Annotated in this window: 53 protein-coding genes and 1 riboswitch (2 of these 54 running past the window's edge); of the genes, 35 read left to right on the top strand and 18 right to left on the bottom strand. The window is 56.5% G+C overall.

Annotated features, from left to right (window positions below; genetic code table 11):
• Positions 1–298, bottom strand: the 5' end (the start) of a protein-coding gene (locus ABIE02_RS06880; protein WP_223610300.1) for a YeiH family protein. It extends 749 nt beyond the left edge of the window; 298 of the gene's 1,047 nt are visible here — the first part of the coding sequence; the start codon lies at positions 296–298; the stop codon falls past the left edge of the window.
• A 122-nt stretch (positions 299–420) separates the two neighbouring features.
• Here ABIE02_RS06880 and yieE point away from each other — a divergent pair, with 122 nt between their 5' ends.
• The 3 genes from yieE (at position 421) to cirA (ending at position 5,203) form a co-directional block, all read left to right on the top strand.
• Entirely contained in the window at positions 421–1,290 is an 870-nt protein-coding gene (gene yieE / locus ABIE02_RS06885; protein ID WP_032612627.1) for a DNA-binding transcriptional regulator YeiE, read from the top strand.
• Positions 1,291–1,468: 178 nt separating this feature from the next.
• A complete protein-coding gene (locus ABIE02_RS06890; RefSeq protein WP_032612625.1) occupies positions 1,469–2,938 on the top strand; it encodes an amino acid permease in 1,470 nt (489 codons plus the stop codon).
• 294 nt (positions 2,939–3,232) lie between these two features.
• On the top strand, positions 3,233–5,203 hold the full coding sequence (cirA, locus tag ABIE02_RS06895) for a catecholate siderophore receptor CirA (RefSeq protein WP_103792177.1): 1,971 nt from the start codon (positions 3,233–3,235) through the stop codon (positions 5,201–5,203).
• Between the two features lie 93 nt (positions 5,204–5,296).
• Here cirA and fghA read toward each other — a convergent pair whose 3' ends face one another.
• Entirely contained in the window at positions 5,297–6,133 is an 837-nt protein-coding gene (fghA, locus tag ABIE02_RS06900; RefSeq protein WP_059307515.1) for an S-formylglutathione hydrolase, read from the bottom strand.
• 140 nt (positions 6,134–6,273) lie between these two features.
• Here fghA and ABIE02_RS06905 point away from each other — a divergent pair, with 140 nt between their 5' ends.
• From ABIE02_RS06905 to mglC, 7 genes are all read left to right on the top strand, one after another.
• A complete protein-coding gene (locus ABIE02_RS06905) occupies positions 6,274–7,407 on the top strand; it encodes a YbfB/YjiJ family MFS transporter (protein ID WP_336994480.1) in 1,134 nt (377 codons plus the stop codon).
• A gap of 117 nt (positions 7,408–7,524) precedes the next feature.
• Entirely contained in the window at positions 7,525–8,193 is a 669-nt protein-coding gene (folE, locus tag ABIE02_RS06910; protein WP_336994481.1) for a GTP cyclohydrolase I FolE, read from the top strand.
• A gap of 17 nt (positions 8,194–8,210) precedes the next feature.
• On the top strand, positions 8,211–9,368 hold the full coding sequence (yeiB, locus tag ABIE02_RS06915) for a DUF418 domain-containing protein YeiB (protein WP_077226269.1): 1,158 nt from the start codon (positions 8,211–8,213) through the stop codon (positions 9,366–9,368).
• Between the two features lie 155 nt (positions 9,369–9,523).
• Positions 9,524–10,549, top strand: coding sequence for an HTH-type transcriptional regulator GalS (gene galS / locus ABIE02_RS06920; RefSeq protein ID WP_059307518.1), 1,026 nt, complete (start codon positions 9,524–9,526; stop codon positions 10,547–10,549).
• A gap of 287 nt (positions 10,550–10,836) precedes the next feature.
• Positions 10,837–11,835 (top strand): galactose/glucose ABC transporter substrate-binding protein MglB, encoded by a 999-nt coding sequence (gene mglB, locus ABIE02_RS06925; RefSeq protein WP_032612609.1) that lies wholly within the window; start codon positions 10,837–10,839, stop codon positions 11,833–11,835.
• A 71-nt stretch (positions 11,836–11,906) separates the two neighbouring features.
• Positions 11,907–13,427 (top strand): galactose/methyl galactoside ABC transporter ATP-binding protein MglA, encoded by a 1,521-nt coding sequence (mglA, locus tag ABIE02_RS06930; protein ID WP_032612607.1) that lies wholly within the window; start codon positions 11,907–11,909, stop codon positions 13,425–13,427.
• A gap of 15 nt (positions 13,428–13,442) precedes the next feature.
• Positions 13,443–14,453: a galactose/methyl galactoside ABC transporter permease MglC gene (gene mglC / locus ABIE02_RS06935; RefSeq protein ID WP_032612605.1), complete on the top strand. Its 1,011-nt coding sequence runs from the start codon at positions 13,443–13,445 to the stop codon at positions 14,451–14,453.
• A gap of 85 nt (positions 14,454–14,538) precedes the next feature.
• On the opposite strand, the gene sanA is transcribed toward mglC, so the two are convergent.
• The 4 genes from sanA to ABIE02_RS06955 all read right to left on the bottom strand — a co-directional run bounded on the left by sanA (position 14,539) and on the right by ABIE02_RS06955 (position 17,496).
• A complete protein-coding gene (gene sanA / locus ABIE02_RS06940) occupies positions 14,539–15,264 on the bottom strand; it encodes an outer membrane permeability protein SanA (protein WP_032612592.1) in 726 nt (241 codons plus the stop codon).
• A 128-nt stretch (positions 15,265–15,392) separates the two neighbouring features.
• Complete coding sequence (gene cdd / locus ABIE02_RS06945; RefSeq protein WP_223610297.1) at positions 15,393–16,277, bottom strand: cytidine deaminase; 885 nt, start codon at positions 16,275–16,277, stop codon at positions 15,393–15,395.
• A gap of 128 nt (positions 16,278–16,405) precedes the next feature.
• On the bottom strand, positions 16,406–17,101 hold the full coding sequence (locus tag ABIE02_RS06950; RefSeq protein ID WP_429211243.1) for a CidB/LrgB family autolysis modulator: 696 nt from the start codon (positions 17,099–17,101) through the stop codon (positions 16,406–16,408).
• Complete coding sequence (locus ABIE02_RS06955; protein ID WP_032612585.1) at positions 17,098–17,496, bottom strand: CidA/LrgA family protein; 399 nt, start codon at positions 17,494–17,496, stop codon at positions 17,098–17,100. Before ABIE02_RS06955 ends, ABIE02_RS06950 begins: the two co-directional genes overlap by 4 nt.
• 186 nt (positions 17,497–17,682) lie before the next feature.
• On the opposite strand from ABIE02_RS06955, the gene ABIE02_RS06960 reads away from it, so the two are divergent.
• The 8 genes from ABIE02_RS06960 to ABIE02_RS06995 all read left to right on the top strand — a co-directional run bounded on the left by ABIE02_RS06960 (position 17,683) and on the right by ABIE02_RS06995 (position 26,473).
• Positions 17,683–17,901, top strand: a complete 219-nt coding sequence (locus ABIE02_RS06960) for a ParD-like family protein (protein ID WP_032612583.1) — start codon at positions 17,683–17,685, stop codon at positions 17,899–17,901.
• Positions 17,882–18,661, top strand: coding sequence for a type I methionyl aminopeptidase (map, locus tag ABIE02_RS06965; RefSeq protein WP_032612581.1), 780 nt, complete (start codon positions 17,882–17,884; stop codon positions 18,659–18,661). The genes ABIE02_RS06960 and map overlap by 20 nt, the downstream gene beginning before the upstream one ends.
• A gap of 90 nt (positions 18,662–18,751) precedes the next feature.
• On the top strand, positions 18,752–19,684 hold the full coding sequence (gene dusC / locus ABIE02_RS06970) for a tRNA dihydrouridine(16) synthase DusC (RefSeq protein ID WP_032612579.1): 933 nt from the start codon (positions 18,752–18,754) through the stop codon (positions 19,682–19,684).
• Between the two features lie 157 nt (positions 19,685–19,841).
• On the top strand, positions 19,842–20,675 hold the full coding sequence (gene licT / locus ABIE02_RS06975) for a BglG family transcription antiterminator LicT (RefSeq protein ID WP_059307521.1): 834 nt from the start codon (positions 19,842–19,844) through the stop codon (positions 20,673–20,675).
• Between the two features lie 139 nt (positions 20,676–20,814).
• Positions 20,815–22,677 (top strand): PTS beta-glucoside transporter subunit IIABC, encoded by a 1,863-nt coding sequence (gene bglF / locus ABIE02_RS06980; RefSeq protein WP_150871814.1) that lies wholly within the window; start codon positions 20,815–20,817, stop codon positions 22,675–22,677.
• A 12-nt stretch (positions 22,678–22,689) separates the two neighbouring features.
• Entirely contained in the window at positions 22,690–24,084 is a 1,395-nt protein-coding gene (locus tag ABIE02_RS06985; RefSeq protein WP_150871811.1) for a glycoside hydrolase family 1 protein, read from the top strand.
• A gap of 144 nt (positions 24,085–24,228) precedes the next feature.
• Complete coding sequence (gene mdtQ, locus ABIE02_RS06990; RefSeq protein WP_336994482.1) at positions 24,229–25,647, top strand: multidrug resistance outer membrane protein MdtQ; 1,419 nt, start codon at positions 24,229–24,231, stop codon at positions 25,645–25,647.
• 52 nt (positions 25,648–25,699) lie between these two features.
• Positions 25,700–26,473 (top strand): SDR family oxidoreductase, encoded by a 774-nt coding sequence (locus tag ABIE02_RS06995; RefSeq protein WP_059307525.1) that lies wholly within the window; start codon positions 25,700–25,702, stop codon positions 26,471–26,473.
• A 1-nt stretch (position 26,474) separates the two neighbouring features.
• Here ABIE02_RS06995 and ABIE02_RS07000 read toward each other — a convergent pair whose 3' ends face one another.
• Positions 26,475–27,035 carry a DedA family protein gene (locus ABIE02_RS07000; RefSeq protein WP_144882972.1) on the bottom strand — a complete coding sequence of 187 codons (561 nt, stop codon included), beginning with the start codon at positions 27,033–27,035 and terminating at the stop codon, positions 26,475–26,477.
• 24 nt (positions 27,036–27,059) lie between these two features.
• Complete coding sequence (locus ABIE02_RS07005; protein ID WP_144882971.1) at positions 27,060–27,326, bottom strand: hypothetical protein; 267 nt, start codon at positions 27,324–27,326, stop codon at positions 27,060–27,062.
• 150 nt (positions 27,327–27,476) lie between these two features.
• On the opposite strand from ABIE02_RS07005, the gene ABIE02_RS07010 reads away from it, so the two are divergent.
• Together ABIE02_RS07010 and pbpG are read left to right on the top strand one after the other, a co-directional pair.
• A complete protein-coding gene (locus ABIE02_RS07010) occupies positions 27,477–28,064 on the top strand; it encodes a Yip1 family protein (protein WP_032612563.1) in 588 nt (195 codons plus the stop codon).
• A gap of 167 nt (positions 28,065–28,231) precedes the next feature.
• Entirely contained in the window at positions 28,232–29,152 is a 921-nt protein-coding gene (gene pbpG / locus ABIE02_RS07015) for a D-alanyl-D-alanine endopeptidase (RefSeq protein ID WP_059307528.1), read from the top strand.
• A 64-nt stretch (positions 29,153–29,216) separates the two neighbouring features.
• Here pbpG and ABIE02_RS07020 read toward each other — a convergent pair whose 3' ends face one another.
• Together ABIE02_RS07020 and dld are read right to left on the bottom strand one after the other, a co-directional pair.
• A complete protein-coding gene (locus tag ABIE02_RS07020; RefSeq protein ID WP_032612560.1) occupies positions 29,217–29,771 on the bottom strand; it encodes a GNAT family N-acetyltransferase in 555 nt (184 codons plus the stop codon).
• Between the two features lie 99 nt (positions 29,772–29,870).
• Positions 29,871–31,628 (bottom strand): D-lactate dehydrogenase, encoded by a 1,758-nt coding sequence (dld, locus tag ABIE02_RS07025; RefSeq protein WP_032612558.1) that lies wholly within the window; start codon positions 31,626–31,628, stop codon positions 29,871–29,873.
• 189 nt (positions 31,629–31,817) lie between these two features.
• Between dld and bglX the strand changes: the two genes are divergently transcribed.
• Positions 31,818–34,115 (top strand): beta-glucosidase BglX, encoded by a 2,298-nt coding sequence (gene bglX / locus ABIE02_RS07030; RefSeq protein WP_032612556.1) that lies wholly within the window; start codon positions 31,818–31,820, stop codon positions 34,113–34,115.
• An 89-nt stretch (positions 34,116–34,204) separates the two neighbouring features.
• Here the strand turns inward: bglX and ABIE02_RS07035 are convergent, their stop codons facing one another.
• Positions 34,205–34,387: a hypothetical protein gene (locus ABIE02_RS07035; protein WP_150871799.1), complete on the bottom strand. Its 183-nt coding sequence runs from the start codon at positions 34,385–34,387 to the stop codon at positions 34,205–34,207.
• 274 nt (positions 34,388–34,661) lie between these two features.
• Between ABIE02_RS07035 and osmF the strand changes: the two genes are divergently transcribed.
• From osmF to ABIE02_RS07055, 4 genes are read left to right on the top strand one after another with little or no spacing between them, the layout of a single operon-like run.
• A complete protein-coding gene (osmF, locus tag ABIE02_RS07040; protein WP_130588499.1) occupies positions 34,662–35,579 on the top strand; it encodes a glycine betaine ABC transporter substrate-binding protein OsmF in 918 nt (305 codons plus the stop codon).
• 15 nt (positions 35,580–35,594) lie between these two features.
• Positions 35,595–36,752, top strand: a complete 1,158-nt coding sequence (locus ABIE02_RS07045; protein ID WP_103792166.1) for an ABC transporter permease — start codon at positions 35,595–35,597, stop codon at positions 36,750–36,752.
• Positions 36,745–37,695, top strand: a complete 951-nt coding sequence (locus ABIE02_RS07050; protein WP_150871796.1) for an ABC transporter ATP-binding protein — start codon at positions 36,745–36,747, stop codon at positions 37,693–37,695. Before ABIE02_RS07045 ends, ABIE02_RS07050 begins: the two co-directional genes overlap by 8 nt.
• Positions 37,679–38,416 (top strand): ABC transporter permease, encoded by a 738-nt coding sequence (locus ABIE02_RS07055; protein WP_059307533.1) that lies wholly within the window; start codon positions 37,679–37,681, stop codon positions 38,414–38,416. Before ABIE02_RS07050 ends, ABIE02_RS07055 begins: the two co-directional genes overlap by 17 nt.
• On the opposite strand, the gene ABIE02_RS07060 is transcribed toward ABIE02_RS07055, so the two are convergent.
• Positions 38,391–38,504 (bottom strand): protein YohO, encoded by a 114-nt coding sequence (locus ABIE02_RS07060; RefSeq protein ID WP_071886432.1) that lies wholly within the window; start codon positions 38,502–38,504, stop codon positions 38,391–38,393. The genes ABIE02_RS07055 and ABIE02_RS07060 overlap by 26 nt on opposite strands.
• A 59-nt stretch (positions 38,505–38,563) precedes the next feature.
• A complete protein-coding gene (gene mlrA, locus ABIE02_RS07065; protein ID WP_059307534.1) occupies positions 38,564–39,298 on the bottom strand; it encodes an HTH-type transcriptional regulator MlrA in 735 nt (244 codons plus the stop codon).
• A 218-nt stretch (positions 39,299–39,516) separates the two neighbouring features.
• Between mlrA and ABIE02_RS07070 the strand changes: the two genes are divergently transcribed.
• From ABIE02_RS07070 to ABIE02_RS07080, 3 genes are read left to right on the top strand one after another with little or no spacing between them, the layout of a single operon-like run.
• Positions 39,517–41,205 (top strand): sensor histidine kinase, encoded by a 1,689-nt coding sequence (locus tag ABIE02_RS07070; RefSeq protein ID WP_191152409.1) that lies wholly within the window; start codon positions 39,517–39,519, stop codon positions 41,203–41,205.
• The gene (gene btsR / locus ABIE02_RS07075; RefSeq protein ID WP_059307536.1) at positions 41,199–41,918 is read left to right on the top strand and encodes a two-component system response regulator BtsR; all 720 of its coding nucleotides are present in this window, start codon (positions 41,199–41,201) and stop codon (positions 41,916–41,918) included. Before ABIE02_RS07070 ends, btsR begins: the two co-directional genes overlap by 7 nt.
• A gap of 46 nt (positions 41,919–41,964) precedes the next feature.
• Positions 41,965–42,435 carry a DUF1456 family protein gene (locus tag ABIE02_RS07080; protein ID WP_032612542.1) on the top strand — a complete coding sequence of 157 codons (471 nt, stop codon included), beginning with the start codon at positions 41,965–41,967 and terminating at the stop codon, positions 42,433–42,435.
• A gap of 113 nt (positions 42,436–42,548) precedes the next feature.
• On the opposite strand, the gene metG is transcribed toward ABIE02_RS07080, so the two are convergent.
• A complete protein-coding gene (gene metG / locus ABIE02_RS07085) occupies positions 42,549–44,582 on the bottom strand; it encodes a methionine--tRNA ligase (RefSeq protein WP_103792162.1) in 2,034 nt (677 codons plus the stop codon).
• A gap of 136 nt (positions 44,583–44,718) precedes the next feature.
• Here metG and apbC point away from each other — a divergent pair, with 136 nt between their 5' ends.
• Positions 44,719–45,828 carry an iron-sulfur cluster carrier protein ApbC gene (gene apbC, locus ABIE02_RS07090; RefSeq protein WP_032612540.1) on the top strand — a complete coding sequence of 370 codons (1,110 nt, stop codon included), beginning with the start codon at positions 44,719–44,721 and terminating at the stop codon, positions 45,826–45,828.
• 126 nt (positions 45,829–45,954) lie between these two features.
• On the opposite strand, the gene ABIE02_RS07095 is transcribed toward apbC, so the two are convergent.
• Complete coding sequence (locus ABIE02_RS07095) at positions 45,955–46,287, bottom strand: RcnB family protein (RefSeq protein WP_032612537.1); 333 nt, start codon at positions 46,285–46,287, stop codon at positions 45,955–45,957.
• Positions 46,288–46,783: 496 nt separating this feature from the next.
• On the opposite strand from ABIE02_RS07095, the gene ABIE02_RS07100 reads away from it, so the two are divergent.
• Genes ABIE02_RS07100 through ABIE02_RS07110 form a run of 3 tightly spaced genes read left to right on the top strand, consistent with a single transcriptional unit; the run spans position 46,784 to position 50,570 of the window.
• Complete coding sequence (locus ABIE02_RS07100) at positions 46,784–47,923, top strand: polysaccharide export protein (protein ID WP_051916046.1); 1,140 nt, start codon at positions 46,784–46,786, stop codon at positions 47,921–47,923.
• On the top strand, positions 47,923–48,387 hold the full coding sequence (locus ABIE02_RS07105; RefSeq protein WP_032612533.1) for a protein-tyrosine-phosphatase: 465 nt from the start codon (positions 47,923–47,925) through the stop codon (positions 48,385–48,387). The genes ABIE02_RS07100 and ABIE02_RS07105 overlap by 1 nt, the downstream gene beginning before the upstream one ends.
• Entirely contained in the window at positions 48,369–50,570 is a 2,202-nt protein-coding gene (locus ABIE02_RS07110; protein ID WP_130588503.1) for a polysaccharide biosynthesis tyrosine autokinase, read from the top strand. The genes ABIE02_RS07105 and ABIE02_RS07110 overlap by 19 nt, the downstream gene beginning before the upstream one ends.
• A 49-nt stretch (positions 50,571–50,619) precedes the next feature.
• Here ABIE02_RS07110 and ABIE02_RS07115 read toward each other — a convergent pair whose 3' ends face one another.
• The 3 genes from ABIE02_RS07115 to ABIE02_RS07125 form a co-directional block, all read right to left on the bottom strand.
• Positions 50,620–52,086 (bottom strand): pyridoxal phosphate-dependent decarboxylase family protein, encoded by a 1,467-nt coding sequence (locus tag ABIE02_RS07115; RefSeq protein ID WP_032612528.1) that lies wholly within the window; start codon positions 52,084–52,086, stop codon positions 50,620–50,622.
• A gap of 18 nt (positions 52,087–52,104) precedes the next feature.
• The gene (locus ABIE02_RS07120; protein ID WP_059307540.1) at positions 52,105–53,487 is read right to left on the bottom strand and encodes a diaminobutyrate--2-oxoglutarate transaminase; all 1,383 of its coding nucleotides are present in this window, start codon (positions 53,485–53,487) and stop codon (positions 52,105–52,107) included.
• Between the two features lie 226 nt (positions 53,488–53,713).
• Positions 53,714–54,190 (bottom strand): hypothetical protein, encoded by a 477-nt coding sequence (locus ABIE02_RS07125; protein WP_032612525.1) that lies wholly within the window; start codon positions 54,188–54,190, stop codon positions 53,714–53,716.
• Between the two features lie 278 nt (positions 54,191–54,468).
• A riboswitch (TPP riboswitch) is annotated at positions 54,469–54,565 on the top strand.
• A 35-nt stretch (positions 54,566–54,600) separates the two neighbouring features.
• Here ABIE02_RS07125 and thiM point away from each other — a divergent pair.
• The 3 genes from thiM to fbaB all read left to right on the top strand — a co-directional run.
• Positions 54,601–55,371 carry a hydroxyethylthiazole kinase gene (gene thiM / locus ABIE02_RS07130; RefSeq protein ID WP_336994484.1) on the top strand — a complete coding sequence of 257 codons (771 nt, stop codon included), beginning with the start codon at positions 54,601–54,603 and terminating at the stop codon, positions 55,369–55,371.
• On the top strand, positions 55,368–56,168 hold the full coding sequence (thiD, locus tag ABIE02_RS07135; RefSeq protein WP_336994485.1) for a bifunctional hydroxymethylpyrimidine kinase/phosphomethylpyrimidine kinase: 801 nt from the start codon (positions 55,368–55,370) through the stop codon (positions 56,166–56,168). The genes thiM and thiD overlap by 4 nt, the downstream gene beginning before the upstream one ends.
• Before the next feature lie 106 nt (positions 56,169–56,274).
• Positions 56,275–56,815, top strand: partial view of a class I fructose-bisphosphate aldolase gene (gene fbaB, locus ABIE02_RS07140; protein ID WP_032612519.1) — the 5' portion only. The gene runs 512 nt beyond the window's last position; only the first 541 of its 1,053 coding nucleotides appear in the window; the start codon lies at positions 56,275–56,277; its stop codon lies beyond the right edge, outside the window.

A 56,815-nucleotide genomic window follows, 5' to 3' on the forward strand; every position in this document is an offset into this window, starting at 1 on the left:
CAACATCGGCAATCTGCGCGAAGGTCAGGCGAAAACCATAAAGGATGATCCCGAGGCGCAGCAGGTGCTGTTTGGCGAAGATCACGCCGCCATCACACGGCTTGTAAATCTGCGGATAGACCGTATTGCCGATGACCATCCCCAGCAGGATGGCCAGCGTCAGGGCGCTGAATCCCGCCCCGGCAACCGCCGGAATACTGCCGCCCCATAACGCAACGCCGGTGACCAGCGCGCTCAGCGCTAAGCCCGGAATGTAGTGCCACACTGTACGATGATGTTCCAGAGTGAGTGTCGTCATAACCTTCTCCTTTTCTCTGGCTAAAGATTACGGCGCGCTGGTTTAAAAATAAAATTGATTATATATTTATAATTAATCTTTATAAGTGGTAAGCAGGACGCTTATCTTATCGGACGACAACTATGCACATTACGTTACGCCAGCTTGAGGTCTTTGCTGAGGTGCTGAAAAGCGGCTCGACCACGCAGGCCTCGCAGATGCTGGCGCTGTCGCAGTCTGCGGTCAGCGCCGCCCTGACCGATCTTGAAGGCCAGCTGGGGGTTCAGCTCTTTGACAGGGTAGGGAAGCGGCTGGTGGTCAACGAACACGGGCGCTTGCTCTATCCCCGCGCGTTGGCCCTGCTGGAGCAGACCATCGAGATTGAACAGCTGTTTCGTGAAGATAATGGTGCCATTCGCGTCTTTGCCAGCAGCACCATCGGCAACTATATTCTGCCGGAGGTGATTGCCCGCTACCGCCGTGATTTCCCGGGGTTACCGCTGGAGATGAGCGTCGGCAATAGCCAGGATGTGATCAACGCCGTGATCGATTTTCGGGTTGATATCGGTCTTATCGAAGGCCCGTGCCACAACGCCGACATCATTGCCGACCCCTGGCTGGAGGACGAGCTGGTGGTCTTCGCCTCGCCGGCCTCTTCTTTATTACAGCAGGAGGTGACGCTGGAACGGCTGGCGCAGGCGCCGTGGATTTTACGCGAGCAGGGATCCGGCACGCGGGAGATCGTCGATTATCTGCTGCTGTCGCATCTGCCGCAGTTTCATATGGGTATGGAGCTGGGCAATTCAGAGGCGATCAAACATGCGGTGCGCCACGGCCTCGGCATCAGTTGCCTGTCGCGTCGGGTGATTGCCGAACAGCTGGAGAGCGGCACGCTGGTGGAGATCCCCGTTCCGCTGCCGAACAAGCTGGTGCGTACCCTGTGGCGTATCCATCATCGCCAGAAGCACCTCTCGAATTCCTTACAGCGTTTTCTGCGTTACTGCGAAATGTAAGCCCGCCCGGCGGCGTTCTGCCCGCCGGGATCGCGTCCTCGCACCGATTTAATTCTCTGCTTTACTTATAATCCTGGCCCGGTCATGAAGCTCTCTTATAACAGGGCATTTGTGCCGGAAGCGCTGGCGATCGTCTGCTACAATCGCGCCTCATTTTTTGAATGGACAGCATTTTCATATGGTTTCCGAAACTAAAACCACAGAAGCGCCCGCGCTACGTCGCGAACTCAAGGCGCGTCACCTGACGATGATTGCCATTGGCGGTTCTATCGGTACAGGTCTTTTTGTCGCCTCTGGGGCGACCATTTCTGCAGCGGGTCCCGGCGGCGCGCTCTTTTCTTATATCCTGATCGGTTTGATGGTCTATTTCCTGATGACCAGCCTGGGCGAACTGGCGGCGTACATGCCGGTATCCGGTTCTTTTTCTACCTATGGTCAGAAATATGTGGAAGAGGGCTTTGGCTTCGCGCTGGGCTGGAACTACTGGTATAACTGGGCGGTGACTATCGCCGTGGATCTGGTGGCATCGCAGCTGGTGATGACCTGGTGGTTCCCCGATACGCCGGGCTGGATCTGGAGCGCTATCTTCCTGGGGCTGATCTTCCTGCTTAACTACATCTCCGTGCGCGGTTTTGGCGAAGCGGAATACTGGTTTTCGCTGATCAAAGTCGCCACAGTGATCATCTTTATCGCCGTGGGTGTGGCGATGATTGTCGGCATCTTCAAAGGCACTGAACCTGCGGGCTGGAGCAACTGGACCCTTGACGATGCGCCTTTTGCCGGGGGCTTCTCGGCGATGATTGGCGTGGCGATGATCGTTGGCTTCTCCTTCCAGGGGACTGAACTTATCGGCATTGCCGCCGGTGAATCCGAGAACCCGGAGAAGAACATTCCGCGCGCGGTGCGGCAGGTCTTCTGGCGTATCCTGCTGTTCTATGTGTTCGCCATCCTGATTATTAGCCTGATCATTCCGTATACCGATCCAAGCCTGCTGCGTAATGACGTGAAAGATATCAGCGTCAGTCCGTTTACGCTGGTGTTCCAGCATGCCGGTCTGCTCTCTGCGGCGGCGGTAATGAATGCGGTGATCCTGACGGCGGTACTGTCGGCGGGTAACTCCGGCATGTATGCCTCTACCCGTATGCTCTACTCCCTGGCCTGTGATGGCAAAGCGCCGCGTATTTTCGCTAAGCTGTCTAAAGGCGGCGTGCCGCGTAACGCGCTGTATGCCACCACCGTGATTGCCTGCCTCTGTTTCCTGACCTCAATGTTTGGTAACCAGACGGTCTACCTGTGGCTGTTGAATACCTCGGGGATGACGGGCTTTATCGCCTGGCTGGGTATCGCTATCAGCCACTACCGTTTCCGGCGCGGCTATGTGAAGCAGGGCTACGACATTAACAACCTGCCGTACCGCTCCGGGTTCTTCCCGCTGGGTCCGATCTTTGCCTTTGTGCTGTGTCTGATCATCACCCTGGGCCAGAACTACGAAGCCTTCCTGGCCGACACCATCGACTGGGGCGGCGTGGCAGCCACCTATATCGGTATCCCACTGTTCTTGATCATCTGGTTCGGCTACAAGCTGACGAAGGGATCGAAGTTTGTCAGCTATAGCGAAATGGAATTCCCGAATAGCTTCAAAAAATAACCGCAACGCCTCTCTTTAACCCGCTCACTCGAGCGGGTTTTTTTTATCTCCATACTATGCAGTCTTGACATAACTTTTAACAATTGAATTGATAATAGTTATCGTTTGCTTTATCATTAGCATGGTAATCAAAAGGATGAAGGAGTCAGCATCGTCGCCCTGGTCAGGGGAAGAAGCTGTGCCCACACCTGCAAAAAAATTACCCGGCTGACCCGCCAGAGAAGCGGGCGGCACGCAATGCAATGTGAGCAGTACATATTTGATTTTGCTGTGTTTACCTCATGGAGATATGGAATGTTTAGGTTGAATCCCTTCGTTCGGGGAGGGCTGTGCGCGTCTGCTCTGTCCCTGGCCCTGCCGGTTGTTGCGGCGGAATCTGGCGACACTATGGTGGTGACTGCCTCGGCCAACGAGCAAAACCTGAAAGATGCCCCGGCCAGTATCAGCGTTATCACTCAGCAGGATCTGCAACGTAAGCCGGTGCAGAACCTGAAAGATGTGTTAAAAGAGGTTCCGGGCGTGCAATTAACTGACGAAGGGGACAACCGTAAGGGCGTCAGTATCCGCGGTCTGGACAGCAGCTATACCTTGATCCTGGTTGACGGTAAACGCGTCAACTCTCGCAACGCCGTATTCCGTCATAACGATTTCGACCTCAACTGGGTACCGGTTGACGCCATCGAACGTATCGAAGTGGTGCGCGGGCCGATGTCCTCCCTGTACGGCTCTGATGCCCTGGGCGGCGTGGTCAACATCATTACCAAAAAGATCGGCCAGAAATGGACCGGTACTCTCACCGCCGACTCCACGATTCAGGAACACCGCGATCGCGGCGACACCTATGGCGGCCAGTTTTATACCAGCGGCCCGCTGGTGGATGGCGTCCTCGGTCTGAAAGCCTTTGGTAGCCTGTCAAAACGCGATAAAGACGATCCGCAGACCTCGACAACCAGCGCCTCCGGGGAAACTCCGCGTATCGAAGGCTTCACCAGCCGCGATGCCAACGTGGAATTTGCCTGGACCCCGAACGAGAACCACGATTTCACCGCTGGCTACGGTTTTGACCGTCAGGACCGTGATTCCGACTCGCTGGATCAGAACCGTCTTGAGCGCCAGAACTACTCCCTGAGCCACAATGGCCGTTGGGGCATGGGCAACAGCGAACTGAAATTCTACGGCGAAAAGGTTGATAACAAGAACCCGGGCAATGCCAACCCTATCACCTCCGAAAGCAACTCTGTTGACGGTAAATACGTCCTGCCGCTGGGAGAGATTAACCAGCTGCTCACCTTCGGGGGAGAATGGCGTCACGACAAGCTGAAGGATCCGGTTAACATTACCGGCGGTAGCAGCAGTAGCACCTCGGCCAGCCAGTATGCGCTCTTTATTGAAGATGAATGGCGTATCTTCGAGCCGCTGGCGCTGACCACCGGCGTGCGTATGGATGACCACGAAACCTACGGCGATCACTGGAGTCCGCGTGCTTATCTGGTCTACAACGCGACCGATACCCTGACGGTAAAAGGCGGCTGGGCGACAGCATTCAAAGCGCCTTCGCTGCTGCAGCTGAGCCCAGACTGGACCACCGGCTCCTGCCGTGGGGCCTGTGAAATTGTCGGTAGCCCGGATCTGAAGCCGGAAACCAGCGAAAGCTTCGAGCTGGGTCTTTACTACAGCGGGGAAGAGGGCTGGTTAGAAGGCGTGCAGGGCAGCATTACTGCCTTCCAGAACGATGTGGACGATCGTATCAGCATCCTCCGTACGGCCAACGTCAACCAGGCGCAGGGTTACCCGAACTATGTCGGCCTGAATGCCGACGGTGAGCCGATTTTCCGTTATTACAACGTCAATAAGGCGCGGATCCGCGGCCTGGAAACGGAAGTGAAATTCCCGATCGCCGAAGACTGGCGCATGACGCTGAATTACACCTATAACGACGGGCGTGATATCAGCAACGGCGGCAACAAGCCGCTCTCGGAACTGCCGTTCCATACCGCAAACGGCACGCTTGACTGGCAGGCAACGCAGGCGTGGTCCTTCTACGTGCAGGGCAATTATACGGGTGAGAAACGCACTGTTACCGATGGCGAAGCAACGCCGGGTGGCTACGTGGTGTGGAACACCGGTGGCGCATGGCAGGCAACTAAAAACGTCAAGCTGCGTGCAGGTGTCATGAACCTGCTGGATAAAGATCTCAGCCGCGACGACTACAGCTACACCGAAGAAGGACGCCGTTACTTTATGGCGGTGGATTACCAGTTCTGATCGTGAATGCGCCGGGCGGCGCTGCGCTTGCCCGGCCTGTGACAGACCCCTCTCCCTGCGGAAGAGGGGCGAGTGAGGACGTGAAGTCTGCCCTTACTTCAACAACTGCTGCGCATGGAAGCGCAGATGATCTTCTATAAAGGACGCAATAAAGTAATAGCTGTGATCGTAGCCTGGCTGGATGCGTAACGTCAGCGGCCAGGCCTTCTGGCGCGCAGCTTCCGCCAGCACCGCTGGCTGTAACTGGCTCGCCAGGAACTGATCGGCATCACCCTGATCGATAAGCGTCGGGATCGCCTGTTCCGGCTGGCTGGCCAGCATCAGCGCACAGCTATCCCACTCCTGCCAGGTTTCTGGATTCTCGCCCAGATAATGGGTGAAGGCTTTTTGCCCCCACGGCACCTGGCATGGGTTCACGATAGGCGCAAACGCCGACACGCTGACGTATTTGCCCGGATTTTTCAGTGCCATTACCAGCGCACCGTGGCCACCCATCGAATGGCCGCTGATGGCACAGCGATCGGCGACCGCAAACTCCGCCTGGATGAGCGCTGGCAGCTCATCGCGCAGATAATCGTACATCCGGTAATGACGCGCCCAGGGCTGCTGGGTGGCATTCAGATAGAAGCCGGCGCCTTTGCCCAGATCGTAACCGGCATCGTCTGCCACGTCGTCACCGCGCGGGCTGGTGTCGGGCATCACCAGCGCGATCCCCAGCTCTGCCGCAACCCGCTGGGCGCCCGCTTTGGTGGTAAAGTTCTCATCGTTGCAGGTCAGGCCGGATAACCAGTACAGCACAGGCGGTTTTGCCGCACGCGTAGCCGGAGGCAGAAAAATGCTGAACGTCATCGCGCAGTTCAGCACCGTGGAGTCATGACGCCAGCGCTGCTGTCGACCTTCAAAACAGTAGTGCTCTTCGAGCAGTTCCATGCAAGGCTCCTTCAGGAAGGTGTTTCGATAGATAGACCTCATAATACAGTTAATTCAATAACGCGTGAGTAACTTTCACTTCCGCATTAACGACATATATTGCATCATGAATTTACGAAACTTTAACAACTGGAGTAGTCATGGCGCTGCGTATCGCGCTCAGCGGTTTTGTGGTTCTGGTGGTGGCGATGGGAATAGGGCGCTTTGCCTTTACACCACAGGTGCCGCTGATGATTGCGGCAGGGCAACTAACCCTGACTAGCGCCGGACTGGTGGCGGCGATGAACTACCTCGGCTATCTGGTGGGGGCGTGGGATGCCATGCGCGCGCACCGGTTTGTCGAAGGCCGCCTGTGGCTGGGCATCGTTGGCGCAGTGATGCTGACCCTGCTTTCGGCCATCGCGGATAACGCCGTCGTTCACGGACTGCTGCGGTTTGTGATTGGCTGCATGAGCGGCTGGTCGATGGTGCTGATCGCCGCCTGGACCAACGAACGGCTGGCCCATTTCGGTAAGCCAGGTCTCAGTGCCGCAGTTTTTGCGGGGCCTGGGGCGGGCATTACGCTCAGCGGCTTGCTGGCGGTGTGGATCCAGGCGCAGGGCTTATCGGCGAGTGCCGCATGGCAAATCTACGGCGTACTGGCGCTGGTACTGATCGCGCTGGTGGCCCGCTATCTGCCGCGTGCCGGGCAACTGCATCGCCCCGGCACGACGCCGGAGCCGTTGACGCTGACCCGCGATCTGCGTCGTCTGGTGTGGAGCTACAGTCTCGCCGGGTTTGGTTACATCCTCCCGGCGACGTTTTTGTCCCAGATGGCGGCGCTGCGTTTCCCTGGCAGCGCGTTCGCCCAGTTTCCCTGGCCAGTTTTCGGCGTAGCCTCGGTGCTGGGCATTGCCCTGAGTATCGCGCTGCGCCATGTATTCACGACCCATCGCCGACTGGCGCTGGTGTTATGGCTGCAGGCGGTGGGCGTGATTGCCGCCTGGCTGCTGCCGGGAATGGCCGGTCTGGTGACCGGTGCATTGCTGGTGGGCGGCGGATTTTTATGTGCGGTACAGCTTTCGCTGCTTTACGGGCGCGAGCTGGCACCGAATCATACGCGTTACATGGCCGGATTACTCACCACCGGCTATGCGGTTGGGCAGCTTGTTGGCCCGATGACCTCGGCGCTGTCGAGCTGGCTTACCCACCAACTGGAGCCTGCGCTGGGCCTGGCGGGCATCGCGCTTTTCGTGGCGGGCGGGCTGGTCTGGCAGCGTCAGGTTGAAAGGTAACGGCAATTGCAATAATTATCGCGGTGAATACTGGATTATGCTCGCCGCCTCGCGCACAATGACGGCACATTTTGCCCCATGTAGGGCAGAAGCGCGCCACACCTGCAGGAGAAAAGAATGTCATCAATGAGTAAAGAAGCAGCCCTCGTCCATGAAACGCTGGTTGCGCACGGCCTTGAAACCCCGCTGCGCCCGCCGGTTCAGGATCTGGACAACGAAACGCGTAAACGTCTTATTTCCGGGCATATGACCGAAATCATGCAGCTGCTGAATCTCGATCTCAGCGATGACAGTCTGATGGAAACCCCGCGTCGCATCGCCAAAATGTATGTCGATGAGATTTTCTCCGGGCTGGATTACGCTAATTTCCCGAAAATCACCGTCATTGAAAACAAAATGAAGGTGGATGAGATGGTGACGGTGCGTGATATCACCCTGACCAGCACCTGTGAACATCACTTTGTGACCATCGACGGCAAAGCGACCGTAGCCTATATTCCAAAAGACTCGGTTATTGGCCTGTCGAAGATTAACCGCATCGTGCAGTTCTTTGCCCAGCGTCCGCAGGTGCAGGAGCGTTTAACCCAGCAGATCCTTATCGCGTTGCAAACGCTGCTGGGGACCAATAACGTGGCGGTTTCCATTGACGCGGTGCATTACTGCGTGAAAGCGCGCGGTATTCGTGATGCGACCAGCGCCACCACGACCACCTCGCTGGGCGGCCTGTTTAAATCAAGCCAGAACACCCGTCAGGAGTTCCTGCGCGCCGTGCGTCACCACAACTGATCATCAGGGCAGGGTACATGGAAAGAAATGTCACGCTGGATTTCGTTCGTGGCGTCGCTATTCTGGGTATTCTGCTGCTCAATATAAGCGGCTTCGGTCTGCCGAAAGCCGCTTATCTTAATCCCGCCTGGTATGGCGATATTACCCTCAGCGACGCCTGGACATGGGCGGTGCTGGATCTCTTTGCCCAGGTCAAATTCCTCACCCTGTTTGCCTTGTTGTTTGGGGCAGGCCTCCAGCTGCTGCTAAAACGCGGTAAACGCTGGATCCAGGCGCGTCTTTCACTGCTGGTCCTCCTCGGGTTTATGCATGGCCTCCTGTTCTGGGACGGCGATATTCTGTTGGCCTATGGGCTGGTGGGACTGATCTGCTGGCGTATCATCCGCGATGCGCACGATATAAAAAACCTGTTCAACACCGGCGTAGTGCTCTTCCTCATTGGCGTCGCTATCCTGCTGCTGCTGGGGGTTATCTCCGGCGGCTCCACCAATCGTTCCTGGGTACCGGATGCGGCCAATTTGCAGTATGAGCAGTACTGGAAGCTGGGTGGCGGCATGGAGGCCATCAGCAATCGGGCCGATATGATTGGCAACAGCCTGCTGGCGCTTGGGGCGCAATACGGCTGGCAGCTGGCGGGAATGATGCTGATTGGCGCGGCGCTGATGCGAACCGGCTGGCTGAAAGGCGAGTTTAGCCTCGGTCATTACCGGCGAACCGGGATGTGGCTGGTGCTGGTCGGTCTGGCGATCAATCTCCCGGCGGTGATCGCCCAGTGGTATGTCAACTGGGACTATCGCTGGTGCGCGTTTCTGTTACAGGCACCGCGTGAGATTAGCGCGCCCTTCCAGACGATAGGCTATGCTGCGCTGATCTATGGCTTCTGGCCGCAGCTCTGCCGTTTCCGGCTGGTGATGGCCGTGGCCTGCGTAGGGCGCATGGCGCTCAGTAACTACCTTTTACAGACGCTGATCTGCACCACCTTGTTCTATCGCCTCGGCCTGTTTATGCATTTTGATCGCCTGCAACTGATGGGCTTCGTGTTACCTGTCTGGCTGGTGAATATCCTGTTCTCCGTTTTCTGGCTGCGTTATTTCCGTCAGGGACCGATGGAGTGGCTATGGCGGCAATTGACCGCACGTGCTGCAGGGGTTTCACCGGGTAATACATCCGGATAACGATCTGGATCACAATCATTAACAAAACGGATGTAACCGTTTTCATCCTTGTGAGCTTCTTCACGTAGTCCTTCCTTTCTCACTGCCAGAATAGGCACCTTGCTAAACACAGGGGGTGTCTGTGAGTTGCTGCAATCTAAATAAGGATGGTGAATATGATCACCATTCGTGACGTCGCGCGTCAGGCGGGCGTTTCTGTCGCCACCGTTTCCCGTGTGCTCAACAACAGCGCGCTGGTTAGCCCTGAAACGCGCGAGTGCGTGATGAAAGCCGTCACGGCGCTGGGCTACCGTCCCAATGCGAACGCGCAGGCGCTGGCAACCCAGGTCAGCGATACCATCGGCGTGGTAGTGATGGATGTATCGGATGCCTTCTTTGGCGCGCTGGTAAAAGCCGTGGACATGGTTGCCCAGGAGCACCAGAAAAACGTGCTCATCGGCAATAGCTATCACGAGGCAGAAAAAGAGCGTAACGCCATTGAGGTGTTGATTCGTCAGCGCTGTAACGCCCTGATCGTCCACTCAAAAGCCTTGAGCGATGAGGAGCTGTCTGCGCTGATGGAGCAGATCCCCGGCATGGTGTTGATCAACCGCATTGTGCCTGGCTATGCCCACCGCTGCGTCTGCCTTGATAACGTCAGCGGCGCGATGATGGCGACGCGAATGCTGGTGAATAACGGCCATCAGCGCATCGGCTATCTTGCATCAAGCCACCGCATTGAGGATGACGAAATGCGGCGTGAAGGCTGGCAGAAAGCGTTGCTGGAGCAGGGCATTATCGCTTCGGACAGCTGGATCGGCACCGGCGCGCCGGATATGCAGGGCGGGGAAGCGGCCATGGTGGAGCTACTCGGGCGCAACCTGCAGTTGACCGCGGTCTTTGCCTACAACGACAGCATGGCCGCAGGGGCGCTAACGGCACTGAAGGACAACGGTATTGCGGTGCCACAGCATCTGTCATTGATTGGTTTCGATGATATTCCGATTGCCCGTTACACAGACCCACAGCTGACGACGGTGCGCTATCCGATTGCCTCTATGGCGCGGCTGGCCACGGAGCTGGCGTTACAGGGGGCCGCGGGAAAGCTGGATCTTGCTGCAACTCACTGTTTCATGCCGACTTTAGTGCGTCGTCACTCCGTTGCTCTACGGCAAATTGTGGTGCCGATCACTAACTCATAATTCGTCGTGATGTAACCGTTTTCAATTTGTGAGTAAATTCACAGTAAGTTAACAAGGCGCTGACTATGATGTCAGCGTTTTAGTGACTGAAACGCTATGTAACGGTGAATAATCACTTTCACTATAGCCACGGCACGTTAAACATCCAAAAAAACGCATTCTGGAGCGTTACCGACCAAGGAAGATAGAAATTTTATAAGTGGACTTCGGCCGGCATTAACGTTTCATTAACATTGCCCGCCGATCGTTATTCACACGAACTACCCTGCATAAAAACCGGAGATATCATGAATAAGAAGGTGTTGACTCTGTCTGCTGTTATGGCAAGTATGCTTTTTGGTGCAACCGCGCACGCTGCAGATAGCCGTATTGGTGTGACTATCTATAAATACGACGACAACTTTATGTCTGTTGTGCGTAAAGCCATTGAGAAAGAAGGTAAATCAGCGCCAGACGTGCAGCTGCTGATGAATGACTCCCAGAATGACCAGTCAAAACAGAACGACCAGATTGACGTACTGCTGGCAAAAGGCGTGAAAGCTCTGGCAATCAACCTGGTTGACCCGGCGGCAGCAGGCACCGTTATTGAGAAAGCACGTGGCCAGAATGTGCCAGTGGTCTTCTTCAACAAAGAACCTTCCCGTAAAGCGCTGGATAGCTACGATAAAGCCTTCTACGTGGGCACCGACTCCAAAGAATCCGGCATCATTCAGGGCGACCTGATTGCTAAACACTGGGCGGCTAACCCGAACTGGGATCTGAACAAAGATGGTCAGATTCAGTTTGTTCTGCTGAAAGGCGAGCCAGGCCACCCGGATGCTGAAGCACGTACCACTTACGTGATCAAAGAGCTGAACGACAAAGGCCTGAAAACCCAGCAGCTGGCATTAGATACGGCTATGTGGGACACCGCTCAGGCGAAAGACAAAATGGACGCCTGGCTGTCCGGCCCGAACGCTAACAAAATCGAAGTGGTTATCGCCAACAACGATGCGATGGCAATGGGTGCAGTAGAAGCCCTGAAAGCACACAACAAATCCTCTATTCCGGTCTTTGGTGTGGATGCCCTGCCTGAAGCAATGGCTCTGGTAAAATCTGGCGCAATGGCCGGTACCGTGCTGAACGATGCTAACAACCAGGCGAAAGCTACCTTCGATCTGGCGAAAAACCTGGCAGACGGCAAAGGCGCTGCTGACGGCACCAACTGGAAAATCGACAACAAAGTTGTTCGCGTACCGTACGTTGGCGTAGATCAGGAAAACCTGGCCCAATTCACCGGTAAATAAGTTATAGCATTCTACTGGGCGCAGTTTCTGCGCCCTTTTATCACGCGACGCGAGGCCGAGAAGGTATAATTATGGTCAGCACAACGACTCAGTCGTCCGGTGAATACTTGTTGGAAATGAGCGGTATCAACAAGTCTTTTCCCGGGGTTAAAGCACTGGATAATGTTAATTTAAAAGTACGGCCTCACTCTATTCACGCCTTAATGGGTGAAAACGGTGCGGGTAAATCAACATTATTGAAATGCTTATTTGGGATCTATCAAAAAGATTCTGGCAGCATTCTTTTTCAGGGGAAAGAGATCGATTTCCATTCCGCCAAAGAAGCACTGGAAAATGGTATTTCGATGGTTCACCAGGAACTTAACCTGGTACTTCAGCGTTCTGTCATGGACAATATGTGGCTGGGTCGTTATCCGACCAAAGGCGTATTTGTCGATCAGGACAAAATGTATCGTGACACCAAAGCGATTTTTGATGAACTGGATATTGATATCGATCCGCGTGCGCGCGTCGGTACGTTATCCGTTTCTCAGATGCAGATGATTGAAATCGCCAAGGCTTTCTCCTATAACGCCAAAATCGTTATTATGGATGAGCCTACTTCGTCGTTAACGGAGAAAGAGGTGAACCATCTGTTCACCATTATCCGTAAGCTGAAGGAGCGCGGTTGCGGCATCGTCTATATCTCGCACAAAATGGAAGAGATCTTCCAGCTGTGCGATGAAATCACGGTACTGCGCGATGGCCAGTGGATCGCCACCCAGCCGCTGGAAGGGCTGGACATGGACAAGATCATCGCCATGATGGTGGGTCGTTCCCTGAACCAGCGCTTCCCGACCAAAGAGAACAAGCCGGGCGAAGTGATTCTGGAAGTGCGCAACCTGACGTCGCTGCGTCAGCCTTCTATTCGCGATATCTCCTTCGATCTGCATAAAGGAGAGATCCTCGGGATTGCCGGTCTGGTAGGAGCCAAGCGTACTGATATCGTGGAAACCCTGTTCGGTATTCGCGAGAAATCCGGCGGGACCATCACCCTGCACGGCAAAAAAATCAATAACCACAATGCCAACGAAGCCATTAACCACGGCTTTGCGCTGGTGACGGAAGAGCGTCGCTCAACCGGTATTTACGCCTATCTGGATATTAACTTTAACTCGTTAATTTCTAATATTCATAACTACAAAAACAAAATCGGTCTGTTGGATAATTCCCGCATGAAGAGTGATACCCAGTGGGTAATTGACTCGATGCGTGTAAAAACCCCAGGACACCGCACGCAAATTGGCTCGCTCTCCGGCGGTAACCAGCAGAAGGTTATTATTGGACGCTGGTTGTTAACTCAGCCTGAAATTCTGATGCTGGATGAACCCACCCGTGGTATCGATGTGGGGGCAAAATTTGAAATCTATCAGCTCATAGCTGAGTTAGCCAAGAAAGATAAAGGGATTATTATTATTTCGTCCGAAATGCCGGAATTGTTAGGGATCACAGATCGTATTCTGGTCATGAGCAATGGTCTCGTTGCCGGAATTGTAGAAACCAAAACGACAACGCAAAACGAAATTTTGCGTCTTGCGTCTTTGCACCTTTAAGATTAGGGGCTTCTCATGAGTGCGTTAAATAAGAAAAGTTTTCTTACTTATCTGAAAGAAGGCGGTATTTACGTTGTTCTTTTAGTCTTGCTGGCCATTATTATTTTCCAGGATCCGACATTCTTAAGTCTCCTGAACTTAAGTAACATTCTGACTCAGTCTTCCGTACGTATTATTATCGCGCTGGGCGTGGCGGGTCTGATCGTCACCCAGGGTACTGACCTGTCAGCCGGTCGTCAGGTAGGCCTGGCGGCGGTTGTTGCGGCCACGCTCCTGCAGTCGATGGAAAACGCCAACAAGGTGTTCCCGGAAATGGCGACCATGCCGATTTTCCTGGTGATCCTGATTGTCTGCGCTATCGGTGCGATCATTGGTCTGATTAACGGCATCATCATTGCTTACCTGAACGTAACGCCGTTCATCACTACCCTGGGTACGATGATTATCGTTTACGGTATCAACTCCCTGTACTACGACTTCGTAGGCGCATCGCCAATCTCCGGTTTCGACAGCGGCTTCTCCACCTTTGCGCAGGGCTTTATCGCGCTGGGCACATTCCGCCTGTCTTACATCACCTTCTACGCCCTGATTGCGGTGGCCTTTGTCTGGGTGCTGTGGAACAAAACCCGCTTCGGTAAGAACATCTTCGCAATCGGTGGTAACCCGGAAGCGGCGAAAGTCTCTGGCGTTAACGTGGCGCTGAACCTGCTGGTCATCTATGCCCTGTCCGGTGTGTTCTATGCGTTCGGTGGTTTGCTGGAAGCAGGCCGTATCGGCTCTGCCACCAACAACCTCGGCTTTATGTATGAGCTGGATGCGATTGCTGCCTGCGTCGTGGGTGGTGTGTCGTTCAGTGGTGGTGTGGGTACCGTACTGGGTGTGGTAACCGGTGTAATCATCTTCACCGTTATCAACTACGGTCTGACCTATATCGGCGTGAACCCTTACTGGCAGTACATTATTAAGGGTGCCATCATCATCTTCGCCGTTGCGCTGGACTCCCTGAAGTACGCGCGTAAGAAGTAAGATATCAATGCATAAAAAAACCCGCTCAATGCGGGTTTTTTTATGCCCGGGTCATTTCCCCTGGCGGCGCTGCGTTGGCGTGGCTCTAGGGCAGTGCGGGCTTCTTCTTCTGCATGTCCAGCAGCTGCTCTGGCGTAACCGCCGGATAACCTTGGGCATCTTCCGGCACTTCCGGCATCGCCGGGATTGGCACCAGCGGGCCTAAGAAACGCGGTTCACGTTTAAAGACATAGAGATCGGCCAGCGCACCCAAACGCGCACCAAATTCACGCACCCGCACGGTGAGCATGTCTTTGGGGGAGGGGACGGCATAGCACTGCGCCTGAATGCCCATATGCAGAGCAATAAAGAGCGCGCGCTCGCAATGGAAGCGCTGGGTGATGATGATAAAGTCGTTCGTATCAAATACCTTGCGGGTGCGAACAATGGAATCCAGGGTTCTGAAACCGGCGTAGTCGAGCACGATATCCGCCGGATCAACGCCTGCGGCAATCAGATCCTTACGCATGGTGACCGGCTCATTATAGCTCTGCTGCGCGTTGTCACCGCTCAGCAGCAGGTAGTTGACCTTGCCGCTGTTGTAGGCATTGAGCGCCCCCTGAATACGGTAACGGTAATACTGGTTAATCACCCCGGTGCGGTAGTACTTGGCGGTACCGAGTACCACGCCGACCTGGCGGTAGGGCAGATCCTGAAGGTCATCAAAGATATAGGGCGCCGTTTTCCAGCTCATCCAGCGGTCGAGGCCCAGCGCAGTCAGCAGCACAATGGCGATCAGGGCAACCAGGCTGTAAAACACGCGCTTTAACATACAGATGACTCTTACCAAAGGTGAAATTTCACTCAGGCTACTTTACCCGTCTGGTAAGCGCAAGAAACGGCGGTTTAATTGAAGGGATTTTCATCAATTGTGCGGGCATTGCTGCCCGCATCAACGACTTAAGCCAGAAGCACGCGGTCGATGCTGGTGCAACCCAGCGCGCGCAACGTGGCCGCGGTGGCGTCCCACTGGATCAGCGGAGCATCGGGTTTTTCTGCAAGAATGCCGCGCTGAATGTCCGGGTAGTCGTAGCCGTTGAGGCTGAGCAGGTTCAGTGCGCCCTGCAGCGGCGGCAAAGTTGGGTTAAAGGCGGCGTTCTCGGCATAGCTGCCGGTGAAGATGCGCCCATCGCCACACTCCAGCGCCACGCCGCTCGGGGCCTGGCTATAAGGGGCGTGTGACTTGTTGGCGGCGAGGATAGCGGCCTGGGCCAGCGCATCGCCGCTCAGGGTGTAGCCATGATCCTGTTCATCCATCAGCAGGGATTTAATGTCCAGATCCTTCGGGCCGAAAGCGTCCGGCAGGTAGTCGGCCAGAGTATGCGGGGCGCGGCCCGGCAGGTTGATACGCAGTTGCAAACCGCTGTTAAGCTCGTTCATAAACTGACGGCAGTGGCCACACGGCGTGTAGTTCACGGTAATGGCCTGCAGGGATTTTTCACCGCGCAGCCAGGCATGGCTGATTGCGCTCTGTTCCGCATGCACGGTCTGCTGCATGGTCGCCCCGATAAACTCCATATTGCCACCGAAGTACCAGGTGCCGCTCACGCCGCGCGCAATGGCACCGACGTTGAAATGGGACAGGTCGGCGCGGGCGCAGGCTGCCGCCAGTGGCAGAAGCGCAAAGGCCAGCGCGTCATCATCCAGATCCGTGGCACGTTTCAGGGCGGTGACCTGTTCAGCCGTCAGCAGGGCGGGGAAATGTGCATCCGCCAGAACCGGGGCCAGGGCTGACTGCAAATTCTCTGCAAGCTGAGTGAAAGCTGAGTGAAAACGTGGATGCATGGCGTTGCCTCATAAAGGTTAATGGATCGGTAGTGTACGGAGCCACAAAGGCTTTATATGTGACCCAGATCTCATTATGTGTGCAACTTATGAAACTCAAATGAAAAATGCGCGACGCGTCGCAAATTTTAGCCCATGACCGCCAGAATAATCGGGAAGAGGAACGGCGCAATCAGCGAGGTCATGATCCCGCAGATCACCAGCGCCAGGGAACTGAATGCCCCTTCCTGATAATCCAGCTCCGCGCAACGGGCGGTACCGAGGGCGTGCGAGGCGGTCCCCATCGCCAGACCACGGGCCGATTTAGTACGAATACGCATGGCATTCAGCAGCGTATGGCCCAAAACCGCCCCGAGAATACCGACATAGATGACGCACACAGCGCTGATCGCCGGGATGCCGCCAAGACTGCCGCCTACCGCCATCGCAATCGGGGTGGTCACCGATTTCGGTAAAATAGAGGCCGCAATTTCCGGGGTTGCCCCCATCAGCAGCGCCACCGAGGTGCCGGTAATCATCGCCACCAGGCTGCCAACCAGACAGATAGTGATGATCGACTTCCAGCGGGCGCGGATCTGGTGCAGCTGTTCGTACAGCGGAAACGCTAGCGCCACCACCGCAGGTTGCAGCAGATCGTTAAGCACCTTGCTGCCCTGGAAATAGTTCGCGTAGGGGATGCCGGTCAACAGCAGGAAAGGAATAATCACCACCATCGCCACCAGCAAGGGGTTAAGCAGCGGGAACTTCAGACGCACTGCCAGCTTGCGGGCGGCGAAGAAGACCGCCACGGTGAGCGGCAGGGACCAACAGATATTGGCCATCATTTTTTCTGTCCTTTTTGCCCAACCACGTTACGTTCCCCATGCGCCAGATGTGTGCTCCAGCTGACCACTAAGAAGACCACCAGCGTACTGATAGTGCAGGAAACAAATATCGGGCCAAACTGCGCGCTCAGCAGGTCGTAGTACTGCATGACACCCACGCCAATGGGCACGAACAGCAGCGCCATATAGCGGATCAGCACCGAGCAGCCGGGTTTAACCCATTGTGCCGGGAGGATTTGCAGCGCGAGCAGCACAAACAGGATCAGCATGCCAATAATGCTGCCGGGAATAGTAATTGGCAGCAGAGAGGCGAGGAATATTCCCGCATACAGGCAGGCATAAATCAGGATGAACGCGCGCAGGTACTGCCAGACAACTATCAGTGATTTATTCATGGTGAAAGCCCTTGATGAAACGCATTCATCATACAATTAAAACCCTAAACGTGCTACGGATCACATCATGACTTTTGAGCATACCAGACATTACTTATTGGAACGTTGGGCATTTCCCCAAACCAGAAGTGACAATGCCGCGCCCCTGATATACGATTTATATATGAATCATAATGGAACATATATATGGGCATCGTAAAAATCTCCGATCTTCTGCATGACGACATTCGTGATGCCAGCAAAGCCATGTCGCGTTCGGTCAACGCGCAGGCGGAATACTGGATCCGCCTCGGCATGATGAGCGAACTCTATCCTGACCTTAACCATCAGCAAATAAAGATGATGATGCTGAAATCTGGCTCCGACCGTTTACTGGAGGTGATCAATGCCATCAATTCTCATTAAGAGTGCCGATGAGTTGGCCCGTCAGCGACACGCGGGTGAACTGCTGGCGTCCGTGTTCACCATGCTGGATGAGTTTATCAAGCCTGGCGTATCAACCATGGAGATCAACAATCGTGCGGAGGCATTTATTGTGGATCAGCTTCAGTCCCGCCCCGCCAGTAAAGGGCAGTATGGCTACCCGTACGTGCTGAACACCTCGGTGAACGACGTGGTCTGCCACGGGATCCCGAAAGAGTCGGAGCACCTTAAGTCAGGCTCTATTGTCAACGTCGATATCACCCTCGAAAACGCGGGCATGATCGCCGACTCCAGTAAAATGTATCTCATTGGTGAGGTTTCCCCGCTGGCGCGCAGGTTAGTGAAAACGACTCAGGAGGGGATGTGGAAGGGGATTAAGGCGGTGAAACCGGGCGCGACCCTGGGCGATATTGGCCACGCGATCCAGTCATACGTTGAAAGCCATGGCTACAGCGTGGTGCGGGAGTATTGCGGGCACGGCATTGGCAAAGAGATGCACGAAGAGCCGCAGATCCTGCACTACGGCAAACCCGGTGAAGGCCCTGTTTTACAGGAGGGGATGGTCTTTACCATCGAACCGATGATCAATCAGGGCGACAGCCGGATCAAAACCAAGAAAGATGGCTGGACAGTGGTGACCCGTGACAAAAAGCTCTCTGCACAGTGGGAACACACCATCGCCGTGACCGCAGACGGTTTTGAGGTGCTGACGCTGCGCCCTGACGAAACCATCCCCGATTAAGGCCCAAACCCTACACGCATCGCTTTCCTGACGCTTCCCACCTTTCGCGGGAGCGGCTACTATAGCGCGTCTTTTTTTACGGGTACTGATATGCGTGTATTACTGGCACCGATGGAAGGTGTGCTCGATTCGCTGGTGCGTGAGCTGCTGACCGACGTTAACGATTATGATCACTGCATCACCGAGTTTCTGCGGGTGGTGGATATGTTGTTGCCGGTAAAATCGTTTTACAGACTCTGCCCGGAGCTGCATCACCAGAGCCGCACCCCCTCCGGCACCCGGGTGCGGATCCAGCTGCTGGGACAATATCCCGAATGGCTGGCGGAAAATGCCGCCCGCGCCGTCGAGCTGGGTTCCTGGGGCGTGGACCTGAACTGCGGCTGTCCATCGAAAATGGTCAACGGCAGCGGCGGCGGCGCCACGCTGCTTAAAGATCCTGAGCTGATCTACCGCGGCGCGAAAGCGATGCGCGAGGCGGTGCCATCTCACCTGCCGGTTACGGTGAAAGTCCGTCTGGGCTGGGACAGCGGCGACAGGCAGTTTGAAATTGCCGATGCGGTGCAGCAGGCGGGGGCCAGCGAGCTGGTGGTTCATGGCCGCACCAAAGAAGATGGTTACAAAGCCGAGCGCATTAACTGGCAGGCTATCGGCGAGATCCGCAAACGGCTGACCATCCCGGTGGTTGCTAACGGCGAAATCTGGGATCGCGAAAGCGCGCTGGCCTGTATGGCGGCGACCGGCTGCGATTCAATCATGATTGGGCGCGGGGCGCTCAACGTGCCTAACCTCAGCCGGGTGATTAAATACAACGAGCCGCGTATGCCCTGGCCAGAGGTGGTGACGCTGCTGAAGAAATACACCCGCCTCGAAAAGCAGGGCGACACCGGGCTGTACCACGTCGCGCGTATTAAGCAGTGGCTGAGTTACCTGCGTAAAGAGTACGACGAGGCCCTGGAACTGTTTCAGGAGATCCGCGCCCTGCAATCCTCCGCGGAGATTGCCCGGGTTATCCAGTCCAAATAAGCCGGGTTCGATCTGCGTCACATTTTTTAGCGGGGCGCATTGAGGCGAAGCGCGAAACTGGTAAAGTGCGTTAACTGGATTGTTACTGCTGCGGCAGGCAAAACCTGATTTTCTGGCATCTGCCGGAGGTCAGGTTTTTTTGTTTCTGGGTCATGGAATGAAAATTGCCAAAATACTGAATAACAATGTGGTGGTAGTTCTGGATGAACAGGGGCGCGAACAGGTCGTGATGGGCCGCGGGCTGGCCTTTCAAAAGCACCCTGGCGACGTGATCCCGAAAGAGAACATTGAGAAAGTGTTTGCCCTGCAAAGCGACGAGCTGGTGCATCGGCTGGGAGAGTTACTCAGCCAGATCCCGCTGGAGGTGATGACCACCTGCGATCGCATTATCGGGCTGGCAGCACAGCGGCTGGGCAAACTGCAGGAGAGCTTGTACATCACCTTAACCGACCACTGCTATTTTGCGATTGAGCGGCAGAAGAAGGGGCTGGCGATCAAAAACGTGCTCCTGTGGGACATTAAGCGGCTCTACCCGCGCGAGTTTGAGCTGGGCCAGCAGGCCCGGGCCATTATCGCTACACGGCTGGGCGTGGCGCTGGAGGAAGATGAAGCCGGGTTTATCGCACTGCATCTGGTCACGGCCCAGTTGCACAGCGAGATGCCGGAGGTGATGCACGTCACCCGGGTAATGCAGGAGATCCTGCAGCTGGTGAAATACACCTTACAGCTGGAGTATGACGAAGAGTCGCTAAGCTATCAGCGCTTCGTCACCCATCTGAAGTTTTTCGCCCAGCGGATGCTGACCCGTACCGTGGTTGCGGATGACGATGCCTCGCTGCATTCGGCGGTAAAAGACAACTACGCGAAGGCGTGGGTATGCGCCGAGAAGATTGCCCGGCATCTGCAAAAGAGTTATCAGCGCGAGCTGACTACCGAAGAGATTATGTTTCTCACCATTCATATTGAGCGTGTGAGAAAAGAGGGGCGCTAAGCCCCCACGACAAACGGATTGTTACTGCACTGTGCAGGCAAAACCTGAGCGCGGCTCCCGAAAGGGCGTCGTTCTCGGGTTTTTTTATTTTTAGGACTCAGTCAAACCCTGCCTGCGGGCAGCGAAGAAGGATACAGAGATGGAATATCAAGCACTGGCGAAGGATATTCTCGGCCACGTTGGCGGCAAAGAGAACATTGTCAGCCTGGTTCATTGCGCTACCCGGCTACGTTTCAAACTGAAAGATTCTCAACGCGCGGATGCTGAAGGGCTGAAGAACAATCCCGGGGTCATCATGGTGGTCGAAAGCGGCGGCCAGTTCCAGGTGGTGATTGGCAACCACGTTCACGACGTCTGGCAGGCTGTCTGTCAGGAGGCCGGGTTGGCAGATGACGCAGGACCCGCCGCAGAGGAGAAAGGCGAAAAAACCAGCCTCGGCGGCCACCTTATCGATATTGTCTCCGGCATCTTTACCCCCTTTATCGGCGTCCTCGCCGCCTCGGGGATCCTGAAGGGGATACTGGCGCTGGCAGTGGTGTGCGGCTGGCTGACCACCGACAGCGGCACGTACAAAATCTGGTTTGCCAGCAGTGACGCGTTGTTCTTCTTCTTCCCGCTGGTGCTGGGCTACACCGCCGGGAAAAAGTTTGGCGGCAACCCGTTTATCACTATGGTGATTGGCGGGGCGCTGGTGCATCCAACCATGATTCAGGCCTTCGAGGCCAGCCAGCAGGCGGGCGCGGCGGCCAATGCCTTCCTCTCCATTCCGGTGACCTGGTTTAATTACAGTACATCAGTCATTCCGATCATCCTCGCCGCCTGGGTTAGCTGCTGGCTGGAAAAGCAGGGCAGCAAACGTCTGCCGTCGGCGATGAAAAATTTCTTTACCCCGCTGATCTGCCTCGGCGTCACGGTACCGCTGACCTTTCTGGTGATCGGCCCTGTCGCCACCTGGCTCAGCCAGATGCTGGCGAACGGCTATCAGTGGATCTACGTGCTTGCTCCCTGGCTGGCGGGGGCGGCGATGGGCGCGGTATGGCAGGTGTGCGTTATCTTTGGCCTGCACTGGGGGCTGGTGCCGCTGATGATCAACAACCTCGCCGTGCTGGGTCATGACTCCATGCTGCCGATGCTGCTGCCAGCGGTATACGGTCAGGTGGGGGCGGCGTTAGGCGTCTTCCTGCGCAGCCGCGATGCACGGCAGAAGATGCTGGCGGGTTCTTCAGTGACGGCCGGGATCTTTGGCGTCACCGAACCGGCGGTGTATGGCGTGAACCTGCCTTTACGTCGTCCCTTTATCTTTGGCTGCGTGGCCGGGGCGGTGGGCGGCGCGATTGTCGGTTTCTTCGACACCCATGTCTACTCCTTTGGCTTCGGCAACATCTTCACCATCGCGCAGATGATCCCGCCGGGTGGGGTGGACGCCACGCTGTGGGGCGGGATTGCAGGCATGCTGGTGGCGCTGGTGCTGAGCTGTGTCCTGACGATGATGGCCGGGATGCCGGGTCGTGCGACAGAAACGGCACCGGTGGCCGTTACCCTCGATGAAAACACTGTTCTGTCACCGATGCGTGGCACGGTGCTGGCGCTGGACCATGTGCCGGACGCAACCTTTGCCAGTGGCCTGCTCGGTCAGGGCGCGGCTATCGTGCCTGCCGATAACAAAGTGATTGCCCCCTTCGCCGGGGAAGTGGCCTCACTATTTGCCACCAAACATGCCATCGGCCTGCTGAGCGACAGCGGCATCGAAGTGCTGATCCACGTCGGAATCGACACCGTGAAGCTCGACGGCAAGCCGTTTACCGCCCACGTGAAGGTGGGGGACAAAATACAGCCGGGCGATCTGCTGCTGGAGTTCGACCGTCAGGCCATTCTTGATGCCGGATATGATCTGGCGACCCCGATTATTATCAGCAACAGTGACGACTACCGTGATGTCGCGACCGTGGCGGCAACCGCCGTCCAGGCCGGCGCACCGTTACTTTGCGTCAGCCATCAGTAACAGGAGAACCGAATGAAAACTTTCCCGAATGATTTTTTATGGGGCGGCGCGGTTGCCGCGAATCAGGTCGAAGGGGCTTACCTGGAGGATGGCAAAGGGTTGTCCACCTCTGACGTCCAGCCGCAGGGGGTGTTTGGCCCGGTCGTGGAGCGGGTGGCTGGCGACAGCGGCATTAAAGACGTGGCGATCGATTTCTATCACCGCTACCCGGAAGATATCAAACTGTTCGCCGAAATGGGCTTCAACTGCCTGCGCGTCTCCATTGCCTGGACACGTATCTTCCCGAACGGCGATGAGCAGCAGCCGAACGAGGCCGGACTGGCCTTTTACGACAAGCTGTTTGACGAGCTGGCGGCGCATAACATCACCCCGCTGGTGACGCTCTCACATTACGAGATGCCGTGGGGGCTGGTGAAACAGTACGGCGGCTGGGGCAACCGTCAGGTGATCGGTTTCTTCGAACACTATGCCCGCACCGTCTTCACCCGCTATCAGCATAAGGTCAAGCTGTGGCTCACCTTTAACGAGATCAACATGTCCTTGCACGCGCCGATGACCGGCGTCGGTCTGCCGGAGACCAGCAGCAAGGCGGAGGTTTATCAGGCGATCCACCATCAGCTGGTGGCGAGCGCGCTGGCGGTAAAAGCCTGCCACGAGATTATCCCGGACGCGAAAATCGGCAACATGCTGCTGGGCGGCCTGGTCTATCCGCTGACCTGCAAGCCAGACGACGTGCTGGAAGCCCTGCAGGAGAACCGCGCCTGGCAGTTCTTCGGGGATGTGCAGTGCCGCGGGGCGTACCCGGGCTATATGCTGCGCTTCTTCCGCGATAATGGCATTACCCTTGAGATCACCGAGGCCGATCGCGAGGCGCTGAAATCGACTATCGACTTTATCTCCTTCAGCTACTACATGACCGGCTGTGTCACCACCGACGACGAGCTGAACCAGCAGGCGCGCGGCAACATCCTGAGCATGGTGCCGAACCCGCATCTGGCCAGCTCGGAGTGGGGCTGGCAGATCGACCCGGTTGGCCTGCGCACGTTACTGAACGTGCTTTGGGATCGGTATCAGAAGCCGTTGTTCATTGTTGAGAACGGTCTGGGCGCGAAGGACAAGCCGGACGCGGACGGCATGGTGCAGGACGATTACCGTATCAGCTACCTCAACGACCATCTGGTGCAGGTGCGCGAGGCGATTGAGGACGGCGTGGAGGTAATGGGCTACACCAGCTGGGGACCGATCGATCTGGTGAGCGCCTCCAGAGCGGAGCTTTCCAAACGCTACGGTTTTATCTACGTCGATCGTGACGACAGCGGGGCAGGCTCGCTGGCGCGCAGCCGCAAGAAGAGTTTTTACTGGTATCAGGAAGTGATTGCGACCCATGGCGCTTCGCTGAAAGGCTAAGGATCGCCAGGGCACCCGGCGGTGCGCCGGGTGCCTTTTCTGAATATATCCAGGTATGACAAAGTGTGGATTGCCACCGATTCCTAAAAAAACGAAGCGCTGTGAGCGTATGTTGCAGCCTTCTTTTTTTATGTGAATAACCCGATGAAACGTTCACGTTTTTACGGCTTCTGCCTGCCTCTCTCCCTGTGGCTTGTTGCCTGTGCCCCTCACCACGATACGACTGCATCGCTTAAACAGCAGGTCCCCGCCGCGACCATCGCCACCGGGCTGGCCGCCGGTCTATGGCCAAAAAATACGTGGTGGGAAGAATTCCACGATCCGCAGCTCACTGCCCTGATTGTCAAAGCGCAGGCCGACGCGCCAGATATGCAAATTGCCCGTCAGCGCATTGCCCTTGCCGAAGCCCAGGCCAAAATGGCGATGGCCTCAGAAGGGCCGGACGTTGATTTTACAGCCGATGTCGAACGGCAAAAAATGTCAGCAGAGGGGCTGATGGGGCCTTTCGCGATCACCGACCCTGCGGCTGGCACCACCGGCCCCTGGTACACTAACGGCACCCTGGGTTTAACCGCTGGCTGGGATCTGGATCTGTGGGGCAAAAACCGCGCCCAGGTGGAGGCCCGCATCGGGAAAGTCAACGCACAACGGGCAGAGCTGCAACAGACCCGCCAGCTGCTTGCTACCAGCGTGGCGCGCCTCTACTGGGAGTGGCAGACCCAGGCTGCGACCGGGCAGCTGTTAACTGCCATCAAACAGGAGCAGCAAAATATCATCAGTACCGACCGGGAGCTGTATCAGCAGGGGATTACCTCATCCGTGGAAGGGGTGGAAACCGACATCAATGCCAGTAAAACCGAAGAGCGGCTGGCGGAAGTAAACGGCAATATGAAAGCCATTGAGGCGCGTCTGCAGGCCCTGACCAACAGCGCGTCGATAACCCTCACTCCGCACGCCTTACCCACCGTCGAGACAAAATTGCCTTCCTCGCTGGGCTACTCACTGCTGGCCCGACGCCCCGATCTACAGGAGGCCCACTGGTATATCGAAGCTTCCCTGCGGGACGTGGATGCCGCAAAAGCCGCGTTTTATCCCGATATCAACCTGATGGCGTTCCTGCAACAGGATGCGCTGCACTTAAGCGATCTGTTCCGCTCCTCGGCGCAGCAAGTGGGGGTTACCGCCGGTCTGACCCTGCCTATTTTTGACAGTGGACGCCTGAATGCAAATCTCGATATCGCCCAGGCGCAAAGCAACCTGTCGGTAGCGAATTACAACAAGGCGGTGGTGGAAGCGGTGAATCAGGTGGCCCGTACCGCAAGCGAAGTCGAAACCTTAATGGCAAAAAATCAGCATCAACAGAAAATTGAAGCCGATGCCGAGCGGGTGGTGGCCCTGGCGCAGGCGCGCTACAGGGCGGGGATTGTCGCCGGTTCACGCGTCAGCGAAGCCAGACTACCCGCCCTCAAGGAACAACTCGCCGGGCTGACGCTACAGGGGCAGTACATCGATGCCACTCTCCAGCTTACCTCCGCACTGGGCGGCGGCTATCAGCATGGGTAGAAAGTGAGAAGTATCTATACTTATCTCTTTGTATTCTTTTTCGGAGGTGAGTATGGGTTCAAACAATCGTGTGGCTATTGTGACGGCATCGGATTCCGGGATCGGCAAAACCACGGCGCTGATGCTGGCGGAGCGTGGATTTGATATTGGCGTCACCTGGCACTCGGATGAAGAAGGGGCATTGAAAACCTGTCGTGAAATTGAGGCGCGCGGGCAGCGGGCAGAGGCCATTCATCTGGATCTCAGCCAGCTACCGGACGGCGCAAAGGCGATCGAGACGCTGATTTCCCGCTTTGGCCGTATCGACGTGCTGGTTAACAACGCCGGGGCGATGACCAAAGCCGCGTTTCTCGACATGGAATATGACCAGTGGCGGTCCATTTTTAAGGTCGATGTGGATGGCGCGTTTCTCTGCTCGCAGATTGCCGCCCGGCAGATGGTGAAGCAGGGAGAGGGCGGGCGCATCGTCAATATCACCTCGGTGCATGAGCATACCCCGCTGCCGGATGCCAGCGCCTATACCTCGGCCAAACATGCCCTCGGTGGCCTGACCAAGTCGATGGCGATGGAGCTGGTGCAGCACAATATTCTGGTCAATGCCGTCGCGCCCGGGGCCATCGCCACGCCGATGAACGATATGGACGACAGCGAAGTGAAGCCGGGTTCTATGCCGAATATCCCGCTGGCACGGCCGGGGCATACGAAAGAGATCGCAAGCCTCGTGGCCTGGCTGTGTGATACGGATGCCAGCTACGCCACCGGACAGTCGTTTATCGTCGATGGCGGTTTTATGCTGGGCAATCCGCAGTTTAAACCGGCAGAGTAAATTAGCTGCGGTCCCGGCGTTTCAGCCACCAGCGTACCGCGACGACCAGCACCAGCACCAGGATCAGCCAGAACCAGTGGCGCAGGTGCTGGTTTACCGAGTGCAGCCACGGCTCCAGCACTTCGCCACCGACGTAGCCTAAGGTGGTGAAGATCAGCGCCCAGACGATAGCCCCCACAATATTCAGCGGCAGGAAAATTTTGGGCGGCAGACGGCTGGCGCCGATTAACAACGGCCCGATGATGCGAAATCCGTACATAAAGCGGGTGCCGATGACGAACAGGTAGGGATGGCGTTGGATCAGCCGCTGTGCGCGGTCGATTTTTTTCTGGTGCCGGGAAAAACGGCGCAGGATCGCCGGACCAAACCGCACCCCGAGTAAATAGAGCAGCTGGTCACCGATCATCCCGCCCAGCGCGACTGCCGCCACGACCAGCGGGAAACGTAACAATCCCTGATGCGCCGCCACGCCACCCAGCAGGGTGATGGTTTCGCCTTCCGCTATGCTGCCCACAACCAACGCGGCATAGCCATACTGTGCAATGAGAGTATTAATATCCATACGATAAGCGTAGCGCAGGAAACGCTAGTTGCTGAACAGATACCCCATAACCATCATAATGATGGCCACCGCCGCGGCAAAAGCGGGCCAGGTCATAAAGGCATGTTCCGTCAGGGCCTCTTCTTTTTTGATATCGGCCAGACGCGCCAGGGCATGCTGGCTGTCAGAGGCCATAATTTCTTCAAACTGTTTTTCATAACCCTGCTCAAGCAACAACCTGGCTCCCTGCACGTTGGACTTCTCAAGGGCCGAGAGGGTATTTCCTTTTTTAAAAAAGATGAATTCCGGCATGAAAGAGGCCTTTTTGTAACCGCCTGTTTAGTAGGCATTAACATATCAGAACGCCCCGCAATTTGCTGCATTATTGCGCTGTACAAAAAATAATCTCAGGCCTGCATTATACTTGAGTTATCGCTAGCGGGCCGACAACAAGGGGGCGTTATGAACCATGTCTGGGGACTCTTTTCCCATCCCGATCGTGAAATGCACGTCATAAGAAGCGAAAACGAAACGGTCAGTCATCACTACACCCACCATGTGCTGCTGATGGCCGCGGTGCCGGTCATTTGCGCCTTTATTGGCACCACGCAAATTGGCTGGGATTTTGACGACGGCAACATTGTAAAACTCTCCTGGACCACCGGCCTGGCGCTGGCGGTGGTGTTTTATGCCCTTATGCTGGCGGGTGTCGCGGTGATGGGGCGAGTGATTTACTGGATGGCGCGTAATTATCCGCAGCGCCCTTCGCTGACGCACTGTATGGTGTTTGCCGGGTACGTGGCAACGCCGCTGTTTCTGAGCGGGATTGTGGCGCTCTATCCATTAGTCTGGCTGTGCGCCCTGGTGGGGACGCTGGCGCTGTTTTACACCGGATATCTGCTCTATATCGGTATTCCTACCTTCCTGAATATCAACAAAGAAGAGGGCCGTAGCTTCTCTGGTTCAACGCTCGCCATTGGCGTGCTGTTGCTGGAAGTGCTGCTGGCGCTGACAGTTATTCTTTGGGGTTATGGTTATCGTCTCTTCTGAGGCTCCTGCATTGCTGGTGTAATTGCCAGCAATGCAGCATCTGTTCACGATTAACTGCTGGCAGCAAGGCATCTGGACGGCTATGATGCCTTAGCCAGCCCGCGTTCGCGCTATGACCCGGGCGGTGTACGTTATTACGTGCATGAATAATTATCAGAAATCTCACCATGCTGAAATTCCGCGTTTCTTTACTGAGTCTGGCACTGTTGCTGACTGTGCCAGTGGCGACCACGGCGATCGCTAAACCTGCCGCTGTGGCTACTGCCACCCAGCCGGAGATTGCCTCCGGTAGCGCCATGATCGTCGATTTGAATACCAACAAAGTGATCTATTCCAGCCACCCCAATCTGGTGCGCCCGATCGCTTCGATTACCAAATTAATGACCGCGATGGTGGTGCTGGATGCACGACTGCCGCTGGATGAAAAACTGCGCGTCGATATCAGCCACACGCCAGAGATGAAAGGGATCTACTCCCGCGTACGCCTGAACAGCGAAATCAGCCGTAAAAACATGCTGCTGCTGGCGTTGATGTCCTCGGAAAACCGCGCCGCGGCAAGCCTCGCGCACCACTATCCGGGTGGCTATGATGCGTTTATCCGGGCGATGAACGCGAAAGCGAAGGCACTGGGGATGGTTCAGACGCACTTTGTGGAGCCGACCGGCCTGTCGATTCATAATGTCTCGACGGCGCAGGATCTGACGAGACTGCTGATTGCCACTAAGCAGTACCCACTGCTTGGCCAGCTCAGCACCACTCGCGAAGAGATGGCGACCTTCTCGAATCCGGCCTATACCCTGCCGTTTCGTAACACCAACCATCTGGTCTACCGCGATAACTGGAATATCCAGCTGACTAAAACCGGCTTTACCAACGCCGCGGGTCACTGTCTGGTCATGCGTACGGTCTTTAATGGCAAGCCGGTGGCGCTGGTGGTCATGGACGCCTTTGGCAAATATACCCACTTTGCCGATGCCAGCCGCCTGCGTACCTGGATTGAAACCGGGAAGGTGCAGCCAGTACCGGCTGCGGCGCTGAGTTATAAAAAGCAGAAAGCGGCGCAGATGGCGACGGCACAAAACGATTGAGTCGTTTGTCATCGCCGGGTGACGTGATACCGGCCTACGGTTTGTAGGCCGGGAATAATGTGTATTACTCCGGCAGCGTCCAGTCACCCTCGTTGAGGGGACGTTGCAAAATCAGCGTATCGCGCCAGTCGCCTTTTTTATAACCCACACTTCTGAGCTGTCCCGCCACTTCGAATCCGTGTTTTTTGTGCAGGCGTAACGAACCGGCATTGTTTGGCCCATCCCCGACGATAGCGATCATCTGCCGCCACGGTCCCTCTTCGCTACGGGCAATCAGGGCGCTTAACAGCGCGCTGCCAAAGCCGCGTCCGGGCGTGCTGGCCTCGACGTAAATCGACTCTTCAATAGTGTAACGGTATCCGGTGCGCGCTCGATAGTGCGTGGCGTAACAGAAGCCCACCACAATTCCCCGATAGAGCGCCACCAGCCAGGGCAATCCCTGGCTGGTCACCGTATTTATACGCTGGCGCATTTCGTCTACGGTAGGGGGAACCTCTTCAAAGGACGCGCGCCCGTGAAGGACATGCCAGGCGTAGATGGCGGCAATGGCATGCGCGTCCTCCGCCTCGGCATCGCGAACCTGAACATCAGTTTCGGAAAAAGTTTCAATAGCCGACATAGCTGTCCGCTCCTCGCAAAAAAGCCAGAGAAAGTTTTCTCTGGCGACCCGGGGTTACTCTAGTACGATTCATGAGGGCTTAACAGCAGGTCCAGTGGGCTAACTGGTTTGATCAGTAGGTTGCGGGCTATGACCCGCTGCTTCAGGCTGTTCCTTCCAGTTTTTATGCTTGGTTGTTTTTCCAATACCCGGGTTCATGCTATTTGTCGGGTCGTTTTCGCGATAAAACTGCTTTAATGCGGCCGGCGCTTCGTAAATGTGACCCACATTGTGTTCCGCGGGATATTGCGCCCCGCGCGCCCGCAGTAACTCCAGCATCTGCGCCTTCAGGGCATGGGCATCGACCCCTTTTTTGACGATGTAATCCTGATGGAAGACATAGCACATAAAGTGACCGTAATAGAGCTTATGCACCAGCTGGCTGTCGATCTCCGGCGGCAGCGTCTCAAACCAGTCGGTATCGTTGCGTCGCAGGGCAATATCCAGCGCCAGAATATCTTCCACTTCGTCGGCATGTACGGCCTGGTAGCGGATCGCGGCCCCGGCGGCGGCAAAGCGGTGTAAAAAGGCTTTGCTGCCCTCTTCAGGCGTACAGGCGAAGAAGTCGCCTTCGGCGGTTTTAAAGAACTCGGCCAGCCAGCTCTGCGCTTCGGCAATCCCATCGCCTGCCATCTTCAACAGCAGGTGATGCTCGTACTTATCTCGCCAGCTTTTCATCCGCGGCGGCAGGTGCGCCGGGAAGGCATTGCCAATCTTTTGCATAAAGCGGTCGGTAAAGTGGGGCTTAAACAGCGACACCTTCTCCAGCATCGCATCGGTGCGCCCCTTCATGGTGAAGAAGAAGGGCATCTTGTCGGTGCCGAGCTTGTCGATCATCAGGAAGGTATCTTTACCGTAGCGTTCGGCAATGTCGTAAATATCCCGGTGCATATACTCCCCGGCGACCGGCAGGTGGGTAAACTCCCCGAGAATATGACGACGAATGGTGGTCAGCACCTCCGGCTGGTTGGTGCCAATGTAAAACACCTGCTGCCGCTTCTCGGCCGGGAAGGTATCCAGCCGCACGGCAAAGACCGCCAGCTTGCCCGCACAGCCGGAGGACTCAAACAGGCGATCCGGGTCAGCGTTATAGCGGGCGGGGGTATCGGCATCGATTTCGCGCACCCGGGTGATGTAGTCATGATCGTGGGCGTGACGCCCGTCATGCAGCACATCGCTGTCCTTAACGCGATCGTCATCCAGCTTGCTGAGGATCTGCTCCGGCGTGACGCCCAGATCGATGCCCAGGTGGTTCACCAGGGTCAGTTTGCCCTGCTCGTCGATACGCGCAAACAGCGACATTTCGGTGTAGGCCGGGCCGCGCTGCACCAGCGAGCCACCGGAGTTATTGCAGATCCCGCCAATCACCGACGCGCCAATACAGGATGAGCCAATCACCGAGTGCGGCTCCCGGCCCAGCGGCTTCAGCGCTTTTTCCAGGGAATAGAGCGTGGTCCCCGGATAGGCCAGCACCTGCTCGCCTTTATCCAGCAGATGCAGCTTGTCGAGGCGCAGGGTGCTGATAATCACAATGTCGCGGTCGTAATCGTTGCCGTTCGGCGTGGAGCCTTCGGTCAGGCCGGTATTGGCCGCCTGCATCAGAATAATTTTGTCTGCCGCCACGCAGGCGCTGAGCACCCGCCACAGTTCCAGCAGCGTGCCCGGGAAAACCACCGCCAGCGCGTCCCCTTGACCGGAGCGAAAACCCTTGCGGTAGCGCGCGGTTTTCGCGGCGTCGGTCAGCAGGTGGGCTGACCCCACCAGTCGCGTCAGTTCATTAATAAAGTCGGTGTTATCGTGCGGTTGTTCAAAAGACATCATCCACCCCTTGTGGTCAGTCGAATACGTCGTCCAAAATCATAGCGCGATTAATGTTTAAGCGAACCAGTATTCACCAGAAAAATCAGAGAATAAACCCTGCAAGGTTCACAGGGTTTATGGCACACTGCGCTTTTCGTACGGTCTGGCCGCGACTATCCGGCGGTTATTGATGAGAGAGTAAACGAGATGAAATGGCTCTGTTCTGTAGGTGTGGCAGTAAGTCTGGCGCTACAGCCCGCGCTGGCTGATGACCTGTTTGGTAATCATCCGCTGACGCCGGAAGCCCGCGACGCTTTTGTCACCGATCTGCTCACAAAGATGTCGGTCGATGAGAAAATCGGCCAGCTGCGTCTGATTAGCGTCGGGCCGGATAATCCGAAAGAAGCCATTCGCGAAATGATCAAAAACGGGCAGGTTGGGGCAATTTTTAACACCGTTACCCGCCAGGATATCCGCGCGATGCAGGATCAGGTGATGGAACTCAGCCACCTGAAAATCCCGTTATTCTTCGCCTATGACGTGGTTCACGGCCAGCGTACCGTCTTCCCCATCAGTCTCGGCCTGGCCTCCTCCTTTAACCTTGAGGCGGTGAAAACCGTCGGCCGCGTTTCAGCCTATGAAGCCGCAGACGACGGTCTGAACATGACCTGGGCACCGATGGTTGACGTCTCCCGCGATCCACGCTGGGGCCGCGGCTCGGAAGGCTTTGGGGAAGATACCTATTTAACCTCCATAATGGGTAAAACCATGGTGGAAGCGATGCAGGGTAAAAGCCCGGCGGATCGCTACTCGGTGATGACCAGCGTCAAGCACTTCGCCGCCTATGGCGCAGTGGAGGGCGGGAAAGAGTACAACACCGTCGACATGAGTCCTCAGCGTCTGTTTAACGACTATATGCCGCCGTACAAAGCCGGTCTCGATGCCGGGAGCGGCGCGGTGATGGTGGCCCTCAACTCGCTGAACGGCACGCCAGCCACGTCCGACAGCTGGCTGCTGAAAGATGTCCTGCGCGACCAGTGGGGCTTTAAAGGCATCACCGTGTCCGATCACGGGGCGATCAAGGAGCTGATTAAGCATGGCACCGCGGCCGATCCTGAAGATGCGGTGCGGGTGGCGCTGAAGTCCGGCATCAACATGAGCATGAGCGACGAGTACTACAGCAAATACCTGCCGGGTCTGGTGAAAAGCGGCAAAGTCACCATGGCAGAGCTGGACGACGCCACGCGCCACGTGCTTAACGTGAAATATGACATGGGGCTGTTCAACGATCCGTACAGCCATCTGGGGCCAAAAGAGTCCGACCCGTCAGACACCAACGCCGAAAGCCGTTTACATCGTAAGGAAGCGCGCGACGTAGCGCGCGAAAGCCTGGTGCTGCTGAAAAACCGTCTGGAAACGCTGCCGCTGGCGAAATCCGGCACCGTGGCAGTAGTAGGGCCGCTGGCTGACAGCAAGCGCGACGTGATGGGCAGCTGGTCTGCGGCGGGCGTGGCCGATCAGTCAGTGACCGTGCTGACCGGCATTAAAGATGCGCTGGGCGACAAGGGCAAGGTAATTTACGCCAAAGGTGCCAACGTCACCGGCGATAACGACATCGTTACCTTCCTCAACCAGTATGAAGAGGCGGTGAAGGTCGATCCGCGTCCGGCGCAGGAGATGATCGACGAGGCCGTTAACGCCGCGAAGCAGTCCGACGTGGTGGTGGCCGTGGTCGGTGAAGCCCAGGGTATGGCGCATGAAGCCTCAAGCCGCACCGATATCACCCTTCCTCAGAGCCAGAAGGCGCTGATTGCCGCGCTGAAAGCCACCGGTAAACCGCTGGTGCTGGTGCTGATGAACGGTCGCCCGCTGGCGCTGGTTGATGAGAACCAGCAGGCTGACGCGATTCTGGAAACCTGGTTTGCCGGTACCGAGGGCGGTAACGCCATTGCCGACGTGCTGTTTGGCGATTACAACCCGTCGGGCAAACTGCCGATGTCCTTCCCGCGTTCCGTCGGCCAGATCCCGGTGTACTACAGCCACCTGAATACCGGCCGTCCGTACAACGCGGATAAACCGAACAAGTACACCTCGCGCTATTTCGACGAAGCTAACGGCCCGCTCTATCCGTTTGGTTACGGCCTGAGCTACACCACCTTCACCGTTTCTGAGGTGAAAATGTCGGCTCCGACCATGAAAGCGGACGGTAACGTCACTGCCAGCGTCGAGGTGACCAACAGCGGCAAACGCGAAGGGGATACGGTGATCCAGATGTACGTCCAGGATGTTACCGCCTCCATGAGCCGTCCGGTGAAACAGCTGCGTGGCTTCGAAAAGGTGCACCTGAAACCGGGCGAAACCAAAACCGTCAGCTTCCCGATTGATGTGGATGCGCTCAAGTTCTGGAACCAGCAGATGAAATACGACGCCGAGCCAGGCAAATTCAACGTCTTTATCGGCGTCGATTCTGCCCGGGTTAACAAGGGCGAGTTCGAGCTGCTATAAACCTTGCCATCCGGCAATACCCAGGCGGGGCCGCCTCACATCATTGGTGACCGGCCCCAAAATTTTCCTCCCTTCATCCTGAAAGCCGGTTAATCCTCGTTTTTGGCTCCCTCTTTTCGCAATAGATTGCGAAGGTTTTCACAGTTCAGTTCTGGCTGCTGCCGCAAAACATGCATTTCATCAAAAGCGCTTTCTGACACCGCACTCGGGTTCATTCTTCGCTCAACCTCGGCAAAAGGGCGCGCAAGCCGGGCGATAAAACCGCGTGTCATGCCTCTCCCTTAACCGCTGACAGCTATCAATATGACGCGCGAGTCAGGCGATTTCGAGCCCGACCGCTGCGGTCTTACTTCCGTTACTGCCTCGTTTATGGTCGGGCTGTTGTTCGTCTGCTTTGGTATCCGGGTGCGCTCGCTGTTCACTGTTTCGCCGCCTGCGTGCTCACTGTTACGTTAAAACTGCCGGACCAGGGATAAAACGGCGCTTATCGACTACGCTTTTCTCACAAGCCACTGAAAACGGCGGCAAAAACATGAGGAAAGTGGAATGACTATCTTAAAGGGGATTGTTGGCTCAACGGCATTACTGGCGGCGTTGAGCCTGCCTTTGCAGGCAGCAGAGCCGGTAAAAGTCGGGTCAAAAATTGATACGGAAGGCGCGCTGCTCGGCAACATCATCCTGCAGGTGCTGGAGAGCCACGGCGTAAAAACCGTCAATAAAGTGCAGCTGGGCACCACTCCGGTGGTGCGCGGCGCGATCACCTCCGGTGAGCTGGATATCTACCCGGAATACACCGGCAACGGCGCCTTTTTCTTCAAAGATGAAAACGACCCGGCGTGGAAAAACGCTAAGGCCGGGTATGAGAAAGTGAAAAAGCTCGATGCCGAACAGAACAAGCTGATGTGGCTTACCCCGGCCCCGGCCAACAACACCTGGACCATCGCGGTACGCAAGGACCTGGCGGAGAAAGGCAAGCTCACCTCGCTTGAGGATCTCAGCCGCTACCTGAAAGAGAAGGGCGATTTCAAACTCGCCGCCTCGGCAGAATTTATCGAGCGCCCGGATGCCCTGCCAGCGTTTGAAAAAGCCTATGAGTTCAAGCTCGATCAGAGCCAGCTCCTGTCGCTGGCAGGCGGTGATACCGCCGTGACCATCAAAGCGGCGGCCCAGCAAACCTCGGGCGTGAACGCGGCGATGGCCTACGGCACTGACGGCCCGGTGGCGGCGCTGGGTCTGCAAACCCTTACCGATCCGAAAGGCGTTCAGCCTATTTATGCTCCAACGCCGGTCGTACGCGAAGCGGTGCTGAAGGCCTACCCGGAGCTGGACACCTGGCTGAAGCCGGTCTTTGAAACGCTGGATGAGAAAACCCTGCAACAGCTGAACGCCAGCATTGCAGTGGAAGGGCTGGATGCCAAAAAAGTGGCGGCAGATTATCTGAAGCAGAAAGGGCTGGTGAAGTAGCCCCAGGACAGTTCGGTGCCGATACGATGTCATAACCGCGTCCTGCTGCTGTTGGCTGTTATAGCCCTGGCCGCAGCCGCGTTACCTTTTGTCAATTTCGCCCCTAACCGGCTGGTGTCCGGGGAGGGGCGTGCCCTCTGGCAGGTGTGGTCATTTTCCCCTGCGTTACTGCTGTTACCGCTGGGCCTGCTGCTGGCGTTGACCCTCGCCCGCGGACGATGGGCGTTAGCGACGACCCTGGTGGTGTGCGAGCTGCTGTTTGCCGCGCTGGTCTGGAGCGCCGGGCTGGCGGCTTCTCACCTCGCCACCAGCGAAAGCCCGCTGGCGCGTACCGCGGTCGGGAGCGGCCTGTGGCTGTGGCTGGCGCTCTGCCTGTTGGCCTGCAGCGATGCCATTCGGCGGCTCAGCGCGCAGCCGCTCTGGCGCTGGCTGCTGCAGGCGCAAATCTGGATCCTGCCGCTGCTGCTGTTATTCAGCGGTGAGCTCCACTCGCTGTCCCTGCTGAAAGAGTATACCAACCGCGAAGATACCTTTAACGCCGCCCTGGCGCAGCATCTGACCCTGCTGCTGGGCACCCTGTTGCCGGCGCTGCTGATCGGCGTCCCGCTGGGGATCCTCTGTTATCGCCGCCCGACGTATCAGGGGCCCGTGTTTGCCGTCCTGAGCGTGATTCAGACCGTGCCCTCCGTGGCGCTGTTCGGCCTGCTGATTGCCCCGCTGGCCGGGCTGACCCGCGCCTGGCCGTGGCTGTCGTCGCTGGGAATTGCCGGAACCGGTATGACTCCCGCGCTTATCGCGCTGGTGCTGTATGCGCTGCTGCCCCTGGCGCGCGGCGTGCTGGCGGGGTTAAGCCAGGTCCCTGCCGAGGTGCTGGAGAGCGCCGACGCCATGGGCATGAATACCCGCCAGCGCTTCTGGCAGATCCAGCTTCCGCTGGCGCTGCCGGTACTGTTGCGCGGCCTGCGGGTGGTGGCAGTACAGACGGTGGGAATGGCGGTAATTGCGGCGTTAATTGGTGCCGGCGGATTCGGGGCGCTGGTGTTCCAGGGGCTGCTGAGCAGCGCGCTGGATCTGGTGCTGCTGGGCGTGATCCCGACGATCGCGCTGGCAGTGGTGGTGGATGCGCTCTTTGCCCTGTGGATCGCCCTGCTGCGAAGGAGAACCGATGATTGAATTTCATGATGTAAATAAAACGTTTGCCGGGGAGCCAGCGGTCAGCGATCTGAACCTGACCTTTGCCGAAGGGGCTTTTTCGGTGCTGATTGGCACCTCGGGGTCGGGCAAATCGACCACCCTGAAGATGATCAACCGGCTGGTAGAACATGACAGCGGCCTGATCCGCTTTGCCGGAGAGGAGATCCGCAGCCTGCCAGTGCTGGAGCTGCGGCGGCGAATGGGCTATGCCATCCAGTCCATTGGCCTGTTCCCGCACTGGACGGTGGCCCGCAACATCGCCACTGTGCCGCAGCTGCAAAAATGGTCCCGGCAAAAAATTAACGATCGGGTGGATGAGCTGATGGCGCTGCTGGGGCTGGAGCAGGTACTGCGCGAGCGCTACCCGCATCAACTTTCCGGCGGGCAGCAGCAGCGGGTGGGCGTGGCGCGCGCGCTGGCGGCCAACCCTGAGGTATTGCTGATGGATGAACCTTTTGGCGCCCTCGACCCGGTGACCCGTAGCGCTCTGCAAGCGGAGATGACCCGTATCCACCGCATCCTCGGCCGCACCATTATTCTGGTCACTCACGACATCGACGAGGCACTTCGGCTGGCCGACCATCTGGTCTTGATGGATAACGGCAGAGTCGTGCAGCAAGGAACACCGCTGACGCTGCTGACCCAGCCCGCGAATGGGTTCGTGCGGGAGTTTTTTGGCCGCAGCGAGCTGGGCGTACGTCTGCTGTCGCTGCGCACGGTGGGCGAGTCGATGCGCCGGGACATTACGCCGGGCGAGGCCAGCCCGCTGCGCGCCTCCATGAGCCTGCGGGATGCGCTCTCGGCGTTTGTCAGCAGCGGCAGTGAACGCCTGCCGGTGGTGGACGACCAGGACAGGCCGTGCGGTACGCTCTGGTTTCGCGACCTGCTCACTCCGGAGGCGGTAAATGACGTGGTTACGTGAGCCGCTCCTGTGGCTGGTGTTGCTTTTTGTGGCGCTGCTGGTGGCGATGCCTTACAGCGCGCCGCTGTTCAGCGCGTTGTTCCCAGAGCTGCCGCGCCCCGTCTATCAGCAGGAAAGTTTCGTTAGCCTGACGCTGGCCCACTTCTGGCTGGTGGGGATCTCAAGCCTGGTGGCGATTGTGCTGGGGGCCGGGGCCGGGATCGCCGTTACGCGCCCGGCGGGGCGTGAGTTTCGCCCGCTGGTCGAGACCATCGCCGCGGTCGGGCAGACCTTTCCGCCAGTGGCGGTGCTGGCGATTGCGGTTCCGGTGATGGGATTTGGGCAACAACCCGCGATTATCGCGCTGATCCTCTATGGGGTACTGCCGATTTTGCAGGCGACGCTGGCGGGGCTGGCGTCCGTGCCCGTAGCGGCCATCAGCGTGGCAGAAGGGATGGGGATGAGCGGCTGGCAGCGTCTGCGCAACGTTGAGTTGCCGCTTGCTGCGCCGGTCATGCTGGCCGGGATCCGCACGTCGGTGATTATTAATATCGGTACCGCGGCTATTGCCTCTACGGTAGGGGCAAATACGCTAGGGACGCCGATCATCATCGGCTTAAGCGGGTTTAATACGGCCTATATTATCCAGGGGGCGTTACTGGTGGCGCTGGCGGCGATTGTGGTGGATCGCGCCTTTGAGCGCCTGGCTAAGCGTCTCAGCCGACACCGCCACGGACAATAAATGAATACCCTGCCAGCATCACGCCGCCAATACCGCTGATGGCCATGAGTAAGAACAGGGTGATAACCGCGACTTTGGTTGCCTTCATAATGTGCTCCTGATGTTAACAGAGCGATTATACGGTGAAGCACGGCTGTTAATGAACCATTAATTGCCTTTCAGCGGGAACACGGGGTAACCATGCGCCTGCCACTGGGTAAGCTGCTGCTTCTGCGCTGCGGTCGGGGATTCGCCGCACCAGACCAGCAGCGTCTGCCCGTCGAACAGCTCCGGGCGCAGCTGCACCAGCGAGTGGGCCAGCACGTCGACGCGCCAGCCCTCCTGCGCGGCAATCCACGCTTCCAGCCACAGCCGGGTGGTGTCCTGCACGTTCCAGCCAACAACCAGCGCATCCTTGCTGTTCTTCTTACGCGCGGTGGCCAGACAGATGCAGATGTAATTGATTAGCACCCCGTCGAGGGCGCTCAGCAGCGCCTGCAGCGTGGGCTGCTGCGACTGCAACCTTCGGCGTAACGGGACAAACAGGTGCGAAATTAAGGTTTGTGCAGGGTATTCGCTGCCGCGATCCTTGAGCCATACGCGCAGGCGATGCAGATGGCCGGACTGCAGGTAACGCAGCAGCACCTCCTGCTGTTCGCGCCAGATATCCTGCTCCTCCTGGCCTTCCGGGCTGAGTAGCGTTTTGACCTTGCCAACCTGAACGCCGTTATCGATCCAGCCTTTTATCTCCCGGATGCGGTCGATATCCGCATCGGTGAACAGCCGGTGTCCGCCGTCGGTTCGCTGTGGTTTGAGTAATCCGTAACGTCGTTGCCATGCGCGTAACGTTACAGGGTTGATATCACACAGGAGTGCCACTTCCCCAATCGTGTAGAGCGCCATGTTTTCCCCCGGCTTGCACATACCCAGATTAACTGTAGACGCAGAATGCCGAACCAGGAAGGATCCCTCTTTTTTTGCCCGGCGAAGGTGAATTTAAGACTATGTTGGGTTAAAGGTGTGATGCCTGACACGAAAACACATTTTTATCTTCAGGCTGCCAGGAAAGTTAATGCGCTTCGGTGTATGTTACGCGGTTTTACTGTGTGTGGTTTGTGGGCATGTACGAATTTAATCTGGTGTTGCTGCTGCTTCAGCAGATGTGTGTGTTTCTGGTCATCGCCTGGTTGATGAGTAAAACGCGCCTGTTTATCCCCCTGATGCAGGTCACGGTTCGCCTGCCGCACAAGCTGCTCTGCTACGTCACCTTCTCTATCTTTTGCATTCTTGGCACCTATCTCGGCCTGCATATTGAAGACTCCATTGCCAACACCCGTGCGATTGGCGCGGTGATGGGCGGGCTGCTCGGCGGCCCGGTGGTCGGCGGGCTGGTGGGCCTGACCGGGGGGCTGCACCGCTACTCGATGGGCGGAATGACGGCGCTGAGCTGTATGATCTCAACCATCGTTGAAGGGTTGCTTGGCGGCCTGATCCACAGCGTGATGGTGCGGCGCGGTCGCCCGGATAAGGTCTTCAGCCCGCTCACCGCAGGCATGGTCACTCTGGTGGCTGAGCTGGTGCAGATGATGATCATTTTGCTGATTGCGCGTCCGTTCGAGGATGCCGTGCATCTGGTCAGCAGCATTGCCGCGCCGATGATGGTCACCAACACCCTGGGTGCTGCGCTGTTTATGCGTATCCTGCTCGACAAGCGGGCCATGTTTGAAAAGTATACCTCCGCCTTTTCCGCTACCGCGCTGAAGGTGGCGGCCTCGACGGAGGGGATCCTGCGTCAGGGCTTTAACGAAGAAAACAGCATGAAGGTGGCCCAGGTGCTGCATCAGGAGCTGGATATCAGCGCCGTCGCCATTACCGATCGCGAAAAGCTGTTGGCCTTTACCGGCACCGGGGACGATCATCACCAGCCCGGCAGACCGATTTCCTCTGCCTATACGCTGCGCGCGATTGAGACCGGAGAGGTCGTCTACGCCGACGGTAACGAAGTGCCGTACCGCTGCTCGCTGCATCCACAGTGCAAGTTGGGTTCGACGCTGGTGATCCCGCTGCGCGGTGAAAATCAGCGGGTGATGGGCACCATCAAACTGTATGAAGCGAAAAACCGTTTGTTCAGCTCCATCAACCGCACTCTGGGGGAGGGGATAGCCCAGCTGCTGTCGGCGCAGATCCTTGCCGGTCAGTACGAGCGCCAGAAGGCGCTGCTCACCCAGTCGGAGATCAAGCTCCTGCATGCTCAGGTTAACCCGCATTTTCTGTTTAACGCGCTGAACACCCTGAAGGCGGTGATCCGCCGTGACAGCGAGCAGGCAACGCAGCTGGTGCAGTTTCTCTCGACCTTTTTTCGCAAGAACCTGAAGCGGCCGTCGGAAATCGTCACCCTTGCCGATGAGATTGAGCATGTGAATGCCTATCTGCAAATTGAGCAGGCGCGTTTTCAGTCGCGCCTGCAGGTGTCGCTTTCGGTGCCGGAGGAACTGGCCTGGCAGCAGCTTCCGGCCTTCACCTTACAGCCGATTGTGGAAAATGCGATTAAGCACGGCACCTCGCAGCTGCTGGGCACCGGTGAAATCGCCATCACCGCCAGCCGCTTTAACCGCTATCTGGTGCTGGATATCGAAGACAACGCCGGACTCTATACCGCGACCCACGAGGGCGGCGGCCTGGGGATGGGGCTGGTGGATAAACGCCTGCGCGCCCATTTTGGCGAGGATTGCGGCATCACCGTTGTCTGCGAGCCGGACTGCTTTACCCGCATAACCTTAAGATTGCCTCTGGAGGAACACGCATGTTGAATGTGCTGATTGTCGATGATGAACCTCTGGCACGGGAAAACCTGCGGTTTTTGCTGCAGGAGCAGAGTGATATTGAAATTGTGGGCGAGTGCGCGAATGCCATCGAGGCCATCGGGGCAGTGCACAAGCTGCGCCCCGACGTGCTGTTTCTGGATATCCAGATGCCGCGCATCAGCGGCCTGGAGATGGTGGGAATGCTCGATCCTGAACATCGCCCCTACATCGTGTTTCTCACCGCCTTTGATGAGTACGCGGTCAAAGCCTTTGAAGAGCACGCGTTCGACTATCTGCTAAAACCCATTGAAGAGCAGCGGCTGGAAAAGACCCTCAACCGCCTGCGCCAGGAGCGCAACGTGCAGGACGTATCGCTGCTGGCGGAACATCAGCAGCCGCTGAAATTTATCCCCTGTACCGGCCACAGCCGCATCTATCTGCTGCAAATGGATGACGTGGCCTTTGTCAGCAGCCGAATGAGCGGGGTGTTTGTCACCAGCGGTGAAGGCAAAGAGGGCTTTACCGAGCTGACGCTGCGCACCCTGGAGAGCCGCACGCCGCTGCTGCGCTGCCATCGTCAGTACCTGGTCAACATGGCGCACCTGAAAGAGATCCGTCTGGAGGAGAACGGTCAGGCGGAGCTGGTGCTGCGGGCCGGGCAGACGGTGCCGGTCAGCCGTCGCTATCTGAAAAGTTTGAAAGAGGCGATAGGGCTGTAAAACTGCTACACTGCGCGCCATTGCATCATCGACACTCGAAGGCTCTATGCTCAGTAATGATATTCTTCGTAGCCTGCGCTACACCCTGAAAGCCAACAATAACGACATGGTGCGCATTCTTGCGCTTGCCGATATGGAATCCACCTCTGCCGGATTCGACACCTGGATGACCAAAGAGGATGAAGAGGGTTTTGTTCGCTGCCCGGACATCATCCTGTCAGGTTTCCTGAACGGTCTTATTTATGACAAGCGCGGCAAAGATGAGTCTGCGCCTGAGCTGGCGCTCGAGCGTCGGGTGAACAACAACACGGTGCTGAAAAAGCTGCGTATCGCTTTTTCGCTGAAGACCGACGATATTCTGGCGATCATGACCGAGCAGAAATATCGCGTGTCGATGCCGGAGATCACCGCCATGATGCGCGCGCCGGATCATAAAAATTACCGCGAGTGCGGAGACCAGTTTCTGCGTAATTTCCTGCGTGGGCTGACGCATCGGGTGCACCACCCGAAACCGTGATGATTGCCAGGGGTGCGGCTTGACGTCTCGCCCCCAGCCTCTTCCACAGGGAGGGGAGAGCAGCGGGTAGTAAAAGGTATAAAAAAAGCCGGAGCGTATCTCCGGCTTTTTTGTTATTTCACCTGATGACCAGGCAGCGCACCGCTATCCGGGCTTAACAGGAAGATATCCTTCCCGCCAGGGCCTGCGGCCATCACCATCCCTTCTGAGATGCCGAAGCGCATTTTGCGCGGAGCAAGGTTCGCCACCATCACCGTATGGCGACCAATCAGCGCCTGCGGGTCTGGATAAGCAGAACGAATACCGGAGAAGACGTTGCGCTTCTCGCCACCCAGATCCAGGGTCAGGCGCAGCAGTTTGTCGGAGCCTTCAACAAATTCCGCGTTTTCAATCAGCGCCACGCGCAGATCGACTTTGGCGAAATCATCGAACGTAATGGTCTCCTGAATCGGATCGTCTGCCAGCGGGCCGGTAACCGGCGCGGCTGCGGCTTTCACCTCTTCTTTCGACGCTTCAACCAGGGCTTCAACCTGTTTCATCTCGATACGGTTATACAGCGCTTTGAACGCGTTCAGCTTGTGGCCGAGCAGCGGCTGGTTAATGCTGTCCCAGCTCAGTTCGGTGTTCAGGAACGCTTCGGTACGCGCGGCCAGCTGCGGCAGCACAGGCTTCAGATAGGACATCAGCACGCGGAACAGGTTGATACCCATAGAGCAGATTGCCTGCAGGTCGGCATCGCGGCCTTCCTGTTTTGCCACTACCCACGGAGCCTGCTCGTCAACGTAGCGGTTAGCCAGATCGGCCAGGGCCATGATCTCACGCACTGCTTTACCGAACTCGCGGCTTTCCCAGGCTTCGCCAATCACGGTAGCCGCGTCGGTGAAGGTTTTGTAGAGCGCCGGATCCGCCAGTTCAGCCGCCATCACGCCGTCAAAACGTTTGGCAATGAAGCCGGCGTTACGGGAGGCCAGGTTGACCACCTTGTTAACGATGTCGGCGTTCACGCGCTGAACGAAATCTTCCAGGTTCAGGTCGATATCGTCGATACGGGAAGAGAGCTTCGCCGCGTAGTAGTAGCGCAGGCTGTCGGCGTCAAAATGGTTCAACCAGGTGCTGGCCTTAATGAAGGTCCCGCGCGATTTGGACATCTTCGCGCCATTCACCGTGACATAGCCGTGAACGAACAGGTTGGTCGGCTTGCGGAAGCCGCTGCCTTCCAGCATGGCTGGCCAGAACAGGCTGTGGAAGTAAACAATGTCCTTGCCGATGAAGTGGTACAGCTCGGCGTCGGAATCTTTTTTCCAGTACTCCTCGAAGCTGGTGGTGTCGCCGCGCTTATCGCACAGGTTCTTGAAGGAACCCATGTAGCCGATTGGCGCATCCAGCCAGACGTAGAAGTATTTGCCCGGTGCGTTCGGGATTTCGAAGCCGAAATACGGCGCATCGCGGGAGATATCCCACTGCTGCAGGCCGGACTCAAACCACTCCTGCATTTTGTTCGCCACCTGCTCCTGCAGCGCGCCGCTGCGGGTCCATGCCTGCAGCATTTCGCTGAAGGATGGCAGGTCGAAGAAGAAGTGTTCGGAATCACGCATCACCGGCGTGGCACCGGATACCACGGATTTCGGCTCAATCAGTTCGGTCGGGCTGTAGGTTGCACCGCACACTTCGCAGTTATCGCCATACTGATCCGGGGATTTGCATTTCGGGCAGGTGCCTTTCACAAAGCGGTCCGGCAGGAACATGCCTTTTTCCGGATCGTAGAGCTGAGAAATGGTGCGGTTTTTAATAAAACCGTTCTCTTTCAGACGGGTGTAGATCAGCTCCGACAGCTCACGGTTCTCGTCGCTGTGCGTGGAGTGATAGTTGTCGTAGCTGATGTCAAAGCCAGCAAAATCCGTCTGATGCTCCTGACTCATTTCAGTAATCATCTGTTCCGGGCTGATCCCGAGCTGCTGTGCTTTCAGCATGATCGGCGTGCCGTGTGCATCGTCTGCACAGATGAAGTTAACCTGATGGCCGCGCATTCGTTGGTAACGGACCCAGACATCAGCCTGGATATGCTCCAGCATGTGGCCGAGGTGGATTGAGCCGTTAGCGTACGGCAGAGCGCACGTCACCAGAATTTTTTTCGCGACTTGAGTCATAGTGGACATTACTTCTTTGGTAGTGAAAAGGGTTTTGATAGTACCAAAAGGGGCATTATTAAGTAAGCACAAACCACGGCCTTTCAGGTAAACTTGTTCAACAAAGCTCTTATCCACAATAACAAAAGGAGTCGGGATGAGTTCTCAATCCCAGGCCAAATCACCGGAAGCCTTGCGCGCAATGGTCGCCGGGACGCTGGCTAACTTTCAGCACCCCACCCTGAAGCACAATCTCACCGCGCTCAAGGCGTTGCATCACGTGGCGTGGCTGGATGATACCCTGCATGTTGAGCTGCAGATGCCGTTCGTCTGGACGCACGCGTTTGAGACGCTGAAAGAGCAAACCAGCGCTGAGTTGCTGCGGATCACCGGGGCGAAAGCAATTGACTGGAAATTGACCCATAATATCGCCACCCTCAAGCGGGTAAAAAACCATCCGGGCATTAACGGCGTGAAGAACATTATCGCCATCAGCTCCGGCAAGGGTGGGGTGGGGAAATCCTCCACCGCCGTGAACCTGGCGCTGGCGCTGGCCGCCGAAGGGGCGAAAGTGGGTATCCTGGATGCCGACATCTACGGCCCGTCGATCCCCAATATGCTGGGCGCGGAAAACCAGCGTCCGACCTCGCCGGATGGCACCCATATGGCGCCGATCATGGCCTACGGTCTGGCGACTAACTCGATTGGTTATCTGGTCACCGACGACAACGCCATGGTGTGGCGCGGGCCGATGGCCAGCAAAGCGCTGATGCAGATGTTGCAGGAGACTCTGTGGCCGGATCTCGATTATCTGGTGCTGGATATGCCGCCGGGCACCGGCGACATTCAGCTAACGCTGGCGCAGAACATCCCGGTTACCGGGGCGGTAGTGGTGACCACACCACAGGATATCGCGCTGATCGACGCCAAAAAAGGCATTGTGATGTTCGAGAAGGTTGAAGTGCCGGTGCTGGGCGTGGTCGAAAATATGAGCATGCACATCTGCAGCAACTGCGGCCATCATGAGGCGATCTTTGGCGCAGGCGGGGCAGAGAAGCTGGCGGTGCAGTATCACACCCAATTGCTGGGCCAGATGCCGCTGCACATTACGCTGCGTGAAGATCTCGACAGCGGGAAGCCAACCGTGGTTAACCGTCCTGACAGTGAGTTTACTGAGATGTATCGCCAGCTGGCGGATCGCGTCGCGGCCCAGCTCTACTGGCAGGGGGAAGTGATCCCGGCGGATATCGCCTTCCGTGCGGTGTAGTTGTTTTACCGGGGCTGCCTGATGCACCTGTCCTGTCCCTTTCTTCCGGGAGAGGGCGCAAAGACAAAAACGGTCACCTCAGGGTGACCGTTTTGCTTTTATCTTGCCACCCGGCAAAAGCATTATTTAACGGTGATAGAAGATATCGCCGTTATACGCTTTGTAGATCTTACCGTCGGTATCACCCACCAGCACATAGTTCTCACCCATGTAGGTCCAGTGTGTGCCAGCTTGCGGTTCAGGCAGGTTGCGCAGTTTGTACTGCTTGATGGTGTACTCAGGTGTCAGATACTGCGCCGGGGCGAAATCACCAATCTTGAATTTCGTAAAATCGGCTACAAACTCCTGTTCCTCATAGGCCTGGATGCCAGAGGGTGCCGCTGCGGCTTGCGGGGCAGCAAACGCCGCGCTCGCCAGTGACATCAATACGCCCAGAAGTAGAATTTTACCTTTAGTCATTTTTTCTCCAGATTAACCGTGGCCATTACTCTTGGTCTGCTGTTTCGTGACCGAGCAACAGATAGTCTATTTTATGTTTTGCCGGCTGGCTGGGTGTGTAAAAAATGTAACAAATCAACACATCCTGACGGTAGGTATGTCACTTTTCAATTATCGATGTTGTGAATGCTTTATTATTTAGTGATTAATTAATTCTATTATTTCGTTGATGAAATCCGAAATGAACACCCGGAGACTTAATAGTTATTACATGAGTATGTTATGTTCATTGCGGGATGCTTATGATGTGTTTTAATTAACTGAAAAAAACTCTGGCTTTTATTTATCCGAAAAAACAACCTGGCCGCATGTATCCGGGTTGTTGTTTTCTATTTCAACACTCCTTGTAACTCTCTGATTATAATTGATGTTTTAATTATACTTATGTGGCGATTTTAACGAGAGCTATAGGGGAGCTAATGAGTTTTTATCGACAATAATAGAGTGCCATTTATTAATGACAACAACATTTCGCGCCGGTGCAGGATTGTTTGCCGCCCTTTTATTAGCAGGCTGCACAATTACACCCGGTCAACATATAAATACTTCAGAAAAAAATAACGTTGCTGTTGCCGACGATTCGCTTGATTTAAACAAAAAAGTGGATGTCTGGCCATTAACGCCCTCCGTCATTGAACAACTGCGGGGAAATGGTGAGAAATCTCAGGCAAATCCTACTCTGGATGAGCAGTTAAAGAACTGGGAATACCGGATTGGCCCCGGGGACGTGCTGATGATCACCGTCTGGGATCATCCCGAACTCACCACCCCGGCCGGGCAGTATCGCAGCGCCAGCGACACCGGTAACTGGGTCGGTGCCGATGGCACAATCTTTTATCCCTACGTTGGTCAACTCAACGTTGCGGGTAAAACCATTGCCCAGGTGCGCAATGAGATCACCGCCAGGCTGGACAGGGTGATTGAAAGCCCGCAGGTCGATGTCAGTATCGCGGCGTTCCGTTCGCAAAAAGCCTATATCACTGGCGAAGTGGTCAAATCTGGGCAACAGCCCATTACCAATATTCCATTGACCATTATGGATGCTATCAATGCGGCAGGGGGGCTGTCGGCTAATGCTGACTGGCGCAACGTGGTGCTCACCCACGAGGGCAAAGATACGCCGATCTCGCTGTATGCCCTGATGCAGCATGGCGACCTGACGCAAAACCGCCTGCTCTGGCCGGGCGATATCCTGTTTATCCCACGCAATGACGCCCTGAAAGTCTTCGTCATGGGCGAGGTCGTTAAACAGAGCACCCTCAAGATGGATCGCAGCGGTATGACGCTGGCAGAAGCCTTAGCCAACGCCGGTGGTCTGAATCAGGAGAAGGCTGATGCTACCGGTATCTTCGTGATCCGCTCCACCACCGGGAAAAGCCCGGACGGCAAAATTGCGCGCATCTGGCAGCTGAATGCCCGCGACGCGTCAGCCATGGTGCTCGGCACAGAATTTCAGCTCCAGCCCTACGATATCGTCTACGTGACCACGGCACCGGTCTCACGCTGGAACCGGGTTCTGTCGCAGTTGGTGCCTACCATCAATGGCGTGCATGACCTGACGGAAACCGTGCGTTTTATCAGATCGTGGCCTGAATAATGATCCAATCGATTCTGGTGGTGTGTACAGGAAACATTTGCCGCTCCCCGCTTGGGGAACGGCTCCTACAACAACATTTGCCTGCATTGTCCATCGCTTCTGCAGGTACGTGCGGCCTGGCGGGACATCCGGCAGATCGCCGTGCCCGGCAAATTGCGGCCATGCATGGCCTGTCGTTGGCCGATCACGTTGCACGCCCACTGACGGCGGCAATGATGCGGGAATACGATCTGATCCTCGCCATGGAGCCAGGACAGATTAACCGGATCTCGCTCATGGCGCCGGAGGTGCGGGGTAAAGCCTTGCTGTTCGGCCAGTGGCTAAGGGTCCAGGAAATTCCCGATCCGTACGGTAAAAGCATTGAAGCGTTTGACTATGTTTTTCGCCTGCTTGGCGAAGCAAGCCAGGAATGGACCAACCGACTTACAGGAAAGGGATTACGTACATGTCGTCGAAAACCGTAAATGCGCAGGGTTATGTTGCAGATAATCATGAGCTGGATCTGACGCGTCTTCTCGGAGAGTTAATCGATCATCGGGTGTGTATTTTTAGCTGTACGCTGCTTTTTGCGTTATGTGGCTTGGTATACGCGCTTTTTGCATCGCCGGTATATATCGCGGACGCGATGGTACAAATAGAAGAGAAGCAACAAAACAGCCTGCTTAAATCGTTAGACCAACTCTCACCTGCTTATTCGCCGGATTCATCCGCCGAACTTCAGTTGTTGCGCTCCCGCATGATCCTCGGCGGAACCGTGCGAGCGTTGCGCTTATACGATCAAATTACGCCCATCCGCTTTCCCCTGATTGGCGAGGGTTGGGCAAGGCTCACCGGCCAGCAGCCCGCTATCCTGAGACTCGATACACTGACGCTGCCTCCCGCGCAGGGGAAAGCGATGTCACTCACCATTACTGCTCTAAACAATGGAAAGTATCTGCTGGAAGGGGCCGGGAATAGCATTGAGGGTACGGTCGGTAAGCTGGTACAACACGCGGGGATGACCATTAAGGTCCGTGAGTTGTCAGCGCCTGCCGGAACACGTTTCCGGGTGAAGCAGGCTACGCAGCTTGAGGCAATCAATGCCCTGAGCCAACAGCTTAACGTGACGGAACAGAGTAAAGAGAGTGGCATCCTCACATTGAGCCTGACAGGTGCCGATCCGGTGCTGATTGCCAGAACGCTGAACCACATTACCCAGAGCTACCTGCAACAAAACATTGCCCGGCAGGCAGCGCAGGATTCGCAAAGTCTGGCCTTTTTACAACGGCAAATGCCGCTGGTGCGCAGCGAACTGGAGCAGGCCGAAGAACGGCTCAACACCTATCGTAAACAACGCGATTCGGTGGATTTATCGCTGGAAGCCAAAGCGGTGCTGGAGCAGATCGTCAACGTTGATAATCAGTTGAATGAGCTGACCTTCCGGGAGGCGGAAGTGTCGCAGCTCTATAAAAAAGATCACCCGACCTACCGGGCCTTGAGGGAAAAGCGCCAGACGTTAGAGAAGGAACGTAAACGTCTGAACGATCGCGTCAGTGCGATGCCGACGACACAGCAGGAAGTGCTCCGCCTTAGTCTCGATGTGGACACCGGTCGTGCAGTTTATCTCCAGCTGCTTACTCGCCAGCAGGAGCTTAATATCTCCCAGTCGAGCGCCATTGGCAACGTGCGAATTATTGACCCGGCGGTGACGCAACCGGCTCCAATAAAACCGCGTAAGTCGATGATAATTCTGTTACTCACCCTGACAGGATTTTTTATCTCTACGGGACTGGTGCTGGCAAGAGCGGCCCTGAATCGCGGCATTACCAGCCCGGAGCAGCTCGAAAGCGAGGGGATAAACGTCTATGCCACCTTGCCGCATTCCGAATGGCTAAGCAACAAAACCTCTCTGGGCGGCAAGTCTTTCTTACGCTATTACATCCGGCATAAAACCACGAGAGTGCCTTTTTTACCGGTGGTCAGGCCGATGGATATTTTTGTTGAAGCCGTACGTGGATTACGCACCAGCCTGCATTTTGCGATGATGGATGCGGAAAACAACATCCTGATGTTCAGTGGGCCGAGCCAGGATTGCGGTAAAACGCTGGTCAGTACCTCGCTGGCGGCATTGGTCGCACAGATAGATCAACGGGTGCTGTTTATCGATGCGGATATGCGCAAAGGTTACGTGCACAAGATTTTCGCGCTCAGTAATGAGAAAGGGTTATCGAATGTGCTGTCAGGCAAAGTGGCCTTTGATGATGCCGTGCAAACCTATACCAGCGGCAACTTCGATGTGGTGACCTGTGGACAATATCCGCCAAATCCGTCGGAGCTGTTAATGCACGGACGTTTTCGTGAATTCATGGCATGGGCAAGCGAGCGTTACGACATGGTCATCGTCGATACCCCACCCATTCTGGCGGTGACGGATGCGGCAGTGGTGGGGAGTGTTGCTGCTTCTACGTTGCTGGTGGCGCGTAACAACATAACGACCGTGAAGGAGATCCAGGTCAGCTACGGGCGTTTACAGCAGATGGGCGTCAAAATTAAAGGCGCGATTCTGAATGACGTGGTGAAATCGTCCGTCAGCTATTACAGCACAGCCTATGACGCCTACGGTTACGCCTCTGCGCAAAACGAGAATAAAGAGAAAAAAACCTGTTAAAGGGGAAGGGGAATAAACCCGGCGGCAGAGCGCTGCCGGGTTGAATAACTTACTTCGCCAGCAGCTCGTGCGCCGTGCGTTCGACCAGTGACAGCAGGACTTTAACATCCTCCAGGGTCACGATTGGGTTCAGCAGGGTCAGCTTCAGGCAGGTGACACCGTTATGCTCAGTCACACCGACGTTGGCACGGCCAGATTCCAGCAGCGCATCACCGATTCTCTGGTTGAGCAGCGCGATGGCCGCATCGTCCAGGTTCAGTTCAGGGCGGAAGCGGAACAGCACGCTCGCCAGCTGTGGTGGCATCACCAGTTCCAGCAGTGGCTGTTCGGTGACATACGCGGCAACCTGCTGCGCCATGGTCACACCGTGGTCGATGATCTCCGCGTATTTCTTCTGGCCCAGCGCTTCCAGGCTCATCCACAGCTTCAGCGCGTCAAAGCGACGGGTGGTCTGCAGCGATTTGGATACCAGGTTAGGTACGCCAGCCTCTTCGTCAAACTCAGAGTTCAGGTAAGCCGCCTGATAGCGCATCAGCTCATAGTGACGCGCTTCTTTCAGCAGGAATGCGCCGCAGCTTATGGTCTGGAAGAACTGCTTGTGGAAGTCCAGGGTAACGGAATCCACCAGCTCGATACCGTCGAGGTAATCGCGATACTTTTCAGACATCAGCAGTGCGCCGCCCCAGGCCGCATCCACGTGAACCCAGATATTCTGCTTCGCCGCCAGTTCCGCAATCGCCCGCAGCGGATCAATAGCGCCCGCGTCGGTGGTTCCTGCGGTGGCAACGATCGCCAGAATCTGTTCACCGTTGGCATTGCACTGCGCGATTTTCGCAGCCAGATCGGTCAGATCCATGCGCGAACATTCGTCAGTTTTCACCTGGATAACGGACTGATAGCCGAGGCCCATCAGCGCCATATTCTTCTGCACAGAGAAGTGCGCGCTGTCGGAGCACAGCACCCGGATCTTACGCAGATCGCCCATCAGACCATCCTGCTGGACGGAGTGGCCCTGACGCGCAAAGAAAGCATCGCGCGCCAGCATCAGACCCATCATGTTGCTCTGGGTGCCGCCGCTGGTGAAGACACCGGCGTCGCCTGGCTGGTACCCCAGACGGGTACGCAGCCACTCGATCAGTTTTATCTCGATAATGGTCGCAGACGGGCTTTGATCCCAGGAGTCCATGCTCTGGTTAGTGGCGTTGATCATCACTTCCGCCGCCTGGCTTACCACCAGGCTTGGGCAGTGGAGGTGCGCCACACACTGCGGATGGTGCACCGCCAGGCTGTCCTTCAGGAAATATTCAACGGCACGCTCGATGGCGGTCTCGTTACCCAACCCTTCCGGGCTGAAATCCAGGTTGATACGTTCGCGCAGCTCGGCGACCGTTTTACCCTGGTACATTTCCGGCTGTTTCAGCCACTGCATAACCGCCTGGGTGCTCTGCTCGATGGCCTGTTGATAGGCTTCGATGCTTTGCGCCGACGACGACAAAATCGGGTTTAAATCTGACATTGTATCCATTGTCTCCGGTTAGACTGGGCGAACGCCCGCAGCAAGCAGTGCCTGCTCAAATTTGTCCAGGAACACGTTCAGCTCCTGATCGCTGATCAGCAGGGAAGGCAGCAGACGCACAACGTTACCGTTACGGCCGCCACGCTCCAGAATCAGACCGGCTTCGAAGCATTTTTTCTGGATCAGCGCAGACAGCTCGCCGTCGCCCGGGAAGCAGCCCATATGGTCGGCAGCTTCGTGCGGTTTCACGATCTCAATGCCGATCATCATGCCCAGACCGCGCACGTGACCAATTACCGGATAACGTTTCTGCAGCTCAACCAGCTTCGCTTTCAGCCACTCGCCCTGGGCGGCAACTTTATCAGCGATGTTCTGCTCGTTGAGGATCTGCAGGGTGGTGAGGCCCGTAGCCATCGCCAACTGGTTGCCACGGAATGTGCCGGTATGGTGACCCGGAGACCAGGCATCGAACTGCTTTTTGATACCGAGCACGGCCAGCGGCAGACCGCCACCGACAGCTTTGGACATTACAATGATGTCTGGCTGGATACCTGCGTGTTCGAAGGCGAAGAATTTACCGGTACGGGCAAAGCCTGCCTGGACTTCGTCGAGGATCAGCAGGATGCCATGTTCTTCGGTCACTTTACGGATGCGCTGCAGCCACTCAACCGGCGCCGGGTTCACGCCGCCTTCGCCCTGTACGGCTTCCAGAATCACGGCAGCCGGTTTACGCACGCCGCTCTCGACGTCGTTGATCAGGTTTTCGAAGTAGTATGTCAGGGCTTTCACGCCCGCTTCGCCGCCGATACCCAACGGGCAGCGGTACTGGTGCGGGTAGGGCATGAACTGCACTTCTGGCATCATGCCGTCAACGGCTTCTTTCGGCGACAGGTTGCCAGTCACGGACAGTGCGCCGTGAGTCATGCCGTGATAAGCACCGGAGAAGCTGATAATGCCGCTACGGCCAGTGACTTTTTTCGCCAGCTTCAGTGCGGCTTCAACGGCGTCTGCGCCGGATGGGCCGGTAAACTGCAGGCAGTACTCTTTACCCTGACCTGGCAGCATAGAGAGCAGGTATTCTGAGAACGCGTCTTTCAACGGCGTGGTCAGATCCAGGGTATGTAACGGCAAGCCGCTGGTAATGACACTTTGGATGCTTTTCAGCACATCAGGATGGTTATGACCCAGCGCCAGCGTTCCCGCTCCGGCCAGGCAATCAAGATACTCTTTGTTATCCGCATCGGTGATCCACACCCCATTCGCCTTAGTAATGGCTAAAGGCAGCTTGCGCGGATAACTCCTGACATTGGATTCCATGTCGGCCTGACGGGCCAGATAGGTTTCGTTGGTTTTGAAAGAAGAGGCATTCAAAGTATCAATACGGACTTTATCCGTCATCATATCACTCCTACAACCGCAGCTCAGCACGTGGCCACGATTGAATAATTAATTAAGAAAATGAGAAGGGCATCAAAAATCGCGGCCAATATAGAGCCTTTTTGCGCAAGGCTCAATGGTTAATTGTTTATCGTTTTGTTACGCGCGTTGAATCAACGCGCGTAAGCCGTAACCCCGCATGGCGACTGATGTTTCCTGGGGGGCACGCCGGGGAAAAAAGTGGGGTATTTTAGAATGCTTTAGGACTACTTTGGACAACGTTCAGAATTCCATGATCGCGACCATGGGTTCTATTCCATGACGCATCGGTGACGCCGTCCTCATCAAGGGTAATCGACAGGATATAACCGGCACCGCGAATTTCGTAGAAGTTAGCATTTAAACGCTTCACGCTGGCTTTTTTGCCGTTGATGGTGGCCTGGGTAAAACCATTATTGATGGTGGCTTTGATGCCATTGGCGCTAAAAGAGGCTTCCCGCAACGGGTCGGCAACATGAGCCGCCTGCGCATGTTGTACGGCATTATGGGCATTCTCTAAGGCCTGTTTTTCAGCGGCGGCATTGATTGCGGCCTGACGGTTCTGGTCTGCGATATAGCACGCATCCCGGCTGACGCCTTTTGCTTCACACTGCGCTAACCGCTGCTCTTCAGAGACGCAACCCGCAAGAAGCGCAGCGACCATACCCACCAACAAAATCTTTTTCATACATTAACCTTTAGTAAAATAAGGAAATATTGCTTGCCTAATCATTAAGTTAGCCATTTTTCTGTGCGTAGCCATGCTTATGTCGTTTCTATAAAAGAAACTATATGTGGCGGAGGATGACTATCGCGGAACATGAAGTTTTGCTAGTTGATAGAGATCACATTTAGCACGAATAGCTAAAAAGATGAGAGCAATCCTGGTGAAGACAAGGAGCACCTGAATGGCTCTTGCTATTGGCAGACGCATCCTCTACGCTGCCATCGTTATATTTTATTATGTAATTTGACTCGGGGTGCCCTTCTTTGTGAAGGCTGAGAAATACCCGTACCACCTGATCTGGATAATGCCAGCGTAGGGAAGTCAGATGCCCTCCGGGCTATCGCTTCTTCGCGCAAGGCAGGAGCGATACCATGCAGCCTGACCTGCTCAATTTACACGCCTTACACCATTTCCGAACCCGCTCTCCGCTGACCCACTGCATGACCAATGACGTGGTGCAGACCTTTACCGCCAACGTGTTATTGGCTCTCGGTGCCTCACCGGCGATGGTGATTGAAGCCGAAGAGGCCGAACAGTTTTCCGCGATTGCCGATGCGCTGCTGATCAACGTGGGTACCCTGACCACACCGCGTGCCCAGGCGATGCGCCGGGCGATTGAAAGTGCAGTGGCGGCAGGCAAGCCCTGGACGCTCGATCCGGTGGCCGTTGGCGCGCTGACGTACCGGACCCGTTTTTGCCAGCAAATCCTCGCCCTGAAACCGGCCGCCATTCGCGGCAATGCCTCTGAAATCCTCGCCCTCGCCGGGATGAGCGCAGGCGGGCGTGGGGTGGATACCACTGATACGGCCGCCAGTGCCTTGCCAGCAGCCCAGGCGCTGGCGCGGCAAACCAACGCGATTGTGGCGGTGACCGGCGAGGTCGATTACGTGACCGACGGGCTGCGTACCCAGACCCTCACTGGCGGCGATCTGCTGATGACCCGGGTGGTGGGGACCGGCTGCGCCTTGTCAGCGGTGGTGGCGGCCAGCTGTTCACTTCCGGGCGACCGGCTGGATAACATTGCCGCAGCCTGTGGCTGGATGAAACGGGCCGGTACGCTTGCTGCCGCGCACAGCAAAGGGCCGGGCAGTTTTGCCCCGGCGTTTCTGGATGCCCTGTGGGAACTGGGGGCGCAACGATGAAACGGATCAATGCGCTGACTATTGCCGGCACTGACCCAAGCGGCGGCGCCGGTATCCAGGCCGACCTGAAAACCTTCTCGGCGCTCGGGGCCTATGGTTGCTCGGTGATCACCGCCCTGGTGGCACAGAATACCCGTGGGGTGCAGTCGGTCTATCGTATCGAACCTGATTTCGTGGCGGCACAGCTGGAGTCGGTGTTCAGCGATGTGCGCATCGACACCACCAAGATCGGCATGCTGGCCGAAACGGATATCGTCGAGGCCGTAGCGGAGAAGCTGCTGCGACATCAGGTAAAAAACGTGGTGCTGGACACGGTGATGCTGGCGAAAAGCGGCGATCCGCTGCTGTCGCCCTCCGCCGTTGACACGCTGCGTAAAAAGTTACTGCCGCAGGTGGCGCTGATCACGCCCAACTTGCCCGAAGCGGCGGCGCTGCTGGATGCGCCTCATGCCCGCAGCGAGCAGGAGATGAAAGCGCAGGGCCAGGCATTGCTGGCGATGGGGTGCGAGGCGGTGCTGATGAAAGGCGGCCATCTGGACGATGCCGAAAGCCCCGACTGGCTGTTTACCCGTGACGGCGCCATGCGCTTTACCGCCCCGCGTGTCAAAACGAAAAATACCCATGGCACGGGCTGTACGCTCTCTGCTGCCCTGGCAGCGCTGCGCCCACGGCACCAAAGCTGGGCAGAGACGGTGCAGGAGGCGAAAACCTGGCTCTCCCGTGCGCTGGCTCAAGCCGACACTCTGGAGGTCGGGCATGGTGCAGGCCCGGTGCATCATTTTCATGCATGGTGGTAGACGGCTGGTAATTTGACGACCCGCAGACCAGGCTTAAAGGGCTTACAATCCTGTGAGCCTGGATAAAACATGCCGACGCGCCGTCGGCACTGACGGGAGGAAAACCATGACTGATATTACGCAATTGCTTGGCAAAGATGCCGACAGCCTGTTACAGCATCGTTGTATGACCATTCCAGCCGACCAACTTTATCTTCCTGGCCACGATTACGTTGACCGCGTAATGGTGGACAACAACCGCCCACCGGCGGTGCTGCGCAATATGCAGACGCTGTATAACACCGGACGTCTGGGCGGAACCGGCTATCTGTCGATCCTGCCGGTGGATCAGGGTGTGGAACACTCTGCGGGCGCATCCTTCGCCGCCAACCCGCTCTATTTTGATCCGAAGAACATCGTGGAACTGGCGATCGAGGCGGGCTGTAACTGCGTGGCTTCTACTTACGGCGTGCTGGCGTCGGTCTCCCGCCGTTACGCGCACCGTATTCCGTTCCTGGTGAAACTGAATCACAACGAAACCCTGAGCTACCCCACCGAATATGACCAGACCCTCTACGCCAGCGTTGAGCAGGCCTTCAATTTGGGTGCAGTCGCGGTAGGTGCCACCATCTATTTCGGCTCTGAGCAGTCGCGCCGCCAGATTGAAG

Source organism: Leclercia sp. 1548, from assembly GCF_050435045.1.
GTDB classification, from domain to species: Bacteria; Pseudomonadota; Gammaproteobacteria; order Enterobacterales; family Enterobacteriaceae; genus Enterobacter; species Enterobacter adecarboxylatus.

Bases quoted from the DNA above. Each gene is read 5' to 3' on its own strand.
- dusC (WP_032612579.1), top strand. From the start codon at position 18,752: ATGCGTGTATTACTGGCACCGATGGAAGGTGTGCTCGATTCGCTGGTG.
- bglF (WP_150871814.1), top strand. From the start codon at position 20,815: ATGGAATATCAAGCACTGGCGAAGGATATTCTCGGCCACGTTGGCGGC.
- sanA (WP_032612592.1), bottom strand. From the start codon at position 15,264: ATGTTAAAGCGCGTGTTTTACAGCCTGGTTGCCCTGATCGCCATTGTG.
- yeiB (WP_077226269.1), top strand. From the start codon at position 8,211: ATGGAAAGAAATGTCACGCTGGATTTCGTTCGTGGCGTCGCTATTCTG.
- dld (WP_032612558.1), bottom strand. From the start codon at position 31,628: ATGTCTTTTGAACAACCGCACGATAACACCGACTTTATTAATGAACTG.
- licT (WP_059307521.1), top strand. From the start codon at position 19,842: ATGAAAATTGCCAAAATACTGAATAACAATGTGGTGGTAGTTCTGGAT.
- cirA (WP_103792177.1), top strand. From the start codon at position 3,233: ATGTTTAGGTTGAATCCCTTCGTTCGGGGAGGGCTGTGCGCGTCTGCT.
- mdtQ (WP_336994482.1), top strand. From the start codon at position 24,229: ATGAAACGTTCACGTTTTTACGGCTTCTGCCTGCCTCTCTCCCTGTGG.
- ABIE02_RS07050 (WP_150871796.1), top strand. From the start codon at position 36,745: ATGATTGAATTTCATGATGTAAATAAAACGTTTGCCGGGGAGCCAGCG.
- ABIE02_RS07060 (WP_071886432.1), bottom strand. From the start codon at position 38,504: ATGAAGGCAACCAAAGTCGCGGTTATCACCCTGTTCTTACTCATGGCC.
- thiM (WP_336994484.1), top strand. From the start codon at position 54,601: ATGCAGCCTGACCTGCTCAATTTACACGCCTTACACCATTTCCGAACC.
- mglB (WP_032612609.1), top strand. From the start codon at position 10,837: ATGAATAAGAAGGTGTTGACTCTGTCTGCTGTTATGGCAAGTATGCTT.
- bglX (WP_032612556.1), top strand. From the start codon at position 31,818: ATGAAATGGCTCTGTTCTGTAGGTGTGGCAGTAAGTCTGGCGCTACAG.
- ABIE02_RS06985 (WP_150871811.1), top strand. From the start codon at position 22,690: ATGAAAACTTTCCCGAATGATTTTTTATGGGGCGGCGCGGTTGCCGCG.
- ABIE02_RS07110 (WP_130588503.1), top strand. From the start codon at position 48,369: ATGTCGTCGAAAACCGTAAATGCGCAGGGTTATGTTGCAGATAATCAT.
- ABIE02_RS07105 (WP_032612533.1), top strand. From the start codon at position 47,923: ATGATCCAATCGATTCTGGTGGTGTGTACAGGAAACATTTGCCGCTCC.
- ABIE02_RS07115 (WP_032612528.1), bottom strand. From the start codon at position 52,086: ATGTCAGATTTAAACCCGATTTTGTCGTCGTCGGCGCAAAGCATCGAA.
- ABIE02_RS07010 (WP_032612563.1), top strand. From the start codon at position 27,477: ATGAACCATGTCTGGGGACTCTTTTCCCATCCCGATCGTGAAATGCAC.
- ABIE02_RS07005 (WP_144882971.1), bottom strand. From the start codon at position 27,326: ATGCCGGAATTCATCTTTTTTAAAAAAGGAAATACCCTCTCGGCCCTT.
- ABIE02_RS06995 (WP_059307525.1), top strand. From the start codon at position 25,700: ATGGGTTCAAACAATCGTGTGGCTATTGTGACGGCATCGGATTCCGGG.
- ABIE02_RS07095 (WP_032612537.1), bottom strand. From the start codon at position 46,287: ATGACTAAAGGTAAAATTCTACTTCTGGGCGTATTGATGTCACTGGCG.
- ABIE02_RS07020 (WP_032612560.1), bottom strand. From the start codon at position 29,771: ATGTCGGCTATTGAAACTTTTTCCGAAACTGATGTTCAGGTTCGCGAT.
- galS (WP_059307518.1), top strand. From the start codon at position 9,524: ATGATCACCATTCGTGACGTCGCGCGTCAGGCGGGCGTTTCTGTCGCC.
- map (WP_032612581.1), top strand. From the start codon at position 17,882: ATGCCATCAATTCTCATTAAGAGTGCCGATGAGTTGGCCCGTCAGCGA.
- ABIE02_RS06950 (WP_429211243.1), bottom strand. From the start codon at position 17,101: ATGATGGCCAATATCTGTTGGTCCCTGCCGCTCACCGTGGCGGTCTTC.
- ABIE02_RS07100 (WP_051916046.1), top strand. From the start codon at position 46,784: ATGACAACAACATTTCGCGCCGGTGCAGGATTGTTTGCCGCCCTTTTA.
- thiD (WP_336994485.1), top strand. From the start codon at position 55,368: ATGAAACGGATCAATGCGCTGACTATTGCCGGCACTGACCCAAGCGGC.
- metG (WP_103792162.1), bottom strand. From the start codon at position 44,582: ATGACTCAAGTCGCGAAAAAAATTCTGGTGACGTGCGCTCTGCCGTAC.
- yieE (WP_032612627.1), top strand. From the start codon at position 421: ATGCACATTACGTTACGCCAGCTTGAGGTCTTTGCTGAGGTGCTGAAA.
- ABIE02_RS06905 (WP_336994480.1), top strand. From the start codon at position 6,274: ATGGCGCTGCGTATCGCGCTCAGCGGTTTTGTGGTTCTGGTGGTGGCG.
- ABIE02_RS06955 (WP_032612585.1), bottom strand. From the start codon at position 17,496: ATGAATAAATCACTGATAGTTGTCTGGCAGTACCTGCGCGCGTTCATC.
- pbpG (WP_059307528.1), top strand. From the start codon at position 28,232: ATGCTGAAATTCCGCGTTTCTTTACTGAGTCTGGCACTGTTGCTGACT.
- ABIE02_RS07120 (WP_059307540.1), bottom strand. From the start codon at position 53,487: ATGATGACGGATAAAGTCCGTATTGATACTTTGAATGCCTCTTCTTTC.
- folE (WP_336994481.1), top strand. From the start codon at position 7,525: ATGTCATCAATGAGTAAAGAAGCAGCCCTCGTCCATGAAACGCTGGTT.
- ABIE02_RS07070 (WP_191152409.1), top strand. From the start codon at position 39,517: ATGTACGAATTTAATCTGGTGTTGCTGCTGCTTCAGCAGATGTGTGTG.
- ABIE02_RS07125 (WP_032612525.1), bottom strand. From the start codon at position 54,190: ATGAAAAAGATTTTGTTGGTGGGTATGGTCGCTGCGCTTCTTGCGGGT.
- mlrA (WP_059307534.1), bottom strand. From the start codon at position 39,298: ATGGCGCTCTACACGATTGGGGAAGTGGCACTCCTGTGTGATATCAAC.
- ABIE02_RS07000 (WP_144882972.1), bottom strand. From the start codon at position 27,035: ATGGATATTAATACTCTCATTGCACAGTATGGCTATGCCGCGTTGGTT.
- ABIE02_RS07080 (WP_032612542.1), top strand. From the start codon at position 41,965: ATGCTCAGTAATGATATTCTTCGTAGCCTGCGCTACACCCTGAAAGCC.
- apbC (WP_032612540.1), top strand. From the start codon at position 44,719: ATGAGTTCTCAATCCCAGGCCAAATCACCGGAAGCCTTGCGCGCAATG.
- ABIE02_RS07035 (WP_150871799.1), bottom strand. From the start codon at position 34,387: ATGACACGCGGTTTTATCGCCCGGCTTGCGCGCCCTTTTGCCGAGGTT.
- ABIE02_RS06960 (WP_032612583.1), top strand. From the start codon at position 17,683: ATGGGCATCGTAAAAATCTCCGATCTTCTGCATGACGACATTCGTGAT.
- btsR (WP_059307536.1), top strand. From the start codon at position 41,199: ATGTTGAATGTGCTGATTGTCGATGATGAACCTCTGGCACGGGAAAAC.
- mglA (WP_032612607.1), top strand. From the start codon at position 11,907: ATGGTCAGCACAACGACTCAGTCGTCCGGTGAATACTTGTTGGAAATG.
- cdd (WP_223610297.1), bottom strand. From the start codon at position 16,277: ATGCATCCACGTTTTCACTCAGCTTTCACTCAGCTTGCAGAGAATTTG.
- fghA (WP_059307515.1), bottom strand. From the start codon at position 6,133: ATGGAACTGCTCGAAGAGCACTACTGTTTTGAAGGTCGACAGCAGCGC.
- ABIE02_RS06890 (WP_032612625.1), top strand. From the start codon at position 1,469: ATGGTTTCCGAAACTAAAACCACAGAAGCGCCCGCGCTACGTCGCGAA.
- osmF (WP_130588499.1), top strand. From the start codon at position 34,662: ATGACTATCTTAAAGGGGATTGTTGGCTCAACGGCATTACTGGCGGCG.
- ABIE02_RS07055 (WP_059307533.1), top strand. From the start codon at position 37,679: ATGACGTGGTTACGTGAGCCGCTCCTGTGGCTGGTGTTGCTTTTTGTG.
- mglC (WP_032612605.1), top strand. From the start codon at position 13,443: ATGAGTGCGTTAAATAAGAAAAGTTTTCTTACTTATCTGAAAGAAGGC.